The sequence below is a fragment of the Rhodovulum sulfidophilum DSM 1374 genome (assembly GCF_001633165.1).
GTDB lineage: Bacteria > Pseudomonadota > Alphaproteobacteria > Rhodobacterales > Rhodobacteraceae > Rhodovulum > Rhodovulum sulfidophilum.
Genome location: NZ_CP015418.1, coordinates 111,666 through 166,066, shown reverse-complemented (window position 1 = coordinate 166,066; position 54,401 = coordinate 111,666). Strand labels below are relative to the sequence as shown.

Annotated in this window: 57 protein-coding genes and 1 pseudogene (2 of these 58 cut by a window edge); 28 read left to right on the top strand and 30 right to left on the bottom strand. The window is 68.8% G+C overall.

The genetic code is table 11. From position 1 onward, the window contains the following. Positions 1-1,050, top strand: the 3' portion of a protein-coding gene (locus A6W98_RS00745; protein WP_042456595.1) for an Hsp70 family protein. Its footprint begins 204 nt before the window's first position; only the last 1,050 of its 1,254 coding nucleotides appear in the window; its start codon lies beyond the left edge, outside the window; its stop codon occupies positions 1,048-1,050. A 45-nt stretch (positions 1,051-1,095) separates the two neighbouring features. Here the strand turns inward: A6W98_RS00745 and A6W98_RS00740 are convergent, their stop codons facing one another. Together A6W98_RS00740 and A6W98_RS00735 are read right to left on the bottom strand one after the other, a co-directional pair. After that, complete coding sequence (locus A6W98_RS00740; RefSeq protein WP_042456592.1) at positions 1,096-2,460, bottom strand: ATP-binding protein; 1,365 nt, start codon at positions 2,458-2,460, stop codon at positions 1,096-1,098. Continuing rightward, positions 2,457-3,116, bottom strand: coding sequence for a response regulator transcription factor (locus A6W98_RS00735; protein WP_042456589.1), 660 nt, complete (start codon positions 3,114-3,116; stop codon positions 2,457-2,459). Before A6W98_RS00735 ends, A6W98_RS00740 begins: the two co-directional genes overlap by 4 nt. Before the next feature lie 148 nt (positions 3,117-3,264). Here A6W98_RS00735 and A6W98_RS00730 point away from each other — a divergent pair, with 148 nt between their 5' ends. Both A6W98_RS00730 and A6W98_RS00725 read left to right on the top strand, forming a co-directional pair. Then, entirely contained in the window at positions 3,265-3,675 is a 411-nt protein-coding gene (locus A6W98_RS00730; RefSeq protein ID WP_042456586.1) for a hypothetical protein, read from the top strand. A 114-nt stretch (positions 3,676-3,789) separates the two neighbouring features. After that, positions 3,790-4,062 carry a DUF2271 domain-containing protein gene (locus A6W98_RS00725; protein ID WP_052677878.1) on the top strand — a complete coding sequence of 91 codons (273 nt, stop codon included), beginning with the start codon at positions 3,790-3,792 and terminating at the stop codon, positions 4,060-4,062. A 602-nt stretch (positions 4,063-4,664) separates the two neighbouring features. Here the strand turns inward: A6W98_RS00725 and A6W98_RS00715 are convergent. Further along, positions 4,665-5,168: a DUF4405 domain-containing protein gene (locus A6W98_RS00715; protein ID WP_042456581.1), complete on the bottom strand. Its 504-nt coding sequence runs from the start codon at positions 5,166-5,168 to the stop codon at positions 4,665-4,667. Positions 5,169-5,680: 512 nt separating this feature from the next. Between A6W98_RS00715 and A6W98_RS21755 the strand changes: the two genes are divergently transcribed. After that, positions 5,681-7,195, top strand: a complete 1,515-nt coding sequence (locus A6W98_RS21755; protein WP_231098330.1) for a c-type cytochrome — start codon at positions 5,681-5,683, stop codon at positions 7,193-7,195. Between the two features lie 88 nt (positions 7,196-7,283). Here A6W98_RS21755 and A6W98_RS00705 read toward each other — a convergent pair. The 6 genes and pseudogenes from A6W98_RS00705 to A6W98_RS00685 all read right to left on the bottom strand — a co-directional run. After that, a pseudogene (locus tag A6W98_RS00705) lies at positions 7,284-7,898 on the bottom strand (arginase family protein); the annotation flags it as partial. A gap of 39 nt (positions 7,899-7,937) precedes the next feature. Beyond that, positions 7,938-8,099: a hypothetical protein gene (locus A6W98_RS21615; protein ID WP_196760229.1), complete on the bottom strand. Its 162-nt coding sequence runs from the start codon at positions 8,097-8,099 to the stop codon at positions 7,938-7,940. A 316-nt stretch (positions 8,100-8,415) separates the two neighbouring features. Further along, a complete protein-coding gene (locus tag A6W98_RS00700) occupies positions 8,416-10,707 on the bottom strand; it encodes a nitric oxide reductase activation protein NorD (protein WP_042456579.1) in 2,292 nt (763 codons plus the stop codon). 5 nt (positions 10,708-10,712) lie between these two features. Beyond that, positions 10,713-11,516, bottom strand: coding sequence for a CbbQ/NirQ/NorQ/GpvN family protein (locus A6W98_RS00695; protein WP_042456577.1), 804 nt, complete (start codon positions 11,514-11,516; stop codon positions 10,713-10,715). Positions 11,517-11,600: 84 nt separating this feature from the next. Continuing rightward, the gene (locus A6W98_RS00690; protein WP_042456575.1) at positions 11,601-11,957 is read right to left on the bottom strand and encodes a ribulose bisphosphate carboxylase small subunit; all 357 of its coding nucleotides are present in this window, start codon (positions 11,955-11,957) and stop codon (positions 11,601-11,603) included. Positions 11,958-11,978: 21 nt separating this feature from the next. Further along, the gene (locus tag A6W98_RS00685) at positions 11,979-13,397 is read right to left on the bottom strand and encodes a form I ribulose bisphosphate carboxylase large subunit (RefSeq protein WP_042456572.1); all 1,419 of its coding nucleotides are present in this window, start codon (positions 13,395-13,397) and stop codon (positions 11,979-11,981) included. A gap of 104 nt (positions 13,398-13,501) precedes the next feature. Here A6W98_RS00685 and A6W98_RS00680 point away from each other — a divergent pair, with 104 nt between their 5' ends. After that, a complete protein-coding gene (locus tag A6W98_RS00680) occupies positions 13,502-14,473 on the top strand; it encodes a LysR family transcriptional regulator (RefSeq protein ID WP_081251718.1) in 972 nt (323 codons plus the stop codon). A gap of 112 nt (positions 14,474-14,585) precedes the next feature. After that, positions 14,586-14,891: a hypothetical protein gene (locus A6W98_RS00675; RefSeq protein WP_042456569.1), complete on the top strand. Its 306-nt coding sequence runs from the start codon at positions 14,586-14,588 to the stop codon at positions 14,889-14,891. 36 nt (positions 14,892-14,927) lie between these two features. Here the strand turns inward: A6W98_RS00675 and A6W98_RS00670 are convergent, their stop codons facing one another. The 14 genes from A6W98_RS00670 to ffh form a co-directional block, all read right to left on the bottom strand. Then, positions 14,928-15,737, bottom strand: a complete 810-nt coding sequence (locus tag A6W98_RS00670; RefSeq protein WP_042456566.1) for a division plane positioning ATPase MipZ — start codon at positions 15,735-15,737, stop codon at positions 14,928-14,930. A 507-nt stretch (positions 15,738-16,244) separates the two neighbouring features. After that, a complete protein-coding gene (rpmE, locus tag A6W98_RS00665) occupies positions 16,245-16,466 on the bottom strand; it encodes a 50S ribosomal protein L31 (RefSeq protein WP_042456563.1) in 222 nt (73 codons plus the stop codon). An 11-nt stretch (positions 16,467-16,477) separates the two neighbouring features. After that, positions 16,478-16,849 carry a 50S ribosomal protein L19 gene (rplS, locus tag A6W98_RS00660; RefSeq protein WP_042456560.1) on the bottom strand — a complete coding sequence of 124 codons (372 nt, stop codon included), beginning with the start codon at positions 16,847-16,849 and terminating at the stop codon, positions 16,478-16,480. A 305-nt stretch (positions 16,850-17,154) separates the two neighbouring features. Continuing rightward, on the bottom strand, positions 17,155-17,958 hold the full coding sequence (trmD, locus tag A6W98_RS00655; protein ID WP_042456559.1) for a tRNA (guanosine(37)-N1)-methyltransferase TrmD: 804 nt from the start codon (positions 17,956-17,958) through the stop codon (positions 17,155-17,157). 38 nt (positions 17,959-17,996) lie between these two features. Next, positions 17,997-18,356 carry a hypothetical protein gene (locus tag A6W98_RS00650; RefSeq protein WP_042456557.1) on the bottom strand — a complete coding sequence of 120 codons (360 nt, stop codon included), beginning with the start codon at positions 18,354-18,356 and terminating at the stop codon, positions 17,997-17,999. A gap of 37 nt (positions 18,357-18,393) precedes the next feature. After that, on the bottom strand, positions 18,394-18,900 hold the full coding sequence (gene rimM / locus A6W98_RS00645) for a ribosome maturation factor RimM (protein ID WP_042456555.1): 507 nt from the start codon (positions 18,898-18,900) through the stop codon (positions 18,394-18,396). Between the two features lie 3 nt (positions 18,901-18,903). Continuing rightward, positions 18,904-19,554, bottom strand: a complete 651-nt coding sequence (gene bluB / locus A6W98_RS00640; RefSeq protein WP_042456553.1) for a 5,6-dimethylbenzimidazole synthase — start codon at positions 19,552-19,554, stop codon at positions 18,904-18,906. 3 nt (positions 19,555-19,557) lie between these two features. After that, the gene (gene rpsP / locus A6W98_RS00635; RefSeq protein ID WP_042456551.1) at positions 19,558-19,914 is read right to left on the bottom strand and encodes a 30S ribosomal protein S16; all 357 of its coding nucleotides are present in this window, start codon (positions 19,912-19,914) and stop codon (positions 19,558-19,560) included. 42 nt (positions 19,915-19,956) lie between these two features. After that, positions 19,957-20,253 (bottom strand): chorismate mutase, encoded by a 297-nt coding sequence (locus A6W98_RS00630; protein WP_042456547.1) that lies wholly within the window; start codon positions 20,251-20,253, stop codon positions 19,957-19,959. Beyond that, on the bottom strand, positions 20,246-20,851 hold the full coding sequence (locus tag A6W98_RS00625; RefSeq protein WP_042456544.1) for a GNAT family N-acetyltransferase: 606 nt from the start codon (positions 20,849-20,851) through the stop codon (positions 20,246-20,248). Before A6W98_RS00625 ends, A6W98_RS00630 begins: the two co-directional genes overlap by 8 nt. Beyond that, positions 20,851-21,378, bottom strand: a complete 528-nt coding sequence (locus A6W98_RS00620) for a GNAT family N-acetyltransferase (RefSeq protein WP_052677877.1) — start codon at positions 21,376-21,378, stop codon at positions 20,851-20,853. Before A6W98_RS00620 ends, A6W98_RS00625 begins: the two co-directional genes overlap by 1 nt. Then, a complete protein-coding gene (locus A6W98_RS00615) occupies positions 21,375-21,902 on the bottom strand; it encodes a GNAT family N-acetyltransferase (RefSeq protein ID WP_042456542.1) in 528 nt (175 codons plus the stop codon). Before A6W98_RS00615 ends, A6W98_RS00620 begins: the two co-directional genes overlap by 4 nt. Continuing rightward, on the bottom strand, positions 21,899-22,414 hold the full coding sequence (locus A6W98_RS00610) for a GNAT family N-acetyltransferase (RefSeq protein ID WP_042456539.1): 516 nt from the start codon (positions 22,412-22,414) through the stop codon (positions 21,899-21,901). The genes A6W98_RS00615 and A6W98_RS00610 overlap by 4 nt, the downstream gene beginning before the upstream one ends. A gap of 1 nt (position 22,415) precedes the next feature. Next, entirely contained in the window at positions 22,416-23,942 is a 1,527-nt protein-coding gene (ffh, locus tag A6W98_RS00605) for a signal recognition particle protein (protein ID WP_042456535.1), read from the bottom strand. Between the two features lie 330 nt (positions 23,943-24,272). On the opposite strand from ffh, the gene A6W98_RS00600 reads away from it, so the two are divergent. Together A6W98_RS00600 and A6W98_RS00595 are read left to right on the top strand one after the other, a co-directional pair. Continuing rightward, positions 24,273-25,148, top strand: a complete 876-nt coding sequence (locus tag A6W98_RS00600) for a LysR family transcriptional regulator (RefSeq protein WP_042456532.1) — start codon at positions 24,273-24,275, stop codon at positions 25,146-25,148. Beyond that, positions 25,139-26,068 carry a DMT family transporter gene (locus A6W98_RS00595; protein WP_042456529.1) on the top strand — a complete coding sequence of 310 codons (930 nt, stop codon included), beginning with the start codon at positions 25,139-25,141 and terminating at the stop codon, positions 26,066-26,068. Before A6W98_RS00600 ends, A6W98_RS00595 begins: the two co-directional genes overlap by 10 nt. Before the next feature lie 11 nt (positions 26,069-26,079). Here A6W98_RS00595 and A6W98_RS00590 read toward each other — a convergent pair whose 3' ends face one another. Beyond that, positions 26,080-26,403, bottom strand: coding sequence for an ArsR/SmtB family transcription factor (locus A6W98_RS00590; protein WP_042464343.1), 324 nt, complete (start codon positions 26,401-26,403; stop codon positions 26,080-26,082). A gap of 196 nt (positions 26,404-26,599) precedes the next feature. Here A6W98_RS00590 and A6W98_RS00585 point away from each other — a divergent pair, with 196 nt between their 5' ends. From A6W98_RS00585 to A6W98_RS00560, 6 genes are all read left to right on the top strand, one after another. Beyond that, on the top strand, positions 26,600-26,935 hold the full coding sequence (locus tag A6W98_RS00585; RefSeq protein ID WP_042456527.1) for an AtpZ/AtpI family protein: 336 nt from the start codon (positions 26,600-26,602) through the stop codon (positions 26,933-26,935). 2 nt (positions 26,936-26,937) lie between these two features. Next, on the top strand, positions 26,938-27,690 hold the full coding sequence (locus tag A6W98_RS00580; RefSeq protein ID WP_042456524.1) for a F0F1 ATP synthase subunit A: 753 nt from the start codon (positions 26,938-26,940) through the stop codon (positions 27,688-27,690). A 57-nt stretch (positions 27,691-27,747) separates the two neighbouring features. Then, entirely contained in the window at positions 27,748-27,984 is a 237-nt protein-coding gene (locus A6W98_RS00575; protein WP_042456520.1) for a F0F1 ATP synthase subunit C, read from the top strand. 85 nt (positions 27,985-28,069) lie between these two features. Beyond that, a complete protein-coding gene (locus A6W98_RS00570; RefSeq protein ID WP_042456518.1) occupies positions 28,070-28,609 on the top strand; it encodes a F0F1 ATP synthase subunit B' in 540 nt (179 codons plus the stop codon). A gap of 5 nt (positions 28,610-28,614) precedes the next feature. Beyond that, complete coding sequence (locus A6W98_RS00565) at positions 28,615-29,175, top strand: F0F1 ATP synthase subunit B (RefSeq protein ID WP_042456515.1); 561 nt, start codon at positions 28,615-28,617, stop codon at positions 29,173-29,175. 538 nt (positions 29,176-29,713) lie between these two features. Continuing rightward, on the top strand, positions 29,714-30,211 hold the full coding sequence (locus A6W98_RS00560; protein WP_042456511.1) for a hypothetical protein: 498 nt from the start codon (positions 29,714-29,716) through the stop codon (positions 30,209-30,211). 29 nt (positions 30,212-30,240) lie between these two features. Here the strand turns inward: A6W98_RS00560 and A6W98_RS00555 are convergent, their stop codons facing one another. The 3 genes from A6W98_RS00555 to A6W98_RS00545 form a co-directional block, all read right to left on the bottom strand. Beyond that, entirely contained in the window at positions 30,241-31,011 is a 771-nt protein-coding gene (locus tag A6W98_RS00555) for an FCD domain-containing protein (protein WP_042456507.1), read from the bottom strand. A gap of 106 nt (positions 31,012-31,117) precedes the next feature. Next, positions 31,118-31,783: a YiaD family glycine zipper/OmpA-like lipoprotein gene (locus tag A6W98_RS00550; protein WP_042456505.1), complete on the bottom strand. Its 666-nt coding sequence runs from the start codon at positions 31,781-31,783 to the stop codon at positions 31,118-31,120. A gap of 181 nt (positions 31,784-31,964) precedes the next feature. Further along, the gene (locus A6W98_RS00545; RefSeq protein WP_042456502.1) at positions 31,965-32,873 is read right to left on the bottom strand and encodes a methylated-DNA--[protein]-cysteine S-methyltransferase; all 909 of its coding nucleotides are present in this window, start codon (positions 32,871-32,873) and stop codon (positions 31,965-31,967) included. A gap of 130 nt (positions 32,874-33,003) precedes the next feature. Here A6W98_RS00545 and nth point away from each other — a divergent pair, with 130 nt between their 5' ends. From nth to A6W98_RS00525, 4 genes are all read left to right on the top strand, one after another. Continuing rightward, the gene (gene nth / locus A6W98_RS00540) at positions 33,004-33,648 is read left to right on the top strand and encodes an endonuclease III (RefSeq protein ID WP_042456498.1); all 645 of its coding nucleotides are present in this window, start codon (positions 33,004-33,006) and stop codon (positions 33,646-33,648) included. Further along, positions 33,645-34,640 (top strand): adenosine kinase, encoded by a 996-nt coding sequence (locus A6W98_RS00535; RefSeq protein ID WP_042456495.1) that lies wholly within the window; start codon positions 33,645-33,647, stop codon positions 34,638-34,640. Before nth ends, A6W98_RS00535 begins: the two co-directional genes overlap by 4 nt. A 729-nt stretch (positions 34,641-35,369) precedes the next feature. Next, positions 35,370-36,935 carry a DUF5928 domain-containing protein gene (locus A6W98_RS00530; protein ID WP_042456492.1) on the top strand — a complete coding sequence of 522 codons (1,566 nt, stop codon included), beginning with the start codon at positions 35,370-35,372 and terminating at the stop codon, positions 36,933-36,935. A 58-nt stretch (positions 36,936-36,993) separates the two neighbouring features. Further along, a complete protein-coding gene (locus A6W98_RS00525; protein ID WP_042456489.1) occupies positions 36,994-37,362 on the top strand; it encodes a histidine triad nucleotide-binding protein in 369 nt (122 codons plus the stop codon). Between the two features lie 543 nt (positions 37,363-37,905). Here A6W98_RS00525 and A6W98_RS00520 read toward each other — a convergent pair. Together A6W98_RS00520 and A6W98_RS00515 are read right to left on the bottom strand one after the other, a co-directional pair. Then, positions 37,906-38,454, bottom strand: a complete 549-nt coding sequence (locus A6W98_RS00520) for a pseudouridine synthase (RefSeq protein WP_042456486.1) — start codon at positions 38,452-38,454, stop codon at positions 37,906-37,908. After that, positions 38,451-39,395: an ABC transporter ATP-binding protein gene (locus A6W98_RS00515; protein WP_042456483.1), complete on the bottom strand. Its 945-nt coding sequence runs from the start codon at positions 39,393-39,395 to the stop codon at positions 38,451-38,453. The genes A6W98_RS00520 and A6W98_RS00515 overlap by 4 nt, the downstream gene beginning before the upstream one ends. Before the next feature lie 99 nt (positions 39,396-39,494). On the opposite strand from A6W98_RS00515, the gene A6W98_RS00510 reads away from it, so the two are divergent. Both A6W98_RS00510 and polA read left to right on the top strand, forming a co-directional pair. After that, positions 39,495-39,707 carry a zinc-finger domain-containing protein gene (locus A6W98_RS00510; protein ID WP_042456480.1) on the top strand — a complete coding sequence of 71 codons (213 nt, stop codon included), beginning with the start codon at positions 39,495-39,497 and terminating at the stop codon, positions 39,705-39,707. A gap of 168 nt (positions 39,708-39,875) precedes the next feature. After that, complete coding sequence (polA, locus tag A6W98_RS00505; RefSeq protein ID WP_042456475.1) at positions 39,876-42,686, top strand: DNA polymerase I; 2,811 nt, start codon at positions 39,876-39,878, stop codon at positions 42,684-42,686. 151 nt (positions 42,687-42,837) lie between these two features. Here the strand turns inward: polA and A6W98_RS00500 are convergent, their stop codons facing one another. Continuing rightward, on the bottom strand, positions 42,838-43,413 hold the full coding sequence (locus A6W98_RS00500) for a DUF1285 domain-containing protein (RefSeq protein ID WP_231098328.1): 576 nt from the start codon (positions 43,411-43,413) through the stop codon (positions 42,838-42,840). Between the two features lie 82 nt (positions 43,414-43,495). Here A6W98_RS00500 and A6W98_RS00495 point away from each other — a divergent pair, with 82 nt between their 5' ends. The 8 genes from A6W98_RS00495 to A6W98_RS00460 all read left to right on the top strand — a co-directional run. Continuing rightward, a complete protein-coding gene (locus tag A6W98_RS00495; protein WP_042456472.1) occupies positions 43,496-44,503 on the top strand; it encodes an AAA family ATPase in 1,008 nt (335 codons plus the stop codon). Continuing rightward, positions 44,500-45,375 (top strand): DUF58 domain-containing protein, encoded by an 876-nt coding sequence (locus A6W98_RS00490; protein ID WP_042456469.1) that lies wholly within the window; start codon positions 44,500-44,502, stop codon positions 45,373-45,375. The genes A6W98_RS00495 and A6W98_RS00490 overlap by 4 nt, the downstream gene beginning before the upstream one ends. Continuing rightward, positions 45,375-48,155 carry a DUF4159 domain-containing protein gene (locus A6W98_RS00485; protein ID WP_042456466.1) on the top strand — a complete coding sequence of 927 codons (2,781 nt, stop codon included), beginning with the start codon at positions 45,375-45,377 and terminating at the stop codon, positions 48,153-48,155. Before A6W98_RS00490 ends, A6W98_RS00485 begins: the two co-directional genes overlap by 1 nt. Beyond that, positions 48,152-50,203, top strand: coding sequence for a glutamine amidotransferase (locus tag A6W98_RS00480; protein WP_042456463.1), 2,052 nt, complete (start codon positions 48,152-48,154; stop codon positions 50,201-50,203). Before A6W98_RS00485 ends, A6W98_RS00480 begins: the two co-directional genes overlap by 4 nt. Positions 50,204-50,284: 81 nt before the next feature. Then, complete coding sequence (locus A6W98_RS00475) at positions 50,285-51,718, top strand: FAD-linked oxidase C-terminal domain-containing protein (RefSeq protein WP_042456460.1); 1,434 nt, start codon at positions 50,285-50,287, stop codon at positions 51,716-51,718. 72 nt (positions 51,719-51,790) lie between these two features. Continuing rightward, entirely contained in the window at positions 51,791-52,882 is a 1,092-nt protein-coding gene (locus A6W98_RS00470) for an FAD-binding protein (RefSeq protein WP_042456457.1), read from the top strand. Between the two features lie 4 nt (positions 52,883-52,886). Next, positions 52,887-54,173: a glycolate oxidase subunit GlcF gene (gene glcF, locus A6W98_RS00465; protein ID WP_042456454.1), complete on the top strand. Its 1,287-nt coding sequence runs from the start codon at positions 52,887-52,889 to the stop codon at positions 54,171-54,173. A gap of 70 nt (positions 54,174-54,243) precedes the next feature. Then, positions 54,244-54,401, top strand: the 5' end (the start) of a protein-coding gene (locus tag A6W98_RS00460) for a trypsin-like serine peptidase (RefSeq protein WP_155734690.1). 724 nt of this gene lie beyond the right edge of the window; 158 of the gene's 882 nt are visible here — the first part of the coding sequence; its start codon is at positions 54,244-54,246; its stop codon lies off the right edge, out of view.

Here is a 54,401-nt window from a genome sequence, read left to right as displayed (position 1 = left end):
GGGCGCTACATGCGGGCGCTGAAAAGCGTGCTGGGCACCGCGCTCTTTCATGAGGCGCGCCCGATCGGCGGCAGGCGGCGGACGCTGGCCGAGATCGTCACCGGCTTTCTGGCCGAGCTGAAGGCCCGGGCCGAGGCCGATGCGGGCACCCGTTTCGATCGCGTCCTGTCGGGGCGCCCGGTGCATTTCCACAGCGCCGATCCGGCCCGCGATGCCGCCGCCGAGGCCGATCTGCGCGGCTGTTACGAGGCGGCGGGCTTTCGCGAGGTGGGCTTCCGCTTCGAGCCCGAGGCCGCGGCGCTGGCCGCCCGCGCCGATGCCCGGTCGGACGAGCTGGGTCTGATCGTCGATATCGGCGGCGGCACCTCGGATTTCTCGGTCTTCCGCGCGGCGCCCGGCGGCATCGAGATCCTGGCAAGCCATGGTATCCGGCTTGGCGGCACCGATTTCGACCATGCGGTCTCGATGGCCCATGCGATGCCTCTGCTGGGGCTTGGCGGCGAGCTGCGCCGGAGCTTCGGCGAGGGGCTGCTGCCGGTGCCGAAGGCGCTCTATGTCGATCTTTCGACCTGGGCGATGATCCCCTTCCTCTACACCCGCGAGACCGAGCGGGCGGTGGCCGACATGGAACGCCACGCGGTCGACCGGGCGGCGATGGAACGGCTCGGCCATGTGATCGGCGCGCGGCTCGGGCATGAACTGGCCTTCGCGGTCGAGGCGGGCAAGATCGCCGCCAATGGCGGTGGGGCGCGTGCCCGGATCGAGATGGGGCAGATCGGGCCCGGCCTCGGGGCGCCGATCACCGCGGGCTCGCTGAACGCGGCGCTTGCGCCCTATCGCGAGGCGCTGCGGATGGCGATCTACGAGACCTTGATGCTGGCCCAGGCCGGTCCCGACCGGATCGGCGCGGTGGTGCTGGTCGGCGGCTCGAGCCTGATGGGGCTGGTCGAGACCGAGGCCCGTGCGGTCTGTCCTGCCGCCGCGATCCGCCGCTCGGAGGCTTTCACCGCGGTGGTCGACGGGCTGGCCCTCGCCACCGCCGATGCCTGACTGACCCAAAGCCTGACTGACCCGGCCGCCGCTGCGGTCCCGAAGCTAGCGCGACCCGGGCAGGGTAAAGCGTGCCTCGAACCCGTCGCTCCGGCCCGGGCGCGGCGAGACCAGCTCGATCCGGCTGGAACTCCGCTCGGCGATGGTGCGCACGATGGCCAGCCCCAGCCCGGCCCCCTCGGTGCCGCCATTCGACCGGGCAAAGCGCGCCGTCAGCCGGGCGAGGTCCGCGGCCGGGACCGGATCGCCGCCATTGGCGACCGACAGCACGCCCCGGGCGTCCAGCGTGACATCGACGGTGCCCCTGCCATGTTTCAGCGCGTTCTCGATCAGGTTGCGGCAGAGGATGCCGAAGGCATCGGGGTCGAGATCGGACAGGACCGGCCCCTCGGGCAGCGACAGCGCGATGCGTCCGCCCCGGCCCAGCCGTTCGAGATCACCGGCCACGATTTCCAGCACCGGCCGCAGGTCCGAGGGCTCGGTCGCCGTCAGCCGCGCACCCTCGGCCCGGGCCAGCTGCATCAGCTTTTCCGACAGGCTGTTCAGCCGCTTCAGCGTCGCCTCGATCTCGCTTGCGCGGGCGGCGGCGGCGCTGTCGGTGGTTTCGGCGCGCAGGCGCTGGGCCTGGGCGATGGCGCCCGCGACCGGGGTGCGCAGCTCATGCGCGGCATTGGCGGCAAAGCTGCGTTCGGCCTCGAAGGCGGCGCGCAGCCGGGTTAGCAGGTCGTTGATGCTGCCGACAATCGGGCGCAGCTCGGTCGGCAGCGCGCCCTCGCCAAGCGCCGAGAGATTGCGCGCGCCGCGTTCGGCCAGCGACTGGCGCAATGCCCGTACCGGCCGCAGGCTGGTGCCGACCGCGATCACGATGGCCAGCAGGCTGAGCGGGATCACCACCACCAGCGGCAGCGCCAGATTGGCGGCGATCTCGCGCGCGACCTCGGCCCGGTGCGACAGCGGCTCGGCCACGGCGATGGTCACATCCTCGTCGCGCGCCCGGTCGTAATAGAGCCGGTGGGTCGCGGTCCGGCGGAAACCTTTCTTGCGGAAGGCCGGAAAATCCTCCGGATCGGCATCGTCCGAGATCAGCAGAACCGTGCCGTCGCGGTCGCGCACCACATAGCTCAGATCCTCGACCTCGCCGTCGAACTGGCGGATGCGTTCGGACCAGTCGCGCGCATGCCGGATACGGCGGCCGTCATGCCGGTCGTCGTCGCGGTGCCGGCCCTCATGGGCGCGCACCGCCAGCGGCAGCAGCCGGTGGGCGGCGTCGCGGAGCGCGCTGTCGAAGACCTCGTCCATCTCGTGGCGCAGTTCGCGCAGCGTCGCGCCTGCCGCGGCGATCCAGAGCACGGTCACCGCCAGCCCCACGGCCAGCGCCAGCCGCCCCTGCAGCGAGCGCGGCGCCCTCACGGGCTGCCCAGCCGGTAGCCGAGCCCGCGTTCGGTGTCGATCACGCTGCGGCCCAGCTTCTTGCGCAGACGGCTGACATGGACCTCGATGGTGTTGCTCTCGATGCTGTCATCGAAGGAATAGAGCCGTTCCTCGAGCTGCGCCTTGGACAGCAGCCGCCCCGGCGCCTGCACGAAGGCCTCGAACAGCGCCCATTCGCGATGGGTCAGCGTCACAGGCCGCCCGTCGCGCCGCACCGCCTTGGCGGCAAGGTCGATTTCCAGCGGTCCCAGATGGATCAGCGGGTTCGGGTTGCCCGAATAGCGCCGCGCCACCGATCCGATCCGGGCCGACAGCTCGTCGAGATCGAAGGGTTTCACCATATAGTCGTCGGCGCCCGCATTCAGCCCCTCGATCCGGTCCGAGACCTGATCGAGCGCGGTCAGTATGATGACCGGGGTCGCGTCGCCCCGCGCCCGCATCGCCCTCAGGAAGGGAATGCCGCGCCCGTCGGGCAGCATCAGGTCGAGCAGCACCAGATCGAAGGCACCCACCGCCAGCGTGTCGGCAGCCTCGTCGAGCCGCTTCGCCCAGTCGGCGCCATGGCCATCGGCGCGCAGCTGGTCGGCCACCGCCGCCCCCAGCACGCCGTCGTCCTCGATCAGCAGGATGCGCATCGCTTCGTCCTTGTCCTGGCTCGAACTTATAGCGTGCCCCGGCTGACGGGAAGCTGAAGCGGTTTTCGCCGCGCTGTCAGGTGACGATCAGGCGCAAGGCCGAAAACCGGGCCATCGACCGATACCACCCTTCGAAAAGGAGACCGACATGGCCCGCATTTCGCTTCCGCTTCTGGCCGCCTGCCTTGCCCTCGGGCTTTCCAGCGCGGCCGTCGCGCAATCCGCCGGATCCGCCCCGACCGTCTCTGGCCCCACCAGCTCCGGCCCGTCCCGGATCATGGCCCAGCAGGCGGGGTCGGGCGGTTGCCTGCCGCAGAGCGGTCGGCATGACCGCCATCGCGACCTGTCTCGCCGGGGCGGCGACCATCACGGCCGGGGCGGCGGCTACCGGGATGACGGCTGGCGCCAGGATCGGAGCCGGGACCGGAGCGCCGCTTGCAGCCGTGAGTGCGACAGGCGCAGCGGCGGCGGTCAGGCGCTGCGGGCGCCAGCGCCCGGCACGGCGCCCGCCAACGGGTTTTTCGACAATGGCACCGCGCCGCGCGCCCTGACCAATTGAGCGCGACCGGGCAGGAGGGCAAGAGGTGAGGACGCCGCCGACCGTCCTCGCCGTGGCACGGCCCTGACCGCTCCGTGCCCGGTCCTCGGCGACGAGGAGACCTTAAGCACGAAAATGGCCGATTGCGGCGGCGACAGCGCCGAGTTGGAGGGCATCCCCGGCGCCAGCGTCGGTGCGGGCCGGACCCTGACCGTCAGTCTCGATTTGGCCGAGGCGCTGTTCGATGCGGGCTATGAGCTGCATAACGACGCCGCCGTCGAGGATCTGCGCGACAGCCCCTCCGAGATCGTGTTGCCGCTGGGCACTAAGGGCTTGAGCCGTCCGGTCGCGGGGGGGGGGATATATCGCCAGCTTCGCTTGCGAAATGTGAGGATTCCGCTCGCCTGACGATGGTCCTGGCAGTGCCCGTGGCGGGCGTCGAGGCCGAGATGTCGGTGCGCCGGCCCGACAGCGACCTGATGTGGCTGAACCAGGCGCGGGGTGGCATCCGGGGCGATCGTCCCGCGGGGCTGGTCATGGTTCTGAGGACGGGGCTGGCACTCGATCCCGCGAACCGGCGAGCGCGCAAGCATGGGGCGCTTGCGCTCGATCTTTCCGGTATCGCCAAGTGCATGGCGTCGACCGTTTGGCCGAAGTGGCGCACGGCTTCGGGGCCGAAAACGCGCTTCAGGCTCTTGAGGCCTGGCCGGTGGCGCGCTCGGTCGGTTAGCGGCATCGGATCGATCTCGGCGGGCGGCGGCGCATAGCATGGATCAGAGGCGTCGCGCGCCGCTGGCTGACAGCCCGACATCGGTCACGGTGCTGGTGCCGCGCCGCAATCGAGGCCGATGCCAAGGCGTCGGCTGCGGCTTTCTGCGCTCTTTCTCAGGCGTGACGGCGGGGAGATCCGCGAAACTCCGGTCGGGCCGGGCTTCGCCGGGGCCAGAGCCGCCGGGCAGGGGAAAGGCCCGCCCCGGGCCGGGCGGGCCTTTCGCAGATGTTGCGGGCGTTCAGCGCGGCGGGTCGATCAGAATCCGTGCAAGCGCCATCGGAGACTTGCCCGAGGCGCGCGCGATCTCGCTCAGCGGCCGGGCCGGATCTGTCACCGCGAAGCCCGCAGCGGCAAGCCGGGCGGTCAGCTCCTCGGCGGTGGTCCCAAGGGCAGGGGCCACGGTGGCGGGCGGCTGCGCCATCACCTGCATCGCCAGCCCGAAGGCCGGAGGCCGTCCGCCGCCCTTGCCGCCTGCTGGAAGGAAGAAGAAGGCGGCCGAGGCCAGGAGCGTGATCACCAGCGACAGGGCCAGCGGGCGCCCCTTCATGTAGTGCAGCATCGGTCGCCAGTTGCGCCAGAGATGCAGGCCGAAGGCAAGGATCAGAACCATGCTGAGCCATTCGTGGATGCCATGAAAGGCGGAAGGGCCGACATGGAAGAAAAGGGCGACCCCGGTGATCAGCGAGACCAGGAAAAGCCCGATCGTCGACGGGGTGGCATATCGCATGAGAATGCTGCGCATGTTCGTTCGTCCTCTGGAGCGTTGCGCCGGCCGCGGTGTCAGGCCGGTCGGTGCAGAAAACGCCTTCAGCCTGACGCCAGACTGAAGCCCGCAAGAAATATGCATTTAATTAACATGTTTTTGCGGGAACTTCCTGCCGGGGAATCGTGTTGAGGCGACGGGTCGATTCGGGGCGAAATGCCGCCTTCTGCGCGGCCGGGCCGGGCGCGAACCTGCCGAAATCAGGGGGGAACCCTGCCGGTTCGGCGATGTCTGGCTGTCGACATGGCCTGACAAGGGGCAAGCCCCGCGTATCAGAGTCGCAGGCGGCGACAAAAGGCTGCCATCATGCGCTCTGTTGGGTATGGTCCCGAATGGCGGCCAAGGGACGCCGGAATGCCCTTTGGCGCTCTGGCGGTTCGTCTGGCCGATGCGGGAGGCATCAGGGGCCCCCGTCGGAACCCGCAGGATGACGTCCTGCCGCGGACGGGGTGGTCCCGGCCGTCGGCAGCGGAACGAAAAAAGGATGAACCATGTCCAATAATTCGCAGAACCTGATCCGGCTGATCGTCGCCGCGCCGGCGCTTGGCATCGCGATCGCGGCCGTCGGCTTCGGCGGCGGCAAGGAAACCAAGAACGAGCCCGTGATCGAGACGCCGGTCGCCGAGCCTTCCGCTGCCGAAGCCGCCGCGCCGGCCGAAGAGGCCGTTTCGGAAGAGGCCGTTTCGGAAGAGGCTGCGGCCGAGGCGCCTGCCACTGACGCCACCGAAGCTGCCGACGCGCCGGCCGCCGAGGAAGCCGCTGCCGAGGAACCGGCCGCCGAAGCTGCCGACGCGCCCGCTGCCGAAGATGCCGTCGAGGATGCCGCCGCGACCCAGGAAGCTGTCGCCGCCGCGCCCGCTGCCGAGGAAGCTGCCGCCGAGGAACCGGCCGCCGAGGAACCTGCTGCCGAAGCCGCTGAAGCGCCCGCTGCCGAGGCTGCCGCCCCGACCGAGGAGGCTGCTGCCGCCGCCCCCGCCGCCGAAGAGGACACCGCCGAAGAGCCGGCTGCTGCCGAGGAACCGGCCGCCGAAGACGCCGCCGCTGCGGATGACGCCGTCGAGGCGCCTGCGGTCGACACCCCCGAGGCGGTTGCCTCGGCGATGACCCTGGCCGAGCAGGCCTCTGCGCTTGCCGCCGAATATGCCGATCTCGCCGAGCGCGCCGCTGCCCTGGCCGGCAAGTCCTCGGCCCTCACCGCGGCGACCGAAGCGGCCGCCGAAGCGCCGGAAAGCGTCGAGGAGCTGTTCGGCAACATCGCCGCCGCCGCGACCGAGGAAACCACCGAGGAAACCGAGGAACCGGCTGCCGAGGCACCGGCCGCTGAAGAGCCTGCTGCCGAAGAGCCGACTATCGCCGAGAAGGCCGCCGATGCCGCGACCGCTGCCGTCGAGACTGCCGAGGACGCGGCCGACAGCGCGGGCGAGGCCGTGACCGAGGCGGTGCAGGACACCCGCGAGGCGATCACCGGCAGCGAAGAGCCCGTGATCGGTGGCGATGCGCCCGAGAAAGCCGCCGCCGAACCGGCCGCGACCGAGGAAGCTGCCGCCGAACCTGCTGCGGAAGAACCGGCCGCCGAGGAGCCTGCCGCTGAAGAACCGGCTGCTGCCGAGGAACCTGCCGCGGCCCCGGCCGCCGTGGTTACCGGCGATGCCGCCAAGGGCGAAAAGGCCTTCATCCAGTGCGCCACCTGCCACAGCGTCGTCAGCCCTTCGGGCGAGACGCTGGCCGGTCGCGGTCTGAAGGTCGGCCCGAACCTCTATGGCATGCCGGGCCGCACCGCCGGAACGCTGGAAGGCTTCCGCTATTCCAAGTCGATGAAGGCCGCCGGTGAAGCCGGTCTGGTCTGGGACGAGGACAAGGTCTCGATCTATGCCGAAGATCCGACCGCCTACCTGCGTGACTATCTCGACGATCCCCGGGCGCGCGGTCTGATGACCTACAACGCCCGCGACCCGCAAGAGGTCAAGGACGTCTACGCCTATATCTCGAAGCTCTCCGAAGAGTAATCGTCGTCCGGGGGGCTGTCCTCCGCGACACGCGCCAAAGCCCCGTCCCGGCCGCCTGCCGGGGCGGGGTTTCTCTTTCGGGCATGGCTCAGGCCTGAAGCAGGGGCGCGAGCGCCTCCAATAGCGGCCCGGGTGAAACCGGCCTGCCGCCCTCTTCCCAGGCCGCCTGGAATTCGGCGATCTCGAGCCCCGGAAGGCGGTGCTCGGCGATGACCCGGGCGCAGGCGTTCAGCTCGTCCAGCGACAGCCCGCCCTCGACGGCATATCCGGTCGGGAGGATGCCGGGGCGCAGCGCGTCGCAATCGAGATGCACATGGACCGGACGTCCGGCAATGGCGGATCGCAGCGCCGCGGCCATGTCGGCGCCGGGCGGTATGACGGGGATGGCGTGCCGCCGGGTCAGGTCCCGTTCGGCCGGGTCGAGATCGCGGCTGCCCGCAAGGATGATCTGCCCGGGGCAAAGCCCGGCGCCGAGGCCCGTCTTCCAAAGCCCCGCGGGACCGCTCAGCGCCATCCGGCCCAGATCGCCCGAGCCGCTGGTTTCGGGCGTGTTCAGATCGCCATGGGCGTCGAGCCAGAGAATGCAGGCGCCGGGATGATGCCGCGCGACGACGGGCAGGGTGGCAAGCGAGGCGGCACAGCGGCCGGTTGCGGCGACCGAGACGGCGCCGCCCGCCAGAACGGCGTCGATCCGCGCCTGAAGCTGGCCGAGGGCAGGCCGCGCGGCGGCAAGCTCTGTTCTTCAGCCGGCGTTCAGCGCGGGCTGGCTCGTGCCGAACGGGACCGGGACAGTGCCGCTTTGGCGGGCGAGGGCCGCGCCGATGGCCTGCGCCCCGGCCAAGCCGAGCGCATTGCGGTCGCCCAGGCGGCCCTGAAAGACGGTATAGGCCGTGGGACGGGTCAATCTCTCGCTTCGGTTCCGGTCAGTTCCCTCCGGCCTTGTCGCGGCCTGCCGAAGCGTGGGCAAAGTCGGAGCCGAAGGAAGGGCGCGGCAGCCACAACGCGTCCGATTGTCGATGCCACGGCGGTCGGAAAGGCCCTGCCATGCCGGAAGACGCTCCCTGTTCCGCGCCCATTGCGCTTCGTTCGGGGCGCTTGCTCAAGATCGTCTCTGTTTTCGATCTTTAACCAAACCTCAGCCGATATGGGGACCCGCCGACTGCCGACAGGCCCTTGCGGTCTGCCGGGGCGCGACGGCAAGGCGCGGGCAGGCCAGGACGCTACCGCGTCAGGCCCGCGTAAAGCTGGGGCAGGCGTTCGGGCAGGCGCGCGATGTTTTCCAGCACCAGGAAGTTCCGCTGTCCGAAGATCTGCGCGACATAGCGATCTGCGCGCGGATCGAGGGTCAGGCAGAACGGGATGACGCCTGTCTTGGCCACCTCCTGCACCGCCGCGCGGGCGTCCTGGCGCAGATATTGCGGGTCGCGCTCGTCGATGTCGGACGGCGCGCCGTCGGTGATCACCAGCATCAGCTTCTTCGCCGCCGCCACCTTGCCCAGATGCGCGCCCGCATGGCGGATTGCGGCCCCCATGCGGGTCGAGAGATGTCCCTCCATCCCCGCCAGCCGGGCCTTCGGAACCTCGCCCCATGGCTGGTCGAAATCCTTGTAGCGGGCATAGAAGACATTGTGCCGCCCGTCGGAACAGAAACCGTGCAGGGCGAAGGCGTCGCCCACTTTCGCGATGGCCTCGGCCAGCAGGACGGTCGCCGTCCGGGTCAGGTCCAGCACCGTTCGGTCCTGCCCCGCAACCGGGTCATTGGTCGATTCCGACAGGTCCAAGAGCGCCATCACCGCGATGTCGCGGGTCTTGCGGACCGAGCGCATCATCACCCGCGGATCGGGTTGCCGCCCCATGCGGATGTCGATCAGGGCCTGGGTCGCGGCGTTCAGGTCGATCTCGTCGCCGTCCTCGAGCCTGCGGATGCGCTGAACGCCCTGCGGCTGCATCGCGTCCAGCAGATGCCGCATCCGTTGGGTCAGCTTGCGGTTTTCGGTCAGGATGGTCTCGATATCGGCCGGATCGCCGAGGCGCGGGCGCTTTTCCTGCACCGTGGCCCAGGCGGGCCGGTGCATCTGGATCCGGTAGTCGAACTCGTCATAGGGGACGGGCGGCGCGGCGGGCGCCTTGCCCTCCTTCTCGTTGAACGAGACGCCGTCATCGTCGAACAGCTCGGTCTCGGCGACCCAGATCTCCTCGGCGTCGTCACCGGCGGTCTCGACCTCGACCTCGTTCACCATTTCCGAGACCGAGACATGTTTGCGGACCTGCTGTTCGGGCGCGACGCCCTTTTCCCAGTCGACCGTTTCCTCGAATTCCCAGATATAGCGGTTGTCGTCGCGATAGGGCGCAGCCTGCCCGTCGCGCCAGGCGGAATAGGGCTCGTTCCGCAGCCGGTGGGCAAGCTGCAGGCCCAGATCGAAGGAGGTCCGGGCGGTTGCCATATCGGCCCCGGCAAAGGCTGTGCGGGCCCAATCCGCAATCTCGTCGCCAGTCGGGGCGGCGGGGTCCAGCAGCGCCAGTGAGATCCGGCCGAAACGCGCGGTCATCGAGCCGTCCTCGGTGGGGCGGTGGAATTGCCGCCACAGATCGCGCAGGCGCGGGAAGCGGGCGATGGCCAGCGCCTCGATACGGGCATCCTCGATCAGGCCGATGCAGGCGCGTTGCAGCGCGTTCAGCTCGTCGCCCTTGAGCGGTTCGGTCGTGGCCATGACATGGGCGGCGGCATGGGCGGCGGCGGCGCGGTAAAGGTCCAGCCCTGGTACGCCCTCCCAGTCGTCATAGGCATCGGGCAGGTGCAGGAAATACTCGGCGATATGGGGACGCACGCCCTCGCGGGCCTCGAAATCGCCGGCCGTCGGACGCATCAGGAAATCGCGGCCCCAGAGCGCGCGCAGATACATCCCGATCCGGCGGTGGATGTCGACGAACAGCGTGCCCTTGCGTTCGCGCTGCAGGATCGCCTGCGACTCGGCGCTTTCGAGGCCGAAATAGCGGGTCAGCTCCTCGTAATCGGTGCGATGCGCCTCGGCGCCCCAGCTGGCCCAGCGGCGGAGCCCCCCCAGCGTCAGCACCCCCAGAAGCTCTTCAAGATGGTCCAGCATCGGCCGCAGCCCGCGCGGGGCCTGGGCCAGAAGCTGGTTCAGAAGCTGAAGATAGGCGCGGAAAAGATCGGGGTCGGACAGGCGGCGCGAGGCGACGGGGGCGGTTGCCAGAACCCGCTCGATCACCGCGCCCGAGGTGCGCGAGGCAAAGCCCAGACAGGCCTGCGCCAGGTCCGGGATGATATCCTCGCCCAGATCGCGGGCAACGGCGGGCACGGTCTCGATCCAGGTCCGGACGATGTGATCGCCGCGGCCCATATGCGACAGCGCGGCGGTGCCCTTCAGCCAGTTGTCGAGCCCGCGCGGGCTGAGCAGGCGCACCGTCTCGGGCCAGGCCTGCTCCAGTGTCTCGCGCTGCGGGGCGTCGAGATCTTCCAGCAGTTCCGCGTAATCGGCGAGCGTCGCCATGGCGGTCAGAAATAGGTGGCGACGGCGGCGTCGAGCGCGTCGCGCATGTCGGGATCGTCGGTGATCGGGCGCACCAGCGCCATGCGGCAGGCGGCGGGCGCCTCGATCCCGCGCGCCATCAGGCTTCCTGCATGGATCAGCATCCGGGTGGAGATGCCTTCGTCCAGCCCGTGGCCCTTGAGGTTGCGGGCGCGCTCGGCGATCGAGACCAGCTTGTCCGCATCCGTCGCATCGACGCCCGCCTCATGGGTGACGATCTCGACCTCGGTCGCATGGTCGGGATAGCTGAAATCCAACGCGCCGAAGCGCTGCTTGGTGGACTGTTTCAGGTCCTTCATCAGGCTCTGATAGCCGGGGTTGTAGGAGATCACGAGGTTGAAATCCTCATGCGCGCGCAAGAGTTCCCCTTTCTTTTCAAGGGGCAGGACACGGCGGTTGTCGGTCAGCGGGTGGATGACGACGGTGGTGTCCTGACGGGCCTCGACGATCTCGTCGAGATAGCAGATCGCGCCGTGGCGCGCGGCGAAGGCCAGCGGGCCGTCCTGCCAGCGCGTGCCCTCGGCATCCAGCAGGTAGCGCCCCACGATATCCGAGGCGGTCATGTCCTCGTTGCAGGCGACCGTGACCAGCGGCTTGCCCAGCCGCCAGGCCATGTGCTCGACGAAGCGGGTCTTGCCGCAGCCGGTCGGGCCCTTCAACATCACCGGCATCCTGGCGGCATAGGCTGCCTCGTAAAGCGCGACCTCGTCGGCGACGGGCCGGTAATAGGGCTCGTCCGCAACGCGGTACTGGTCGAGCAAGTCCTTCATGGTCCGTCCTCTCCCGGGGATGATGCGGCACTGGTCGGGACCGCGCCCGGTCAGGGCGCGGTGTGCTGTTTCAAGGGCGGCCGGTCAGACCGGCGTGCCGCGATAGACGACCATGTTGGCGCCCTGGCTCTGGCTGTAATTGTTGTAGCCGATCAGGCGGACATGGTTGTCGGGGTTCGCGTCGTGGCAGGCCTTCAGTTCTGCCAGGATCGCGTCGACATCGGTTTCCCCGAACATCGGCAGCTTCCACATGTACCAGTAGTTGGACTTGGCGAATTGCGGCTCGGTATGTTCGATGGCCGGGTTCCAGCCATGTTTCACGATCCATTCCACCTGCTTGCGGATCTGCGCGTCATCCATCTCGGGCAGGTAGGAAAAGGTGCCCATCCGGCGGCTCGCGGGGTCCGACAGCCGCGAGGTGTAGTCCTGAACCTTGCTCATTCTCTCTCTCCCTCCGGGCGCTCAGCGGTGCTGGGTGTCGAGCTTGTCGACGGTGTCGAATTCGAACTTGATCTCTTTCCAGGTCTCCATGGCGACCTTCAGCTCGGGGCTGTGTTTCGCGGCCTCGGTCAGGATCTCCTTGCCCTCCTTTTCCAGCTCGCGGCCCTCGTTGCGGGCCTGCACGCAGGCCTCGAGCGCGACCCGGTTCGCAGCGGCCCCGGCCGCGTTGCCCCAGGGGTGGCCGAGCGTGCCGCCCCCGAATTGCAGGACCGAGTCATTGCCGAAGATCGAGACCAGCGCCGGCATGTGCCAGACATGGATGCCGCCCGAGGCGACCGGGAAGACCCCCGGCATCGCGCCCCAGTCCTGATCGAAGAAGATCCCGCGCGAGCGGTCCTCCTTGATATGGCGGTCGCGCAGAAGGTCGATCCAGCCCAGCGTCGCCGCCCGGTCGCCTTCGAGCTTGCCGACCACGGTGCCCGAATGCAGGTGATCGCCGCCGAGCAACCGCAGCATCTTGGCCAGAACCCGGAAGTTGATGCCGTGATTGGGGTTGCGGTCCAGCACCGCGTGCATGGCGCGGTGGACATGCAGAAGCAGCCCGTTGTCACGGCACCATTTCGACAGCGAGTTATGCGCGGCCCAGCCCAGCGTCAGGTAATCCGACATGATGATCGGCGTGCCCAGCTCCTTGGCGAATTCGGCGCGCTTGTAGACCTCTTCCATGGTGGGCGCGGTCACGTTCATGTAGTGCCCCTTGCGCTCGCCGGTCTCGGCCTCGGCCTTGTCGATGGCCTCCTGGCAGAACAGGAACCGGTCGCGCCAGCGCATGAAGGGCTGGCTGTTGACGTTCTCGTCATCCTTGGTGAAGTCCAGCCCGCCCCGCAGGCATTCATAGACCGCGCGGCCATAGTTCTTGGCCGACAGCCCCAGCTTGGGCTTGATGGTGCAGCCCAGAAGGGGGCGGCCATACTTGTCCATCTTGTCGCGCTCGACCTGGATGCCATGGGGCGGGCCGAAGCAGGTGGCGACGAACCACAGCGGAAAGCGCACGTCCTCGAGGCGCAGCGAGCGCACCGCCTTGAAGCCGAAGACATTGCCCACGATCGAGGTGAAGACGTTGACGACCGAGCCTTCCTCGAACAGGTCCATCGGATAGGCGATGAAGGCATAGAAGGCCTCGTCGCTGCCCGGCACGTCCTCGATGGCGTAGGCGCGGCCCTTGTAATAGTCGAGATCGGTCAGAAGATCGGTCCAGACCGTGGTCCAGGTCCCGGTCGAGCTTTCGGCGGCGACGGCGGCCGCGGCTTCCTCGCGCGAGACGCCGGGCTGCGGGATCACCTTGAAGACAGCGAGGATGTCGCTGTCCTTCAGCGTGTAATCGGGCTCCCAATAGGTCGACCGGTACTCCTTGACACCGGCGTCATAGGTCTTGGCCATCTGTGCTCCTCCGACGGGATGTTGTCGTTGGCCGGAACTATGGGCGCTTGAGTTATATTACAAAACTGAATAGTTTTTAGGTTAAAGATAGGGAATTGCATATTATGCGGATCAGCCTGCGCCAATTATCGGTATTCCTGTCGGTGGCCCGGCATCAAAGCTATACCCGCGCCGCCGAAGAGCTGAACCTGACCCAGCCCGCGGTCTTCACCCAGGTCAAGCAGCTGGAGGAAAGCCTTGGCGTGCCGCTGCTGGACCGGATCGGCAAGCGGATGCAGCCGACCGAGGCGGGGCGCGTGGTGGTCGAGGGCGCGCGCGAGACGCTGGATGCGGTCGGGCGGATGGAGATGCGGCTTGCCGACATGCGGGGCCTGCGCGAGGGGCGGCTGACGCTGGCCATCGTCTCGACCGCGCAATATTTCCTGCCGCGCCTGCTGGGTCAGTTCTGCGACGCCAATCCCGGCATCGAGGTGGCGCTGACGGTCACCAACCGGCAGGCGGTGCTGGCCCGGCTCGCGGCGGGCGAGGACGATCTGTGCATCCTCGGCACGCCGCCCGAGGGGCTGGACGTGGTCGCGGCGGCCATTGCCGACAATCCGCTGGTCATCATCGCCCGGCCCGACCACCCGCTGGCTTCCGAGATAGAGATCCCGCCCGAGCGGGTCGCCGAGGAAGCCTTCATCCTGCGCGAACGCGGCTCGGGTACCCGGCTGGCGGTCGAGCGTTTCTTCCGGGCGCGCGGTCTCACCCTGCCGGTGCGGATGGAGCTGGGCTCGAACGAGGCGATCAAGCAGGCGGTGATCGGCGGGCTGGGGCTGGCGGCGCTGTCGCGGGACACGCTGGCGCTGGAAGGCGCGGTGGGGATCGTGCGGGTGCTGGACGTCGCGGGCTTTCCGCTCTTGCGGCAGTGGCAGGCGGCCTATCCGCGCGGCAAGCACCTGTCGGTGGCGGCCGAGGCGTTCCTCGATCACCTCGCGGCCCATGCCCGGGACGCGGTGCGCGACAGCGGACGGGTGCTGCCCGGCCGGACCGGTGCCGCGATGGCGGGCAGCGAGGGCCCGCTGCGGGAAACGTGATGCAATCTGCGAGTGTGCCGCAAGAACCGGCTGTTGCCGCACGCGGCGCGGGCCTGTATCACGTCCTGAAAGGCCGGGTCCGGTCCCGGCTTCAGGCAGAAGGATGTCAGAGATGCTTCAGGTCTTTGTGCTGTATCTCGTCTTCTCGCTGGGGGTCTTGCTCGGCGCGGCCGAACTGGAGCGGCGTGCCATCGTCGCCCGTCGGCTGGGGCCGAACGGCCGCGCGATGCTGGTGGCGCTGGCGGCGTCGGCGCTGGGCGCGCTGGTCGTCGTGGTGATCTCGACCTTTGCCGAGGGCTGGATCTACATGCTGCACGTTCTGGGCGGCGCGATCCTCTATCACGGCTTCATGGGCGCCTTCCTGGTGCATGGCCTGCAGGAAGTCTCGGCCCGGGCCGCGGGTCACGACATCGGCTGAACCTTCCCCGCAGGGAAGGTGCCAGGCGCCCGGGGCTCAGGCCACCGGTTCGACCTCGGGCAGCTTGAGCGCCGCCATCAGGTCGCGCAGTTCCTGCCGCGCCGCGACGTTCGAGATGTTCAGGCTGGTCACGCCGGTATCCTTCAGATCCAGAAGCGTCAGCCCGTTCGGGAACAGTTCGCGGAAAATCACCCGCTCCGAGAAGCCGGGCGCGACGCGGAACCCGATCCGGCGCGACAGATTCTTCAGCGCCTCGCCCATCTTGCGCTTGTTGTGCATCTGCTGGGCCCCCAGGCGGTTGCGCAGAACCACCCAGTCGATCGGCTTCAGCCCCGCCTGGGCCCGCATCTGCCGCGCATTCCACACCATTTCCGAATAGATCGACGGGCCGAGGATCTTGCCCGTCGCCCCGTCATGGCGGGCCAGCAGGTCGAAGTCGATGAAGCTGTCATTCAGCGGCGTGATCAGCGTGTCGGCCAGCGTGTGGGCGACCTGGCTGAGGCGCGTATGCGAGCCGGGGCAGTCGATCAGGATGAAGTCCTTCTCGCGTTCGAGCTCGGCGATGGCGGTCGACAGGCGCCGGTCATGCAGGTTCTCGCCCTCGTCGAGCGCACCGGGGTCGATCTCGGGCAATTCGCGGAATTCGGGCGAGGCCAGGTTGACGCCGCTCTGGGCGACATAGCCGGCGCGGTTGTCGAAGAAGCGGCCAAGGGACCGCTGCCGCACGTCGAGATCGAGCGCACCGACCCGGAAACCCTGACGGGCCAGGGCCGTCGCCACATGCATGGACACGGTGGATTTTCCCGCGCCGCCCTTTTCGTTGCCGACGACGATGATATGCGCCACTGTCAACCTCGCTTCTTGACCGGTCTTTCCCCGGAAAGACCCGCGCTCACTTTAGGGTGAGGGGGGAGGGATTGGAAGCCGCTGCGGGGCCTTGCCGGGCTGTCTTCAGGCGGCATTGCCGCGAAGCGGCCTCGGTCGGTATCCCGGCGATCTTCCATCTGGAATGCCGCTCGGCTCGGCGCGCGAAGGCCGCCCGGCCGACCCCGATCCGGCGGCGCTTTCCCCATTGCAGGATGCGGGCGGTGCTGAACGCGGAAGGGGTGCCTTATGCCGGGAGCCGTAAGAATGCGAATGAACCGTCGCGGCAACAGCTGGCGCTGCAAGCATGAGGCCAATGCAGCAGTTTTGCGTCAATGGCCGGGTTCTGTTCTCGATGTGGCGCAGAGGGGCCGGTCCGGGCTGATCATAGGCCGGGGAGGGCGCCCGGGCTCGGCTCCGGGGGCGGGCCCAGAAACGAAAACGCCGCCCCCGGGGGACGGCGTTTCGCGATGCGTCTTGCAGGGCGGCTCAGAAGCCGAGGCCCTCGTATTTCTTCTTGAACTTCGACACGCGGCCGCCGGTATCCATCAGGCGCGAGCTGCCGCCGGTCCAGGCCGGGTGCACGCTGGGGTCGATGTCGAGCGACAGCGTGTCGCCTTCCTTGCCGTAGGTCGACTTCATGGTGACCACGGTACCATCGGTCAGCTTGACCTCGATGGCGTGGTAATCGGGGTGGATGTCCTTGCGCATGGGGCCGCTCCTTACGCCTTGGGTTTGTAGTTGCTGTTTTCGGCGATACGGGCCGATTTGCCCCGGCGCGAGCGCAGATAGTAAAGCTTGGCCCGGCGGACGCGACCACGGCGGACGACCTCGATCGAGTCGATATTGGTCGAGAACAGCGGGAACACCCGTTCCACGCCCTCGCCGAAGGAGATCTTGCGCACGGTGAACGAGCCGGCGATGCCATGGCCGTTCTTGCGCGAGATGCACACGCCTTCGTAATTCTGCACACGGGTGCGGGTGCCCTCGGTCACCTTGTAGCCCACCCGGACGGTGTCGCCCGGCTTGAAGTCGGGAATGGTCTTGCCGAGCGCGGCGATCTGCTCGGCTTCCAGTTGCGCGATCAGGTTCATCGCATGGTCTCCGGTTTCTCTCGCGGTTTGGATCCGCGAAGTTCTGATGCCGCCTCAGAGCTCTGTGCCTTCGTCCGGGTCCGCCTTCGTCCCATTCGGGGGCGCCCGCCAGAGATCAGGTTGCGTTTCCTGTATGGTGATCCTTTCCCCGGGCCCGGGCCGCGTCGAAGAAACGCGAGGCCAATAAGGAAAGGGTCCGGCCGACTCGTGAAAGCCCCGGACGGACGGTGTATAGTCAAGGCAGAGCCGCCGATCAAGCCGTTTGAGGCCCCGTGATGCGTGGGGCGTGATGCGTGGGGCGCGCGCTAGTCGGTTCCGCGGCGATAGGCGGCCCAGAGATCGGGGCGGCGGGCCTCGGTCAGGCGCTCGGCCATCTCGCGGCGCCAGCGCTCGACTGCGCCGTGATTGCCCGACAGCAGCACCTCGGGGATGGCCCGGCCGCGCCACTCGGCGGGGCGGGTGTAGTGGGGATGTTCCAGAAGGCCGCCCGAATGGCTTTCCTCCTCGGTCGAGGCGGCATTGCCCAAAACGCCCGGCAAGAGCCGCACGGTGGCGTCGATCATCGCCTCGGCCGCGATCTCGCCGCCGGTCAGGACGAAATCGCCCAGCGACACTTCCTCGACCCCGTATTCCTCGAGCACCCGCTCGTCGACCCCCTCGAACCGGCCGCAAAGCACGGTCAGGCCTTCGGCCGCGGCGAAGCGGCGGGCGGTTGCCTGGGTAAAGGGCGCGCCGCGGGGCGAGACGTAGATCACCGGCCAGCGGCTGCGGTCCCCGGGCGTGCCGAGCGCGGCCTGATCGAGGGCCTTCGCCACCACATCGGCCCGCAGCACCATGCCGGCGCCGCCGCCCGCGGGCGTGTCGTCGACATTGCGATGCTTGCCCTCGCCGAAGGGGCGCAGGTCGATGGGGTCGAGCGCCCAGAGCCCCTGATCGAGCGCCTTGCCGGTCAGGGACAGGCCGAGGATGCCCGGGAAGGCGTCGGGGAAAAGCGTGATGACCCGCGCGGTCCAGGCGCCCTTGAGGCGCGGCCGGTCGGTCATCAGCTCGCCGGGGCGAAGGCTGGCCGAGATCGAAAGCCGCCCATGGGATTTGGGTCTGTCCGTCATGGGCGGTCTCCAGCGGGTTTCGCGAGCCGGCGGAAGGCTCAGGCTTTCGGGCCGGGCTTCATGCCGGCGGCCAGCGCCCCGGCACAGCCGATGGCCGAGACGATCAGCGGCACCAGAACCGGCAGGGCGACGATGCGGCCACCGAAGGGCCAGGCGACGCCCAGACCGATCAGGAAGGCGAGGTTGGTCCAGATCACCTGGTTGACGACGATCATCGGCAGGGCCTTGGTCAGGGTCTTGCCTTCGTCTGCGCGTTTTTGCCTGGCGGTGGGGTCGAAGACATTGGCGACAACCGCCAGGGCGGCGATCACGACGATGACCCAGGCATCGATCCCGGCGGCGCCGGCGAGGAAGGCGCCGAACAGGATCACGGCGTAAAGGATCTGTGGCAGGTTCATGGGCTGGACGCTCCTGGTCAGCGGATTGGGGTCGGGCTCAGGGGAACACCCCTTCGGGCGGATCCGCAATGAGACGCCCCGCCGCAAGATCGACGGTCGGCACGCAGGCATCGGTGAAGGGCAGCAGCACGGTCGAGGTCAGTCCCGGGCCGTGGATCTCCAGGAGATCGCCCGCGCCATGGTCATGGACGGCGCGCACCGTGCCCAGCACCTTGCCGCCCGGATCGACCACGGTCAGCCCGATCAGGTCGGCATGGTAGAATTCGTCATCGGGCAGCGAGGGCAGCCGGTCGCGGTCGGCGTAAAGCCGAACGCCCTTCAGCGCATCCGCCTCTTCCTTGCTGTCGATCCCGGACATCCTTGCGGCAAAGCCCTCCTTCACCGCGCGGGTGATCTGCAGCCCGAAGCTGCGGCTGCCATCCTCGGTGTATAGCGGCGCGTAATCGGCAATGGCCTCGGGATCGGCGCAGAAGCTTTTCAGCCGCACCTCGCCCCGGACCCCGAACGCCCCGGAAATCGCACCGACGCAGACCCTGTCGGTCATGTCCTAGCGCTCCTCGACGATCAGGCCGGCGGCGCGGGATTCCCAGCCGACCTCTTCCAGTTCGGGGCTGTCGCGTTCGACCTCGGGCCAGCCGAGGCAAAGATAGGCGACGAGGCTCCAGCCTTCGGGCGCGCCCAGATCGCGGGCCAGCCGGTCGGGGGCGAGCACCGACACCCAGCCGAGCCCCAGCCCCTCGGCCCGCACGGCAAGCCAGAACATCGAGATCGCGGCGACCACCGAATAGCGCCGCATCTCGGGCATGGTCGCGGCACCGAGGCCCGCGCCCTGCTCCGTGGTCTCGTCGCAGAAGACCGCAAGCTGGACCGGCGCGCGGTCCATGCCGGACAGTTTCAGCCGCGGGTAAAGCGCGGCCTTCTCGCCCTCATAGCCCTTGAGGGCCGCGGCATTCGCATCCTCGAAATTGGCGCGCGCGGCAGCACGCGCGGCCGGGCTTTCGACCCGGATCAGCCGCCAGGGTTCCGACAGGCCCACGGACGGGGCCAGCCGGAACGCCGAAAGGCAGCGGTCGAGCAGCGCGGGCGCGACCGGATCGGTGCGGAAATGGCGCACGTCGCGCCGCCACCGCATCAGCTCGAAGAGCTCGTCGCGGAAGGCGGGCGCGAACCGGTCGGCCCGTGCTGTCCCGGAGGCCATGGCTTATTCGGCCTCGGTGGCTTCAGCGGCCTTGGCGGCCTTCTCTTCGGCGCGTTTCTTGGCCTTGTCGCCGGGCTCGCCCTTCTTGGGGTTGCTGCGCTCGGTCTTGGTCAGGACGCCGGCGGCTTCCAGCATCCGGGCGACGCGGTCGGTCGGCTGGGCGCCCTGGCCGATCCAATACTGGGCGCGCTCGATATCCATCTTCACGCGCTCTTCGCTGTCCTTGGCCAGGAGCGGGTTGTAGAGGCCCAGCTTCTCGATGAAGCGGCCGTCGCGGGGCATGCGGCTGTCGGTGACGACGATCCGGTAGAAGGGACGTTTTTTCGAGCCGCCGCGGGCGAGACGAAGTTTCAGAGCCATGTCAGTTTCTCCTGTTCGTTGGCTTGGTCGGCAGGGGGCTGCCTATTTCTGGTGTTCGATGTGGTGACGGATGACTTCCTGAATGATGAAGTTCAGGAATTTCTTGGCGAATTCCGGATCGAGATCGGCCTGGTGGGCCAGATCCTCGAGCCGCGCGATCTGCTGGTCCTCGCGCGCCGGGTCCGAGGGCGCGAGGCCATGGGCGGCCTTCAGCCGTCCCACCGCCTGGGTGTGCTTGAACCGCTCGCCCAGGGTGTAGACGAGGATGGCGTCGAGCCTGTCGATGCTGGCCCGGTGCTCCTTGAGAAGCTCGGCGGCACGGCTTGCGTCGTCAGTCAAGGGGCGCTCCTTTCGGCTGGCACGAGGGGTCGATATGCCCGGCCAGCTCGGCCTCGATCCGGGCGACGAGCGGCGTGGCCCGAAGCTCGGCAGGCGCGGGATGGCGATAGACGATGTCGTGGCTGTCAATGTTGCGGGCGCTGTCGTCGCGCCGCGCTCCCAGCCGTTCGCAGAGCCGGACCGAGCTGACATTCTTCGGGTCGACATAGGTCACGGCGGTGTCCCAGCCGAGCCGGTCATAGCACCAGCCGCGCGCGGCATGGACGGCCTCGAGCGCGATGCCCCGGCCCTCGACCCGGGGCCAGATCACCCAGGCGATCTCGCGTTCGGGCCAGCCCTTGGGATACCAGCCCCCGGCCATGCCCAGCGTCGCGTCGGTGTCGCGGTCGTGGATCATCCACATGCCGAAGCCGTGGATCTGCCAATGCCCGATCTCGGCGGCGTACAGCATCCAGGATTCGTATTCGCTGAGCGGCCCGCCCATGAAGCGGGCGCGGAAGCTGGTGAAGGTCGCCTCGAAATTCGGATAATCCTCGGGGGCGGGGCCCTTCAGCACCAGCCGCTCGGTTTCCAGGACGGGGATCGCGGAATGGGCCATCAGCGGCAGGCCTCCGGGGCCGGATGGCGGTATATGCCGATGGCGCCATAGGTCTCGTGGCTGACCTCGCCCTCATAGACCGCGCCCAGCCGTTCGGCGACCCGGGCCGAGGCCGCATTGGCGGGATCGACCAGGCTGATCGCCGTGGACCAGCCGAGCGCGCCATAGGCGTGGTCGCGGGCGGCGCGGGCGGCCTCGGTGGCATAGCCCTTGCCCTCGAAGCCCTCGAACAGGTCCCAGGCGACCTCGGGTTCGGGCCAGCCCTCGGGGTTCCAGAGCCCGACCATGCCGACGGTCCGGCCGCTGGCCCTTTCGGTGACGATCCAGCGCCCGTAGCCGCGCAGCGCCCAATGGCCGATCTCGGCGGCAAGCTGGCGCCAGGCGCCTTCGGGGCTTTTCGGCCCGCCGACGAAGCCCGACCGTTCCGAGGCATAGAAGGCCCGCAGCGCCTCGAAATCGCGCAGCTCGGGGCCGCGCAGGGCAAGGCGCTCGGTCATCAGTGCGGGGATGACGGGCATCACGCTCATGCGATGGCCTCCGGTCCCGGATGGCGGTAGACCACGCAGTCTTCCTCGAACGGGTGGGGCACCGAGGGATCGAGGCTGCAGCCAAGCCGTTCGGCCAGCGCCCGCGAGCGGTCGTTCCGGGTGTCGATATAGCTGATCGCGGTGGTCCAGCCGAGCGTGTCATAGGCAAAGCGGCGGCAGGCCAGCGCGGCCTCGCGCGCCACGCCCTGACCCTCGGCGCCGGGATAGAGGATCCAGCCCAGTTCCGGTTCCGCCCAGCCTTCGGGGAAATGCGGCCCGATCACGCCGATGGCCTCGTCCGAGCCCTTCCGGGTGACGGTGAACATGCCATAGCCATGGAGCGCCCAATGGCCCCAGCGCGAGGCGAATTTCGTCCAGGCGTCGCGCCGCGAGAACGGCCCGCCGATATAGCGCGCGCGCTCGGACCCGGCGAAGGCGGCATGGGCCTCCCAGTCGGATGCCTTGGGGCCGCGCAGGATCAGACGCTCGGTCTCGATCTCGGGGCAGTCGATCGTGATCTTCATGCCGCTGCCTCCGGGCGCGGGTGGCGATAGGCCAGATCGCCCTCATCGGGCCGGTCGGCGGTTGCGTCGGGCCTTGCCCCGAGCCGTTCGGCCAGCGCGACCGAGCGGCGGTTTTCGGGCGAGACATAGCTGACCAGCGTGCCGAAGCCGAGCGCGCCGAAAGCGTGGTCGCGGGCAGCCTCTGCGGCCTCGGTGGCATAGCCGCGGCCCTCATGGCCGTCGAAGACCAGCCAGCCCAGTTCGCGCTCGGGGAAATGGTCGGGCTTGTTCAGCGCCAGCTGTCCCACCGCCACGCCATCCTCGCGGCGCTCGACGCCCCAGGCGCCGAAGCCCATCAGCGCCCATTGTCCGCTATCGGCGGCAAAGACCTGCCAGGCCTGGCGGCGCGACAGCGGCCCGCCCATGAAGCGCGCGCGTTCCGAAGCGAACAGCGCCGCATAGGGGCCGAAATCCTCGACCCGGTGCGGGCGCAGGCGAAGCCGCGCGGTGTCTATGATGGGCGCTGCGGTCACGTCACTTCTTCTTGCCGAACCCGCCAAGCCCGCCGAGCCCCGGGGGCAGGCCCATGCCGCCACCCATGCCGCCCATGCCGCCCATGCCGCCCATTCCACCGGGCAGGCCCGCGCCCATCTTGCGCGCGGCTTCTTCCATCTGGGCCTGATCCATATTGGCCATGTCGGGCATGCCGCCCTTGCCGAACATCCCGCCCATGGCCTTTTTCAGCATGGCGCGGCCGCCCTTCTGGCCGAGCTTCTTCATCATGTCCGACATCTGCCGGTGCATCTTGAGAAGCTTGTTCAGTTCCGGCACCTCGAGCCCGGCACCCGCCGCGATCCGCTTCTTGCGGCTGGCCTGCAAAAGCTGCGGATTGGCGCGTTCCCTCTTGGTCATCGAGTTGATCAGCGCGATCTGGCGGCGCAGCACGGAATCGTCGAAGCCGGCCTCGGCGGCCTGCTTCTGCATCTTGCCCATGCCGGGCATCATGCCCATGATGCCTTCCATCCCGCCCATCTTCAGCATCTGTTCAAGCTGCATCTTCAGGTCGTTCATGTTGAACTGACCCTTCTGCATGCGCTTCATCATCCGCTCGGCCTGCTCGGCCTCGATGGTCGCCTGCGCCTTTTCCACCAGCGAAACGATGTCGCCCATGCCGAGGATGCGGCCCGCGATCCGTTCGGGGTGGAATTCCTCGATCGCGTCGAGCTTCTCGCCCAGACCCACATATTTGATCGGCTTGCCGGTAACCGCGCGCATCGACAGCGCCGCGCCGCCGCGGCCGTCGCCATCCATCCGGGTCAGCACGACGCCGGTGATGCCGATCCGCTCGTCGAAATTCTCGGCGGTGTGGACGGCGTCCTGACCGGTGAGGCCATCGACCACCAGCAGCGTCTCGCGCGGCGTCGCGACATCGCGGACGGCCTCGACCTCGGCCATCAGCTCGTCGTCGATGGACAGGCGGCCGGCGGTGTCCAGCATGTAGATGTCATAGCCGCCCATCGCCGCCTGCTGCTTGGCGCGCTTGGCGATGTCGACGGGCTTCTGGCCCTTGACGATGGGCAGGGTGTCGACACCGATCTGGGTGCCGAGAACGGCAAGCTGTTCCATCGCGGCCGGGCGGTTCACGTCGAGCGAGGCCATCAGCACCCGCTTGCCGTTGATCTCTTTCAGACGCTTGGCGAGCTTGGCGGTGGTGGTGGTCTTGCCGCCGCCCTGCAGGCCGACCATCAGGATCGGCGCGGGCGGGTTGTCGATCTTGAGGTAACCCGGTTCGCCCTCGCCGGTCAGCACATCGACCAGCGCGTCATGGACGATCTTGACGACCTGCTGGCCCGGGGTGACCGACTTGGTGACCTCCTGGCCGGTGGCCTTCTCCTGCACCGACTTGACGAAATCGCGCGCCACCGGCAGCGACACGTCGGCTTCCAGAAGCGCGACGCGGACCTCGCGCAGCGCGGTTGCGACATCCTCCTCGCTCAGCGCCCCTTGCCTGGTCAGCCGGTCGAATACGCCGGAAAGGCGGTCGGAAAGACTTTCGAACATGGCCCTGGCCCTCCTTCGACCGTTCTGCCTGTCCCCGCAGTCTGGCCGGGACAGAGCGATTTGTCAGCGCCTCGCGATGCGCCAAACGCGATCTGCCCCCGTGGGCGAAACCTCGCTGACGGGGGGCGATCCCGGCGAAAGGCCGGGACCGGACGGGCTTGCACCGATCCGGAATTACGCCGCTTAAGCCATGAATGGCGCTCCGAGTCAAGACGCGGTCCAGCCGGCAGCAGATGCCGCGGATCTTCGCAAGTTGGGCCTTGCTTCGGCCCGGCCAATTGCCCAGCATCCCGGGGAATTGTGAATTTATGCACAGGTGATGCCTCCGTCATGGATGTCGACAACTGGGATGAGATCCGTACCGCCTTTCACGTGGCGCGACTGGGCACGGTGAGCGGTGCGGCCGAGGCGCTCGGGGTGCATCATGCGACCGTGATCCGCCATGTCGACGCGCTGGAGGACAGGCTGGGGGTCAAGCTGTTCCAGCGCCATGCCCGCGGCTATACCCCGACCGAGGCGGGCGAGGAGCTTTTGCGGGTGGCCCAGGTCACCGCCGATCAGTTCAGCCAGCTCGCCGGGCGGCTGCGCGGCCGCGGCGCGGCGATGACCGGCGAGCTGACAGTGACGACGGTCGACAGCCTGACGCCGCTGCTGGTGCCGGTTCTGTCGGGCTTCCAGGCCGAACATCCCGAGCTGACCCTGCGCCTGATGGCCGATTCCCGGCTCTATCGTCTGGAATATGGCGAGGCCCATGTCGCGGTGCGCGCCGGATCGCAGCCCGACGAGCCCGACAATATCGTGCAAAGGCTCTATACGCTCCGCTACGCGCTTTACGCCAATGCCGGCTATGTCGCCGCGCATGGCCGACTGGGCGAGGACCTCGCCGCGCATTGCTACGTGGGTCCGTCCGACGAGGATCACCGCGCGCCCTTCAACCGCTGGCTCAAGGCCAATGTCCCGGCCGGGCGGGTGGGCTTCCGTGCCTCGGACGCGCGGGCGCAGGTCGAGGCGGTGGCGGCGGGGGCCGGCATCGGTTTCGTGCCGGTCTGGTGGGCCGAGCGGCTGCCCGGGCTCGAACAGATGCACCCGCCGCTGGCCGAATGGGACGTGCCGCTCTGGCTCGTGACCCATGTCGACCTGCACCGCACCGCCAAGGTGCAGTCCCTGACGACCCGGCTGAAGGATGCGGCGAAGGAATGGCCCTGAGCCTGGCTGCGGTCCCGCGCGGCGAGGTGTTGCGGGGCCATCTGGCGATGCTGAGCGTCTCGGCCCTGGTGGCGGGCTCTTTCAGCTTCGGCAGCCTGATTGCCAACGATATCGACCCGGTGGCGCTGACCGCGCTGCGCTTCCTGCTGGCCGGAGTGCTGATCGGGGTGGCGGCGGCGCTGGGCCCGGGGCTGAGGCGGCACCAGTTCCGCGCGCCCTGGCGCTTTGTGCTGCTGGGCGCGATCTTCGCGCTGTATTTCGTTCTGATGTTCGAGGGGCTGAAGACCGCGGCACCGGTGCCGACGGCGGCGGTCTTCACCCTGACGCCCATGCTTTCGGCGCTGTTCGGCTGGCTGTTGCTGCGCCAGCGGGTCACGCCCCGGATCGCCGCGGCGCTGGCGCTTGGCGGGGCAGGGGCGCTTTGGGTGATCTTCCGGGGCGATCCGGGGGCGTTCCTGCGTTTCGAGCCCGGGCGGGGCGAGGCGATCTTCTTCATCGGCTGCGTCGCCCATGCGGCCTATACGCCGCTGGTGCGCAAGCTGAACCGGGGCGAGCCCGCGCTGGTCTTCACCTTCGGCATGATGCTGGCAGCGCTTGCGGTGCTGACGCTTTACGGCGCGCCTGCGCTGGTCGCGACCGACTGGGGTGCGCTGGTCGCGACCGACTGGGGTGCGCTGCCGCCGCTGGTCTGGGCGGTGCTGGCCTATCTGGCACTCTGCGCCAGCGCGATGACCTTCGTGCTGCTGCAATATGCGGCGCTCCGGCTGCCCGCGGCCCGGGTGATGGCCTATACCTACCTGACGCCGTCCTGGGTGATCCTGTGGGAAATCGCGCTTGGGCACGGCGCGCCGCGGGCGCTGGTGCTGGGCGGGGTCGCGCTGAGCGTGCTGGCGCTGGCGATCCTGTTGAAGGACGGGTAGGGCGGCCGGCCTCAGCCGTTCAGCTCGGCGGCGAGGAAGCGTTCGAAGGCGTCGAGATTGACCGCCTCGAACTGGCCGAAGCCCTGCATCCAGATCGAGGCATCCTTCAGCGCGTCGGGTTCGAGCTTGCACCATTTCACCCGGCCGCGCTTTTCCTGGCTGATCAGTCCCGCCCGGGTCAGGATCGCCAGATGCTTCGAGATCGCCGCCAGCGACATCTCGAACGGCTCGGCCACGTCGGTCACCGCCATGTCATCTTCCAGCAGCATCGCGAGGATCGCCCGCCGGGTCGGGTCGGCGAGGGCGGAAAAGACGATGTCGAGCCGGTCTTGCATCGCCGCAGGATGCGCCTGTCCCGGCGCGATCGTCAACCGTCCGGTTGAATATGGCAATGCTGTGCCGGGGCCGGGTTCTGCGCGGTAGTATTCGGCAAAAGCACGGTTTTTCAATGACTTGATCTCGGCGCAATCCGCTTGACTCAGTCCCCCCTGCTGACTAGCTTCGCCGCGACTGTCCGAGGGGGACGTTCGCATGATGGACCCGGCCGAAAAGGAACGGCTCGCCCGGCTGGAAGCCCGGCTTGCCGAACTGAGAAAGGCCGAGGCCGCGCCCGAGCGCTCTCACATGGACTCGCATTACTCCCAGGCACAGCTGGCCTGGCGCATGGTGATCGAACTGGTCTCCGGTTTGGGGATCGGTTTCGGCATCGGGTACGGGCTCGATTCCTGGCTGGGAACCAAGCCGATTTTCCTGGTGCTGTTCATATTGTTGGGCCTCGCGGCGGGCATCCGGGTGATGCTGCGCACCGCGCAGGAGGTCCAGGGCCAACAGGCGGCGGCCGCCGCTGAGGACGAGAAGAGGGATTGAACGTGGCGAGCGAAGACGCGACCGGCGGAGTGAATATCGATACCATGCACCAGTTCATGGTGACGCCTCTCTTCGGCGATGGCGCCGTGCACTGGTACACCCCCACCAATGTGACGCTCTGGATGGGCATCGCGGTGCTCTGCACCGTGCTTCTGCTGGTGATGGGCACCCGGGGCCGCGCCATCGTGCCCTCGCGCATCCAGTCGGTGGCCGAGCTTGCCTATGGCTTCGTCTACAAGATGGTCGAGGACGTGTCGGGCCGCGAGGGGCTGAAATACTTCCCCTACATCATGTCGCTCTTCATCTTCATCGTCTTCGCCAACTTCCTCGGCCTGATCCCGGGCGCCTTCACCACCACCTCGCATCTGGCGGTTACCGCGACCATGGCGCTGGCGGTGTTCTTCGGCGTCACGATCCTCGGCTTCGTCAAGCATGGCGCGAGCTTCCTCAGCCTGTTCTGGATCACCGCCGCGCCGCTGGCGCTGCGCCCGATCCTGGCCATGATCGAGGTCATTTCCTACTTCGTCCGTCCGGTCAGCCACTCGATCCGGCTTATGGGCAACATGATGGCCGGCCACGCCGTGATGAAGGTGTTCGCGGGCTTTGCCGGCGTGCTCGGCGTCGGCGCCGTGTTCCCGGTCGTGGCGATCGGCGCGATCTACGCGCTCGAATTTCTGGTGGCCTTCATCCAGGCCTATGTCTTCGCGATCCTGACCTGCGTCTACCTGCGCGATGCCCTGCATCCGCATCACTGACGCCCGGTCCCGGATCACATCCTGAATCTGCCAATTCCAACGTAAGGAGAAATCGACATGGAAGGCGATATCGTTCAAATGGGTGCCTATATCGGTGCTGGTCTGGCCTGTACCGGCATGGGCGGCGCCTCCGTCGGCATCGGCCACGTCGTCGGCAACTACATCTCCGGCGCCCTGCGCAACCCCTCGGCGGCTGCCTCGCAAACCGCCACCATGTTCATCGGTATCGCGTTCGCCGAAGCGCTGGGGATCTTCTCGTTCCTCGTCGCGCTTCTGCTGATGTTCGCCGTCTGATCTCCGACTGAACCGATCCTTACGGCCGGGTGGGGCCTGACCACAGGCACCCACCCGGTGTGATCCGGGGTTCCAGGGGGACGACATGGCAACAGAACTAGAGGCCGCAGAAGCTGCCGGGCACGCCGCCGACGCCGTCGGCATGCCGCAGCTCGACTTCTCGACCTATCCGAACCAGATCTTCTGGCTCGTCGTCACGCTGTTCGCGATCTATTTCGTGCTGTCGCGCATTGCGCTGCCGCGGATCGGGGCTGTTCTGGCCGAGCGCCAGGGCACGATCTCGAACGACATCGCCGTCGCCGAAGAACTGAAGCTGCAGGCCCAGGAGGCCGAACGCGCCTATGAGAAGGCGCTGGCGGATGCGCGCGCCGAGGCGCAGCGGATCGTCGCCGAGGCCAAGGCCGAGATCAAGGCCGACCTCGACGCAGCCACTGCCAAGGCGGATGCGGAAATCGCGGCACGCTCGGCCGAGGCCGAGGCACAGATCGCCGAGATCCGGGCGGGCGCGCTGGAAAGTGTGACCGAGGTGGCCAGGACGACCGCCGTCGACGTGGTGGCCGCGATGGGCTTCCGGGCCGATGCGGGCACGATCGAAGCCGCCGTCGACAGCAAGCTGAAAGGGTGAGACCGATGAAGAAACTCGCAGTCGCCCTGACCTTCGTGGCGTCTCCGGCGCTGGCGGCGGAAGGCCCGTTCTTCTCGCTGCACAACGCCGAATTCGTCGTCACGATCAGCTTCATCGCCTTCCTCGCGCTGCTCGTCTACCTGCGGGTGCCGGGCAAGCTGATGGCGATGCTCGACAAGCGTGCGGCCGGCATCAAGGCCGATCTCGACGAGGCGCGGGCGCTGCGCGAAGAGGCGCAGACCGTTCTTGCCTCCTACGAGCGCAAGCAGAAGGAAGTCCAGGTTCAGGCAGAGCGGATCGTCGAAACCGCCAAGGCCGAGGCCGAGACGGCCGCTGCCAAGGCCAAGGACGATCTCAAGGTCGCGATTGCGCGCCGTCTGGCCGCCGCCGACGATCAGATCGAATCGGCCAAGGCAGGCGCGGTCAAGGAAGTGCGCGACCGGGCGATTGCCGTTGCTGTCGAGGCCGCGCGCGACGTGATCGTTCGGCAGATGACCGAGCAGACCAGCGACAAGCTCGTCCAGGACGCCATCGGCGAGGTCCGCGGCAAGCTGCACCTGCACTGATCCGGAAGGCTGCCGGCGGCATGCCGGAGCGCCTTTCCGAAGTCAGAACCCCGGCCCCGCGGCCGGGGTTTTGCCGTTTAGGCCACGGGCCGCCGCGCCTCGCCGCCCCCCCCCCGGCAGGATCTGCGCGCGATCCGGTATTTCCGCCCCGTATTTCGCGCGAATTCCGGGTTCCGGGCATCGCCTTGCCACAATTGCGGGCTCTAATGCTGCGGCGTGGGGACGGTCCCTGACGCCGTTTCGAAGGGAGCCCCGTGATGATCGCCGCCCTTGTCCTTGCCCCGATGACCTTCGCGTCGCTGGCCGGAATACTCGTCCTGATCTGCCTCTCCTCTGCTGGAAAACTGGCGCTCCGCTCACGTCCTGTCCCGGTTCGGGTGCCGGTCCGGTCGCCTGTCCGAGGGCGCAGAGAGGGGTAACAAGGCGGCGCCATTTCCGCGCGGTCCCGCCCCGGTTTTCGGAGAGAATGATGCCCGGCCCGTCCCAGAGCTCTTCTGATCGCGGTCCAGCCCGATGGACTGTCTCTGCCCGGCGACCTATGCCCGGGGAGGCCAAGCCCGCGTCTTCGTCTTCGCCCGAGACCCGGGCGCTGTTTCGTCCGCGCACCTTCTCGGCGCTGCTGCTGGGGAGTGGGCTTGTCGCCTTGCTGGCGCTGACCGGTGTCGGCCCGGCCCGTCGTCTTCTGGAAAATCACAGCGAGGGCATCCGCGCCGCGCAGCACGCCGCCGCCATCGAGGCAGTGATGGCCGAGGATCCGCGCAGGCAGCGCCGTCAGGATCTGACCGAGCGGGCGCGCCGCCATGCGGGCGACGCGGTCGAGGCGGGGTTCTTCGTGCGCACGCCGACCGATGAAAAGCTGGCCTGCATCACCTTCCGGGGCGGCGACATGCATGCGCCCGAACCCTATCTGGTGCGGATCGATCTCGACACTTTGGGCCGGATGCTGGCGGTGCGGGACGAGCTCGATTTCACAACCTACTGGGCGCTTTACAAACGCTGCCGGACCCATGCCAACCTGACCAACAGCGTGAATTGAGGGCGCTCAATCCCTGTTCAGCCCCCGGTTCACCCCTTGTTCAGCGCCTGTTCCAGCCGTTGGCGGGCGACCGCCTCGTTGCGCTCGACATTCTGATCGGCCCGGAGCGCCTCGACCACATAATCGAGATGCCGCTCGACCGCGGCACGTGTGGCGGCGCCGTCGCGGGCCTGCAGGGCGGTATTGATGGCGCGGTGCTGGTCCAGCAGCATGCGCCTCGTTGTACGCTGGCGGAACATGATCTGCCGGTTGTAGAACACCCCCTCGCGCAGAAGATCGAACATCGCCCGCATCATGTGGGTCATCACCACATTGTGGCTGGCCTCGATGATCGAGAGATGGAATTCGGCGTCAAGCCGCGCCTCCTCGGCCGGGCTGCGCCTGGCATGGGCGGCCTCCATCCGGGTGAAAAGCGTGTCGACGACGGCAAGGTCGGTATCCGATCCGGTACGGGCGGCGCGGTCTGCGGCCAGCCCCTCGAGGTCGCGGCGGAAGGCGATATAGTCGAACAGCGCCTCGTCATGGGTGGCGAAAAGCCGGACCAGCGCATCCGAGAAGGCCGCGCCCAGCATCTCGGCCACGAAGACACCCGCGCCCGCGCGCCTGACCAGCAGACCGCGCGCCTCAAGCGACTCGATCGCCTCGCGGAGCGATGGCCGCGACACGCCCAGCCTCTCGGAGAGGTCGCGTTCGGCCGGCAGCCGGTCGCCGGGGCGCAGCACGCCGCGCAGGATCAGAAGCTCGATCTGGCGGACGACGGCGGCAGAGAGCTTCTCGGGCTGGACTTTCTGGAAGGGCATGGCGCGGCGGGGGCCTCCGTTGAACCGGTCGCAAGATATGGCCCCGGATGCCGGGCGGCAATGGGCGCGCGCAGGCGGATGCCGCGCGCGCCCGGAAGGTTCCGGGTTAGGACACCGGACGGATGACGATCTCGACCCGGCGGTTCTGCGCCCGGCCCTCGGGCGAGAGGTTCGAGGCGATGGGCTGTTCCTCGCCGCGGCCATAGGCGCGGACGCGGCTCGAATTGACGCCGGCGCCGGTCAGCACCGAGGCCACCGCGCTGGCGCGGCGGGTGGAAAGCTGCTGGTTGTAGCTGGCCGAGCCGGTATTGTCGGTATGGCCGATGACATCGACGGTGGTGTCCGGATAGTCGTTCAGGCTGTAGGCCAGGGTTTGCAGATCGGCCCGAAGCCCGGACTGGATCGCGGCGCTGTCGGTGGCGAACAGGATGTCCTGGGGCATGGTCACGACCAGCGCATTGCCGGTATTGACCACGCCGATCCGGTTGCTGTCGAAATTCTGCCGCAGCTCGGCGGCCTGCTTGTCGAGATTGTTGCCGATGGCGGCCCCTGCGGCGGCGCCGACAGCGGCCCCGATCAGCGCGCTCTTGGCATCGTTGCCGCCCCGGTTCGAGGCGATCAGCCCGGTCACCGCGCCGAGGCCCGCACCGATGGCGGCGCCTTCCTTGGTGCGTTGCCGCGCGTCGCCGGTCTGGACCGACGGATCGGTACAGGCGCCGAGCGCCAGAACGGCCGCGATGGTCAGGAGAAGGGGTTTGCTCGGTCGGATCATGACTGCCTCTTTGCTTGCGCCACGTTCGGGGGCGGTTGCCCGTTCAGCCCCGTTCCGGGGGCTTTGCGACGAATATAGTCGCATGGCGGCCGTCTTCGAGGGGGGATCATCAGGTCGGGGCGGCTTGCTGGCGGTAAAAGGCCGATTGCGCCGCGCCGCAGATGCGCCGCCTGCGGACCGCTCAACCGGCCCGGGTATCTGCCCCGCTAGCGGCATCGGCCCGGGCTGCTTCCCAGCCAAGAAGGGCACGCTTGACCGGCAGGCCCCAGTGATAGCCGCCCAGCGCGCCGGTCTTGCGCAGCGCCCGGTGGCAGGGGATCAGATAGCCGATCGGGTTGCGTCCGACGGCGGTGCCGACCGCGCGCACCGCCCGCGGATGGCCGATGGCGCGGGCGATTTCGGAATAGGTCGTGACCTGGCCCGGCGGCACGCTCAGCAGCGCCTCCCAGACCTTGATCTGGAACGGGGCCCCGATCAGGTGCAGCCGCGCCTCGCCACCTCGCCGCCCGAAGGCGGCTTTACCGTCCTGCCGCCCGAAGGCGGCTTCGGCCCAGGGCGCAAGGGCTGCCGGATCCTCGACGAAGCTGGCATGCGGCCAGCGCGATGTCAGGTCGGCCATGACCGCGTCCGATCCGGTCTCGGCGGCAAATCCGATGCCGCAGATCCCGCGTGCCGTGGCCATCACCAGCGCCGGGCCGAACGGGCTGTCGACCCAGCCCCAGTGGATCTCCAGCCCGGCGCCGCCCTTGGCGTAATCGCCCGGGCTCATCGCCTCCCAGCGCAGGAACATGTCGTGCAGCCGCCCCGCGCCCGACAGCCCCAGCGCACCCGCGGTCTCAAGCGTGGTGAAGCGCTCGCGCATCAAGGTCCGGGCATGGCCCAGCGTCAGGTATTGCTGATAGCGCTTGGGCGAGACCCCGGCCCAGCGCGAGAAGACGCGCTGGAAATGCGCCGGGCTCATGTTCATCTCGGCCGCCAGGGTTTCAAGCGGCAGGCTCTCGCCGCCGGCCGCGTCGATCCTGTCGATGGCGCGCCGGATCACCGCGAAATGATAGGCTTGGTTCTCGTCGCGGTCGGTATCCTTCGGCATGGCGCGTCCCTTTGCTGGCGTCGGAACGAGGATAGGGCAGCGCGCAGGCCCGTGCGACCCGGAACCTGCGCCAAAAGGCGGCCCCGCTGCGGCCTTGCCTCTGCCCCGCCGCGCGGGCATAGGAAGGCCGATGGCCCAGGCATTGCCCTATCATACGATCCACGAGATCTTTTCCCGCTTTCAGGCGACCGAGCCCGAGCCGAAGGGCGAGCTCGAACATGTCAACGCCTATACCCTGCTGGTCGCGGTGGCGCTGTCGGCGCAGGCGACCGATGCCGGGGTGAACCGGGCGACGCGGGCGCTCTTCGCCCGGGTCGACACGCCCGAGAAGATGCTGGCTTTGGGCGAGGAGGGGCTGATCGAGCATATCCGCACGATCGGGCTTTTTCGCAACAAGGCGAAGAATGTGATCAAGCTGAGCCGGATCCTCGTCGAGGAATATGGCGGCGAGGTGCCCTCCTCGCGCGCGGCGCTGCAGGCGCTGCCCGGGGTCGGGCGCAAGACCGCGAATGTGGTTCTGAACATGTGGTGGGGGCTGCCCGCCCAGGCCGTCGACACCCATATCTTCCGGGTCGGCAACCGCACCCTGATCGCGCCCGGCAAGACCGTCGAGGCGGTCGAGCGCGCCATCGAGGACAATGTGCCGGCCGAATTCCAGCGCCATGCGCATCACTGGCTGATCCTGCACGGCCGTTACCTGTGCAAGGCGCGCAAGCCGATCTGCGGGACCTGCCCGATCCGGGATCTCTGCCCATACGAGGACAAGACAGTATGACCAAGACCTATCACGTCGTCGGCATCGGCAATGCGCTGGTCGACGTTCTGGCCCATGCCGGTGAGGATTTCCTGGCCGAGCATGGCGTCGAGAAGGGCATCATGCAGCTGATCGACACCGAGCGCGCCGTCGAGCTTTACGGCCGGATCGGTCCGGCGCAGGAGATCTCGGGCGGCTCGGCCGCGAACACGATCGCGGGCATCGCCCATCTGGGCGGACGCACCGCCTATGTCGGCAAGGTCAAGGACGATCAGCTGGGCACGATCTTCGCCCATGACCTGCGCGCCCAGGGCGCCGATTTCGCCACGCCGATGGCCCCGGGAGCGGATGAGGGCGAGACCGGGCGCTGCATCATTCTGGTCACGCCAGATGGCGAGCGTTCGATGAACACCTATCTGGGGCTGTCCGAGCGGCTTTCCGCGGCCGATATCGACGCGGCGCAGATCGCCGATGCCGAATGGATCTATCTCGAGGGCTACCGCTTCGACGGGGACGAAAGCCATGCCGCCTTCGCCAAGGCCATCGCCGCCGCGAAGGCCGCGGGCGGCAAGGTGGCGCTGACCCTGTCGGATCCGTTCTGCGTGGACCGGCACCGCGATGCCTTCCGCCGGATGATCCGCGAGGATGTGGACCTTCTGTTCGCGAACCGGGCCGAGATGCTGTCGATGTACCAGACCGAGGTCTTCGACGAGGCGCTGGCCCAGGCCGCGGCCGAGATCGAGCTGGTGGCCTGCACCGACAGCGCCGATGGCGCGCATGTCCTTTCGGGCGAGGGCCGCTGGCATGCGCCGGCGGTGGCCACCCGGGTGGTCGATGCGACCGGCGCGGGCGATCTCTTCGCCGGGGCGTTTCTCTGGGGGCTGACCCAGGGCCACGATCTGGAAAGCTGCGGCCGGATGGGCTGCGTGGCGGCAAGCGAGATCATCAGCCATATCGGTGCCCGCGCCGAGGCCGATCTGAGCGCGCTTTTCCGCAGCCACGGGCTGATCTGAGGGGGCCGGGCGGGGGGGGCGCTCCCGCCCCCGGCCCGCACGGGGCTGCGCCCCGCTTGTCCGGCCTTGGGCCGGGCCGCGCGCAGGCGCGCGGTGCCTCCGGCGGGGGTATTTCGGCCAAGAAGAACAGATGTGGAGCTTGCTGCGGGCGGCGTCGGGCAGCAGATCTTGCTGTGGACGTTTCTGTCCGGGTGAGGCCGGTCCGGTATCGTTGCGGAATGAGCGCGGATTGCTTGGCGGAGCGTCGGCGGGGGCATTCGGAGCGATCAAGCCGGGAATTTCCTCTCAACCCATGCCGGAGATGCGGGGATGACGGATCCCTGTCGGGCTGTGACCGCAGGTCCTGTCTTGGGGCGAGGCGCGCGGACCGGGGAAGCAGGCGGTTCGGTGGCTGGGTTGTGTGCTTCTGCCGGGACCGTGGCTACCATGTCGGGCGGTATTGGGGCGCAGCCGGGGGCAAGCCCTGCGGCGTGCAGGGTTCCCGGCGGCGGCCTTGGGGGCGCCGATCTGGTTGCGGCCGAAGAGGTCACGATTCGGGCGCGCGGCCGAGCGTGACAGTGCCGGAGGGCCTCCGCCGATGCCGAAAAACGCCCGCGCGCCTTTGTCGGTGCGCTGTTGCCGGGCAGGGGGCTCTGCCTGCGGTGACTTATCTCTCGCGAGAGAGTAATAATCGAGAAACGTGCAAAAGGCGAAACTGCGGTCGCGCGGCCGTATATTCGGGGGACCGGGATGGCGACCATCGCCTATCTGTTGCTCTGTCGCGAGGGCCCCTCTGCTACCGTGGCCCTGGCCGAGCGGCTGAGCGCGGCGGGCGATCTGGTGGCCCTGCATGTGGACCGGCGGGCGCGGCCCGCCGATATCCGGGCGGCCGTCGCGGGCAATCCGTCTGTCGTCCTTGCGCGGCCGGTCCGCTGCGACCGGGGAGAGTGGTCGCGGGTGCAGGCCGTCCTGAATACCGCGCGCGCGGCCCTGGCCGCCTTTCCGCAGGCCACGCATCTTTACCTGTTGACGGACGAGTGCCTGCCGATCAAGTCCGCCGCGCGGCTGCGCGCCGCGCTCGATGCCGAGGACTGCGATCATATCGAAGGCCTCGATTTCCAAGCCATGGGCGGGGGCGGACAGATGGCGTTGCGGCCGATCCTTCGGCAGGACGTCGCTGCGCCTCGGCGCCGGGCGGGCATCCGGGCCGCGGTGGCGACAGGCAAACCGCCGGGGCGTGCGCCGCCCGGCGATCTGCGGGGGATGACCGGAAGCCGGTGGTGGTGCCTGCGCCGCGGCACTGTCGAGGCGGTTCTGGCCTTCCTTGCCGGGCGGCCGGATGTGCGGCGCTTTTTCCGGGCCGGCGGATGGGCCGAAGCGCCCTTGTCGGCGACCTTGTTTCAGACCCTTGTCCGCCATCTGGTGCCGGGTGACGAGATCCGGTCGCGGGCGCCCACCTTCGAGCTTGTCACCGAGAATGGACGACCGGTGACCTTCTACAACGATCACTTCGACCTGCTGACGGTGCAGGAGGGCTTCTTCGCCCACAGGATCTCGGCCGGGGCGGGACAGCTTCGGGCGCGATTGGAGGCGCTTCATGCGGCGCCCGGCCCGGGGCCCGCGGTCTCGGGTGGCGGTGCCGCGATATACCGCTTCCTGACCGGGCGCGGCCGGGTCGGGCAGCGCTTCGGCGACCGTGCCTGGGAGCGCGGGGCGTCTCTCGGGCCGGATCATGACCTGATGCTGGCCATCTGCAAGAAGCGGGGTGTCGCGCGGCGTCTGGCCGGGCGGGTGCGCCGTACGATCGGCATGCCCGCGGTCGAATTCCCGTTCGATGACGATGCGGCCGACCTGCCAGATCTGGGCGGAATAGAGCGTGGCCTGGCCAAGCGCAGCCGCCATCATGGCGCCTTTCTGCGGCTGGTCTTCGACAGTTACGGCACCGACCGGCTGCTGCTTTGCCTCGACCCCTCCGATCTGGATGTCATGACCGATCTTCATGGCGATGGCGCGCGCGTGAGGATGCTTGAAATCGCCTGTCCCTTCAGCCAGGCAGATCTTCTGGGCCATGCCCGCGGGCTGGGGCTCTTGTCGCAGAGCAGCCCGCCGGGGCTGGCGGCGCTGGTGCTGCCGGTGCTTGGACAGCAGATCAGGGAGGAAAGCGCGCGGCTGCGGGCTGCCGGATTTCCTGCCCTTTACCGGCTGGAACCGGGGCTGGCGCTGAGCGAGGCGGCGCTGGTGCTGGCGAAATTTCTCGAGATCCCCTATGACACGGCCCGCGGGATCGCCGATACGGCGACTCTCTTCGACGATTGAGGCCGGGAACGGCCCCGGGAACCGGGTGCCGGGGCCCGGCTCTTGAGTGAGGACCGACATGACTTACGCCTATGACGACCAGAATGTCTTTGCCCGGATCCTGCGCGGCGAAATTCCCAACGCCACGGTGCTGGAAACCGAGCACAGCCTTGCCTTCAACGACATCGCGCCGCAGGCGCCGGTCCATGTGCTGGTGATCCCGAAGGGGCCCTATGTCTGCTACGACCATTTCGCGGCCGAGGCCTCGGATGCCGAGATCGTCGATTTCACCCGCACCATCGCCAAGGTCTGCGAGATGAAGGAGCTGGCGGCCGACGGCTTCCGGATGATCTCGAATGCCGGAGCGCATGGCGTGCAGGAAGTGCCGCATCTGCATGTGCACATCCTCGGCGGGCGCGTGCTGGGGCGGATGCTGGAGAAGGCCTGAGGCGAAAGCCCGGCCCGGCTCAGACGATCCGCGGCGCCAGCTCCGACGGGGCGTCGAGTTCGACATTCCAGATGGCGCGGGCCTCGGGCGGCAGGCGCAACGCCCGGGCGGTTGCCTCGATGGCGTTGTCGGGGGCCGGTCGTGAAGCGGCCGCAGGGCTCTGGTCTTGGCGGTCAGGTCGGCGAAGGGCAGGGCGGGACGGTGACGTCCCGGCCCGCCACGAAAATCGCGCGCGGGTCCGCTGGCGAAATCGAGCCCTTCCTGCGCCGTCAACCGCCGGAATACCTGGACGGCAGCTGAAAACTCCGGCCTCGCCTTGTTGCGGAAGGGGCCGGCGCTTTTCCGCGGCCTGTCGCCGAGCTGATGACTGATCGCTGCGGATCACTTTTCAGCAGCCTGCCAGAAGACGCCGTCGACAGCCGTGTCGGCCATGATTCCGAAGAACGTGGCATCCGGTCCCGGGCGCGGTCGAAAAAGGCGCGGAACCCGCGCGAGGCATGGCGGCAGGTCCTGGGGCTCTGGCGGCGCGCTTTCGCGGGCGGGTCAGGCCGGGCGCCAGGTTCCCGTTTCGATCCCGTCCAGCGTCCAGTCGCCGACCCGGTAGCGGATCAGCCGCAGGGTGGGGTGGCCCACGGCGGCGGTCATGCGGCGGACCTGGCGGTTGCGGCCTTCGGAAATCGTCAGCTCGATCCAGCAATCGGGCACCGATTTGCGGACCCTGACCGGCGGGTCGCGCGGCCAGAGCCCCGGGGGCTCGTCGATCCGGCGAATGCGCGCGGGCCGGGTCGGGCCGTCCTTCAGGGTGACGCCGCGGGCCAGCGCCTCAAGCGCCGCGTCCGGAGGCAGGCCCTCGACCTGGGCCCAGTAGGTCTTTTCGGTCTTGGCCTTCGGGTTCGCGATGCGGGCCTGCAGGCGGCCGTCATCGGTCAGAACCAGAAGCCCCTCGCTGTCGCGGTCGAGCCGCCCGGTCGGGTAGACGCCGGGCCGGTCGATGAATTCGGCCAGGGTCCGGCGGTCGGGGCGCGGTGCGCCGTCATCGGTGAATTGCGACAGCACCCCCCAGGGCTTGTTGAAGAGAATGACCCGGCTCACGCGGCGGTCTTGCTGGAGGTGAGCGCGACGAAGACATCCTCGAGATTGGGTTCCTCGGTCGCCACGTCGCCGATCGAGATGCCCGCGTTCCGGACCGCCTCGATCACCGCGCCGGTGCCGATCTCGCTGCGGCGATAGGTAAAGCAGAGCGACCCGTCCGGGCGAAGGCAGCTTTCGACCGGGCCGGGCATCTCGGGCAGCGAGGCGACTTCGCCCTCGGGCTGGATCACCAGCGTCTTGGCATCCATCCGCCCGATCAGGGCCGAGGTCGAATCGCGCGCGATCAGCTCGCCATGGTTGATGATGGCGATCTCGCCGCACATTTCCTGCGCCTCTTCCAGGTAATGGGTGGTCAGGATGATGGTGGTGCCCATTTCCTCGTTCAGCCGCCGGATATTGGCCCAGAGCATCTGGCGCAGCTCGATATCGACACCCGCGGTGGGTTCGTCCAGCACCAGCACCTGCGGCCGGTGGACCAGCGCCTTGCCCAGCAGAAGCCGCCGCCGCATGCCGCCCGAAAGGTTCCTGGCATAGGCATCGGCCTTGTCCTCGAGCCCGATGGCCTTCAGCACCCGGTCGGTGATGCGCTGCGATTTCGGCACGCCGTAAAGCCCCGCCTGCACCTCGAGCGCCGCGCGCGGGGTGAAGAACGGGTCGATGTTCAACTCCTGCGGCATCACCCCGATCGAGGCGCGGGACTGGCGCGGGTTCACGTCCTGGTCGAAGCCCCAGATGCTGACCTTGCCGCGGGTCTTCAGCACCAGACCGGCCATGATGTTGATCAGCGTCGACTTGCCCGCGCCGTTCGGCCCCAGCAGCCCGAAGATCGAGCCCGCGGGGATGTCGAGGTCGATGCCCTTCAGCGCCTCCTTGGGCGGCTGGCTGCCGCTGGCGGCATAGGTCTTGGTCAGCCCTTCGATTTCGATCGCGTTCCCTGTCATTTCCTTGCCTCTGCCGCTTGCCCGTGCCGGTTCATTCGCTATCATGCCGCCCGACATAAGGCGACCCGGTCGCCCCGGCAACGAGCGGAGCGCAAACGCATGGCCCCTGACGCCCCCGGACAGGAAAAAGACACGACCCCTCCCGAAACCACCGTCACCGCCGAGTGGCGGGTCTGCTGCGATGGCAGCGGGCCGGGGCTTGGCCATCCGCGGGTCTGGCTCTCGATCCCGCGTGACAAGGGCTTTGTCGAATGCGGCTATTGCGACCGCAAATTCGTGCATGAGAGCTTTGCCGACAAGCTGAAGACCTGATCCTTCGGGGCCGGTCCCCGACCATGCCGTCCGGCCCAGCGGCCGGGCGCGTCTGTTGCCATGCCTGGGCATGAGGCTTTTGCATGCGGCGGGTCGCGCCTCGGCACTGGCAGAGCGCGCCGCTTCGTGGCAAGACCGGGGCGCGCGGGCTCAGGACGGGAGAAAGACATGACCGAAGGCTTCGGCAAGGGCTGCCATCTGCATCTGATCGACGGCTCGGCCTTCATCTTCCGCGCCTTTCACGCGCTGCCGCCCCTGACGCGGAAATCCGACGGGCTGCCGATCGGCGCGGTCGCGGGCTTCTGCAACATGATTCACAAATATGTGCAGGACAATCGCGGCCCCGACGCGCCGACCCATGTCGCGGTGATCTTCGACAAGGGCAGCCATACCTTCCGCAACGATCTCTACGATCTCTACAAGGCCAACCGGGACGAGATGCCCGAGAACCTGCGGCCGCAGATCCCGCTGACCCGCGAGGCCACGCGCGCCTTCAACATCGCCTGCATCGAGAAGGAGAATTACGAGGCCGATGACATCATCGCCACCTATGCGCGGCAGGCGGTCGAGAAGGGCGGGCGCGTCACCATCGTCAGCTCCGACAAGGACCTGATGCAGCTGGTCGGCAATGGCGTCGAGATGCTGGACGCGATGAAGAACAGGCGGATCGGCGTCGAGGAGGTCGAGGCCAAGTTCGGCGTCGGGCCCGGGCGGGTGGTCGACGTGCAGGCGCTGGCGGGCGATTCCGTCGACAACGTTCCCGGCGCGCCCGGGATCGGGATCAAGACCGCGGCCCAGCTCATCCAGGAATTCGGCGATCTGCAAACGCTTCTGGACCGCGCCGAGGAGATCAAGCAGCCCAAGCGCCGCCAGACCCTGATCGAGAACCGCGCCCAGATCGAGCTGTCGATGAAGCTGGTGACGCTCGATGCCGAAACGCCCCTGGACGAGACCATCGACGATCTCGAGGTGAAGGAGCCCGATGCCGAGACCCTGCTGGGGTTTCTTGCAGAGATGGAATTCCGCACCCTGCTGAAGCGGGTCGCCGACGGTCTGGGCGCCGAGCCGCCCGCGATCCCCGAGGCAAGCCCCGCCGCGGCCGATCCGGCCGATGGCACGGCACCGGCGGCGCTGCCCTTCGAGCCCGAGGCCTATGACTGCGTGCGCGACGCCGCCGCCCTCGAGGACTGGATCGGGCGCGCGCGGGCGCGGGGCTGGGTCGCGGTCGATACCGAGACCACCGGGCTCGACGAGATGCGGGTGGATCTGGTGGGTATCTCGCTGGCGGTCGAGCCGGGGCAGGCCTGCTACATCCCGCTTGGCCATCGCGAGGGCGAGGGCGATCTTTTCGGCTCGGCAGCGCTGGCCGAGGGGCAGATGCCGATGGACGAGGCGCTGGCCCTGCTCAAACCGCTCCTGGAAGATCCGGCGGTGATGAAGATCGGGCAGAACATGAAATACGATGCCAAGATCCTTGCCCGTCACGGCATCGCGGTGGCGCCGATCGACGACACGATGCTGATGTCCTACGCGATGCATGCGGGGCTGCATGGCCATTCGATGGATGCGCTGTCCGAACGTTATCTCGGGCACCAGCCGATCCCGATCAAGACGCTGCTGGGCTCGGGCAAGTCGCAGATCACCTTCGACAAGGTGCCGGTCGCCGAGGCGGTGAAATACGCCGCCGAGGATGCCGATGTGACGCTGCGGCTGGCGCAGCTCTTCAAGCCGCAACTGCACCGGGCGAAGGTCGCGACCGTCTACGAGACGCTCGAGCGCCCGCTGGTTCCGGTGCTGGCCGAGATGGAGATGACCGGCATCAAGGTCGACCGCGACACGCTTTCACGGATGTCGAATGCCTTTGCCCAGAAGATGGCCGCGCTCGAGGCCGAGATCCACGAACTGGCGGGCGAGAGCTTCAATGTCGGCAGCCCCAAGCAACTGGGCGAGATCCTGTTCGACAAGATGAGCCTGTCGGGCGGCAAGAAGGGCAAGACCGGCGCCTACGGCACCGGCGCCGACGTGCTGGAGGATCTGGCCGCCGAGGGCCATGACCTGCCCGCGCGGGTGCTGGACTGGCGCCAGCTTTCCAAGCTGAAATCGACCTATACGGATGCGCTGCAGGACCATATCAACCCCGAAACGGGGCGCGTTCACACCTCTTATGTGATCACCGGCGCGGTGACGGGGCGTCTGTCCTCGACCGATCCGAACCTGCAGAACATCCCCGTGCGCAGTGAAGAGGGGCGCCGCATCCGCGAGGCTTTCGTGGCCGAGGAGGGCAAGGTCCTGCTGAGCCTCGACTATTCGCAGATCGAGCTGCGCATCCTTGCCCATGTCGCCGGCATCGATGCGCTCAAGGCGGCGTTCCGCGAGGGTCAGGACATCCATGCCATGACCGCCTCCGAGATGTTCGACGTACCGATGGCGGAGATGACGCCCGAGATCCGCCGCCGCGCCAAGGCGATCAATTTCGGGGTGATCTACGGCATTTCCGGCTTCGGCCTCGCGCGCAACCTGCGAATTCCGCGCAGCGAGGCGCAGGGCTTCATCGACCGCTATTTCGAGCGTTTCCCGGGGATCCGCGACTACATGGAGGCGACCGTGGCTTTTGCCAAGCAGCACGGCCATGTTGAGACCCTGTTCGGGCGGCGCATCCACACCCCCGAGATCGGTGCCAAGGGGCCGCAGGCGGGCTTTGCCAAGCGCGCGGCGATCAACGCGCCGATCCAGGGCACCGCGGCCGACATCATCCGCCGCGCCATGATCCGGATGCCCGCCGCGATTGCGGGGCTTCCCGCCAAGATGTTGCTGCAGGTCCATGACGAACTGATCTTCGAGGTCGAGGCGGGCGCGGCGGAGGACGTCGCCACGCGCGTGCGCGAGGTCATGGAAGGGGCCGCCCTGCCCGTGGTCGCGCTCGATGTGCCGCTGGTCGTCGATGCGGGGCAGGGGCCGAACTGGGCCGCGGCGCATTGAACGCAATTCTTCTGCGAAGAATTGGGGCATGGCCGGACCGAAGCGCGCGCGGGCGGCCATGCCGGGGTCGTCGAGCCGGGAAGACGTGATCGGGTCTTCTTCTTGGCCTAAATACCCATGGCGCGATGGTGGCCAGGGGCGTGCGGCCGGGTCAGCTCAGCTCGGCGGCCGGGATCGCGGGAAAGAAGGCGCCTTGCGAACGGAAGCCGAACCAGTCCTGTCCCTCATGGGGCCGGGTCTCGCCGATTTCGGCCAGGCGGTAGAAGCTTTTCCGGTCGATCAGCGCCTCGAGACCGGCGCGGACATGAAGATAAGGCGTGGGCTCGCCGGTTTCGGGGTCGCGGCTGACCCTGATCTCGTGGTCCGGCCCGGCCGTGACGCGGTCGCCGACATTGGTGGTGAAGGTCAGGACGGGCTCGCCGGCCTCCTCGCCGCGCTCGAAATCCACGGCGACGAAGGGCGCGTCGTCGACGGTGATGCCGACCTTCTCGACCGGGGTCACCAGATAGAACCTTCCGCCTTCGTGCTTGAGGATGGTCGAGAACAGCCGCACCAGCGGCGCCCGGCCGATCGGCGTGCCGAGATAGAACCAGGTGCCGTCGCGGGCGATGCGCATGTCGATATCGCCGCAGAAGGGCGGGTCCCAAAGATGGACCGGCGGCAACCCCTTGCCCGAGGCGGCGCGGGCGGCTTCGGCGAGGCTTTCGGTAACGGGTTTCACGATCATTTGTCCGGACCGGTTTTTTGCCATTTGAGGTGAGGGGGATATCTGCCGATAATGCCCCATATAGGCGAACAGGAGAAAAGTCATGCCCGACGAGACCGAACTGGTGGCCGCGATCGAGGCGCTGGGCGAGAAGCTGGCCGAGGCCAAGGCCTCGATCACCAGGCGGTTCATCGGGCAGGAACGGGTCGTCGACCTGACGCTTTCGGCGCTGCTTTGCGGTGGGCACGGGCTGCTGATCGGCCTGCCGGGGCTTGGCAAGACCCGGCTGGTGAGCACGCTGTCGACGGTGATGGGGCTGAACGGCGCGCGGATCCAGTTCACGCCCGACCTGATGCCGGCCGATATTCTCGGCTCGGAGGTGCTGGAGACCGCGCCCGATGGCAGCCGCGCCTTCCGCTTCATCGAAGGGCCGATCTTCTGCCAGCTGCTGATGGCCGACGAGATCAACCGCGCCAGTCCGCGGACCCAGTCGGCGCTGTTGCAGGCGATGCAGGAGAAATCGGTGACCATCGCCGGCGAGGCGCATCCGCTGTCGCCGCCCTTCCATGTGCTCGCGACCCAGAACCCGATCGAGCAGGAGGGCACCTACCCGCTGCCCGAGGCCCAGCTCGACCGCTTCCTGGTGCGCATCGACGTGCCCTATCCCGACCGCCGGACCGAACATGACATCCTTCTGGCCACCACCGGGGTTGCCGAGGACGAGGCCCATGCAGTCTTCACCGCCGCCGAGCTGATCGCCGCGCAGAAGATCGTGCGTCGGATGCCGGTCGGAGAGGGCGTGGTCGAGATGATCCTCGATCTGGTGCGCGCCTGCCGTCCGGCCGAGTCCGAGGCGCCGCCGATCGTGCGCGAGGCCGTGGCCTGGGGGCCGGGGCCGCGCGCCGCGCAGGCGCTGATGCTGACGGTCCGGGCGCAGGCGCTGCTGGAAGGGCGGCTCGCGCCCTCGGCCGAGGATGTGCTGAAGATGGCCGGGCCGGTCCTGATCCACCGTATGGCGCTGAGCTTTGCGGCCCGTGCCCGGGGCGAGGACCTGCCCCGGATCATCGAGACCGTGGCGCGCGAGACCGTGCGGGTCGAGGCCGCCGCGTGATTTCCGCCGCCGCCCTCCGGGCCCATGCCGAGGGGCTGGCAGAGGCCTTGCCGCCGCTTCTGGCCGAGGCCGAGCATCTGGCCCAGGCCGTCCTGCTGGGAGAGCACGGGCGGCGCCGGGCGGGGCTTGGCGATGAGTTCTGGCAATACCGCCCGACCCATTCCGGCGACGAGGCCCGGATGATCGACTGGCGCCGTTCGGCCCGGTCGGATGCGCATTTCGTGCGCGAGAAGGAATGGCAGGCGGCGCAAAGCGTGCTGCTCTGGGTCGATGATGCAGCCTCGATGGGGTTCTCGGGCGCAAGCGACCATCCGCCCAAGGTGCAGCGCGCCCGGGTGCTGGCGCTGGCGCTGGCGGTGCTTCTGACCCGCGGCGGCGAGCGGGTGGGGCTTCTGGGCTCCGACCTGCCGCCCCGGCGCGGCCAGCACCAGATCCTCAGGCTGACCGAGGCGCTGGGGCGGGAGCTGTCGCCAAGCGATTACGGCGTGCCCGCGACCCGGGGCATGCCGCCCCATTCCCGCGCGGTCTTCCTGTCGGATTTCCTGGGCGATCTCGCCCCGATCGAGACCGCGCTGGCCGAGGCCGCCGATCGCGGTGTGAAGGGCGCCTTGGTGCAGGTGCTTGACCCGGCCGAGGAGGCCTTCCCCTTCGACGGGCGCACCATTTTCGAGAGCATGGGCGGCAGTCTCCGCCATGAAACGCTGAAGGCGGGCGATCTGCGCGGCCGCTATCTGGCGCGGCTGGCCGAGCGCAAGGCGCGGCTGGCCGATCTGGCGCGGGTGACCGGCTGGCATTATTCGGCGCATCACACCGGGGAGGGCGCACAGGGCGCGCTGTTGTGGATCTACCGAGCGCTGGAGCGCGGGCGCTGATGGCGGGTCTCGGAGCCCTTGGCTTTTCCGCGCCGCTGCTGCTCTGGGGGCTGGTCCTGCTGCCGACGCTGTGGTTCCTGCTGCGGGCGGTGCCGCCCGCGCCGATCCGGCGACGCTTTCCGGGGGTGGCTCTGCTTCTGGGGCTGGCCGATGACGAGGCGCAGGCCGACCGCACCCCCTGGTGGCTGTTGCTGTTGCGCATGCTGGCGGTGGCGGCGCTGATTTTGGGCTTTGCCGGGCCGGTCCTGAACCCGCAGGAGCGCACGCCCGGGCAGGGCCCGCTGCTGGTGCTGCTTGACGGAAGCTGGGCCGATGCCCGCGACTGGCCGCGCCGGATCGACCGGCTCGAGGCGGTTCTGGACGAGGCCGGGCGCGACGAGCGTCCGGTGGCGGTGGTTCTGGCGACCGATCTGCCCGGGGACGGGCTGCCGTTTCAGGCCGCCGAGCTTTGGGCCGCGCGGCTTGCCGGGGTGCAACCGGCCGCCTGGCTGCCCGACGCGGAGGCGATTGCGGCCTGGGCAGATGGGCTTGAAGGGCGGTTCGATACGGTCTGGCTGTCGGGCGGGCTCGACTGGCCGGGGCGCACCGCGCTGCTGTCGGCGCTGGAACGCCATGGCCGGGTCGGGGTTCTGGAAAGCCAGCGCCCGCTGATGGCGCTGCGCCCGGCCGCGTTCAGCGACGGGACCATTGCGCTTTCGGTGCTGAGGGCCCGGCCCGGCCCCGAGACCGAGGCGATGCTGGCGGCCGCCGGTCGCGACCCGGCCGGGGTCGAGCGGGTGCTGGCCCGCCTGCCGGTCACCTTCGCGCCGGGCGAGACCCGGGCCGGGGCCGAACTGGTCTTGCCGCCCGAACTGCGCAACCGGATTTCTCGCTTTGCGATCGAGGGGGTGCGTTCGGCCGGGGCGGTCAGCCTGACCGATGACAGCCTGAAGCGCCGCGAGGTGGCGCTGATCGCGGGCAACGAAAACCGCGAGGGCCTGCAACTGCTGTCGCCGCTGCATTACCTGCATCAGGCGCTTGCGCCCACCGCCGATCTGATCGAGGGCACGCTGGGCGATGTGGTGCTGGCGCATCCCGATGTGATCGTGCTGGCGGATGTCGCGACGCTGTCGCCTGCCGAATCCGAGGCCTTGCAGGGCTGGGTCGAGGCCGGCGGCATGTTGCTGCGCTTTGCCGGTCCGCGGCTTGCGGCCTCGGATGTCAGCCGCGCCGAGGAAGACCCCTTGATGCCGGTCCGGCTGCGGGCCGGCGGGCGCACCGTCGGCGGGGCGATGAGCTGGGGCGAGCCGAAGACGCTGCGCCCCTTCGGCGAGGCCTCGCCCTTCTTCGGGCTGCCGGTGCCCGACGATGTGCGGGTCAATGCGCAGGTGATGGCGCAGCCCGACCCCTCGCTGGCCGACCGCTCCATCGCGGCGCTCAGCGACGGCACGCCGCTGGTCACCCGCAAGAAGCTGGGAAAGGGCGAGGTGGTGCTGTTCCATGTCACCGCCAATGCCGAATGGTCGACCCTGCCGCTGTCGGGGCTGTTCGTGCAGATGCTTGAACGGCTTGCGGTGTCGACCCGGCCGGCCCGGCCCGACGCGGTCGAACTGGCGGGCACGACCTGGGTGCCCGAGACCGTGCTCGACGCCTTCGGGGCGCTGGGCGAGGCCGGAACCCTGCCCGGTGTGCCGGGCGAGGCGCTGGCCGGGGCGCGGCCCGGTCCCGGCCTGCCGCCCGGGCTTTACGCGGGCGAGGACCGGCGGCTTGCCGTGAACGTGATCGGCGCCGATACCGTGCTGAGCCCCGCCGCCTGGCCCGCCCGGATCGCCGTCGAAGGCTTTGCTGTGGCGCGCGAGACGGTTCTGAAGGGCTGGGTCCTGGCCCTGGCGCTGGCGCTGCTGGCGGTCGATATCCTGGCCTCGCTCTGGCTGTCGGGGCGGCTGCGCGGCGCGCGTGTGCCGTCCCGGGCGGGCGGGGCGATGGTGCTGGCCCTGGCGCTGCTGCTGCCGGGCGGGCTCCGCGCGGAAGAGGCGATGCCCGATGACGCGCTGGCGCTGAGGGCCACGAGCGAGGTCGTGCTGGCCCATGTCCGGACCGGCGATGCAGAGGTCGACCGGATCGCCGATGCCGGGCTCAGGGGGCTTTCGAGAAAACTCGCCGAGCGGACCTCGATCGAGCCCGCCGCGCCGATCGAGGTCGATCTGGAAACCGATGAGCTTTCGTTCTTTCCCTTCCTCTACTGGCCGGTGACCGCAAACCAGCCGATGCCCTCGCCCGCGGCCTATGCCCGGCTCAACCGGTATCTGAGGACCGGCGGCATGATCCTGTTCGACACCCGCGATGCCGATGTCGCGGGCTATGGCGGCGGCTCCTCCGAGGGGCGGCGGCTGCAGCAACTGGCGCGCCCGCTCGACATTCCGCCGCTGGAACCGATCCCCCCGGACCATGTGCTGACCCGCACCTTCTACCTGTTGCAGGATTTTCCCGGCCGCAATGCGGGCCGCGAGGTCTGGGTCGAGGCCGCCCCCGCCGATGCCGAGCGCGTCGATGGCATGCCGTTCCGCGACCTCAATGACGGGGTGACGCCGGTGGTGATCGGCGGCAATGACTGGGCCTCGGCCTGGGCCGTCGACGGCCAGGGCGTGGCGATGTTTCCGGTCGGGCGCGGCTATGCGGGCGAGCGCCAGCGCGAGATCGCCTTCCGCTTCGGGATCAACCTCATCATGCATGTGCTGACCGGCAACTACAAATCCGACCAGGTCCATGTGCCCGCGCTGCTCGACAGGCTCGGCCAATGACGGGCGAGGTGATCTTCGATCCGCTTTTGCCGCTGTCGCTGATCTGGGCGCTGGCGGTTCTGGCCGCGGGGATCGTAGGCTTTGCGCTTTGGCGCGGGCTGGCGGGCTGGTGGCTGAGGGGGCTTGCCGCGCTGGCGGTCCTGGCGGCGCTGGCCAATCCGTCGCTGCAGACCGAGCTGCGCACGCCCTTGTCCGATATCGTGGTGCTGGTGGTCGATGAAAGCGCCTCGCAGCGGCTGTCGGACCGGCCCGAACAGACCGCCCGCGCGGTCGAGCGGGTCCGGGCCGAGGTCGCGGCGCTCGACGATACCGAACTGCGCATCCTGCGCCTTGGCGATGGCGAGGGCGACGAGGGCACGCTGCTGATGACGGCGCTGTCCGAGGCGCTGGCCGAGGTGCCGCGGGCGCGGCTGGCGGGGGCGATCCTGCTGACCGACGGCCAGCTGCACGATCTCGATCGCGCGCCCGCGCTGCCCGCGCCGCTTCATGCGCTTCTGACCGGGCGAAAGGACGACTGGGACCGGCGGCTTCTGGTTCAGAACGCGCCCGCCTTCGCGATTCTCGGCGAAGAGGTCACCCTGACCCTGAAGATCGAGGATCAGGGCGCGGTGCCGAAGGCGATGGGCGACACGACCTCGGTCACGGTCTCGATCGATGGCGGCACGCCGCAAAGTTACCGGGTGCCGGTGGGGCAGACGCTCGACGTGCCGGTGGTGCTGGATCATGCCGGGCAGAACGTCATCCAGTTCTCGGTCGCGGCCGAGGAGGGCGAGCTGACCGAGCGCAACAATGCCGCTGTGGTCCAGATCAACGGCGTGCGCGACCGGCTGCGGGTGTTGCTGGTCTCGGGCGAGCCGCATCCGGGCGAGCGGACCTGGCGCAACCTGCTGAAATCGGACAGTTCCGTCGATCTGGTGCATTTCACAATCCTGCGCCCGCCGGACAAGCATGACGGCGTGCCGGTCTCGGAACTGTCGCTGATCGCCTTTCCGACCCGCGAGCTGTTTCTCGACAAGATCGACGAGTTCGACCTGATCATCTTCGACCGCTACAAGCGGCGCGGGATCCTGCCCTCGATCTATTTCGACAATGTGCGCAATTACGTCGAGAAGGGCGGCGCGCTTCTGATCGCGGCCGGGCCGGATTTCGCCGGGGCCGAGTCGATCTACCGCTCGCCGCTGGCCGATATCCTGCCCGCCGAACCGAGCGCGCGGGTGATCGAGCAGGGCTACCGGCCCGAGATCACCGATCTTGGCCGACGCCATCCGGTGACCGAGGGGCTGAAGGCCGAGGCGGGCGGCGCCTGGGGCCGCTGGTTCCGGCTGATCGATCTGCTGCCGAAGCAGGGCGAGGTGGTGATGAGCGGGATCGACGACCGCCCGCTGCTGGTGCTCGACCGCGTCGGCGAGGGACGGGTCGCGCTGCTGGCCTCCGACCATGCCTGGCTCTGGAGCCGGGGTTTCGAGGGCGGCGGGCCGCAGCTCGAGCTGCTGCGGCGGCTGGCGCATTGGATGATGAAGGAGCCAGAGCTGGAGGAAGAGGCGCTGAGCGCCACGGCCGAGGGTCAGGTGATGACGATTATCCGCCGCTCGCTTTCGCAAGAGCCGCGCAGCGTCGAGATCGCGCGCCCCGATGGCGGCACCGACCGGCTCGATCTGGTCGAGACCGCGCCGGGCCGGTTCGGCGCGACCTATGAAGGACCCGAGATGGGGCTTTACCGGCTGACGGACGGCACGCTCGAGACGGTGATCGCGCTGGGCCCGGCCGCGCCGCGCGAATTCGAGCAGACCATTGCCGATGGCGCCCGGCTCGAGGGGCCGGTCTCGGCCACGCGCGGCGGGATCGTGTCGCTGTCGGACGGGATGCCGGACCTGCGCCGGGTGCGTGAGGGGCGGACCGCGCATGGGCGCGGCTGGCTCGGGATCACCCCGCGCGCGGCCTATCTGACCAGCGACGTGACGATCAGGCCGCTGGCCCCTGCCTGGGTCTTCCTGCTGCTGGCCGCGTTGCTGAGCCTTGGCGGTTGGCTGCGCGAGGGACGGCGCTGAGCGGCCCATCGGGCAGACACGTCTTGCCAACGCGCCAAACCGGTAATATTTCTTTACCGGTTCAAGGGAGGAGAGCCGGACATGCAGATGCCCGCCCCGGATGCCCGGGTGATGGCGAAGAAGGATCAGGTGCTGCGGCGCCTGCAGGCGGTGCTGCCTGCCGGGGCCGTGATCCATGATCCGACCGAAACCCGCGCCTATGAATGCGATGCGCTGACCGCCTATCGCTGCCCGCCCCTGGCCGCCGTGCTGCCCGCCTCGACCGCCGAGGTCTCGGCCGTGCTGCGGATCTGCCATGAGGAGGGCGTGCCGGTGGTGCCGCGCGGTTCGGGCACGTCGCTGGCAGGGGGCGCGCTGCCCACCGCCGATTGCGTGATCCTCGGCGTGGCAAGGCTTAACGAGGTGCTGGAGGTCGACTACCCGAACCGGTTCATCCGGGTGCAGGCGGGGCGCACGAACCTGTCGGTCACCGCCGCGGTCGAGGGCGATGGCTGGTTCTATGCGCCCGATCCGTCCTCGCAGCTGGCCTGTGCCATCGCGGGCAATATCGCGATGAATTCGGGCGGTGCGCATTGCCTGAAATACGGGGTGACGACCAATAACCTGCTGGGCGTGACCCTGGTCCTGATGGACGGCACCGTGGTCGAGATCGGCGGCGCCCATCTCGATGCGGCGGGCTATGACTGGCTGGGCGTGATCTGCGGGTCCGAAGGCCAGCTTGGGGTGGTGACCGAGGCGACCTTGCGCATCCTGCCCAAGCCCGAGGGCGCGCGGCCGGTGCTGATGGGGTTCGGCTCGTCCGAGGTGGCGGGGGCCTGCGTCGCCGATATCATCCGGGCGGGCGTGCTGCCGGTGGCCATCGAGTTCATGGACCGGCCCTGCATCGAGGCGACCGAGGCCTTCGCGGGCGCGGGCTATCCCGATTGCGAGGCGCTTCTGATCGTCGAGGTCGAGGGCAGCCCGGCCGAGATCGACGAGCAGCTGGCGCTGATCCTGCGCATCGCGCGGGCGCATGACCCGGTCGAGCTACGCGAAAGCGGGTCGGCCGAGGAAAGCGCGCGGATCTGGCTGGGGCGCAAGTCGGCCTTCGGGGCGATGGGGCAGATGGGCGATTACATGTGCCTGGACGGCACCATCCCGGTCTCGGCCCTGCCCGATGTGCTGCGCCGGATCGGCGAGCTGTCGGCCGAGGTCGGGCTGAGGGTTGCGAACGTCTTTCATGCGGGCGACGGCAACATGCATCCGCTGATCCTGTTCGATGCCAATGCGCCGGGCGATCTGGAGCGTTGCGAGGCGCTGGGCGCCGAGATCCTGAAACTGTGTGTCGAGGCGGGCGGCTGTCTGACCGGCGAGCATGGCGTCGGTGTCGAGAAGCGCGACCTGATGGGGGTGCAATATGCGCCCGCCGATCTCGAGGCGCAGATGCGGGTGAAGGACGTGTTCGATCCGGGTTGGCTTCTGAACCCGGCCAAGGTGTTTCCGCTGCAGGCAAGTGCGGCGCGGCGCGCGGGGTGAAGGGGGCTGTCTGCCCCCCTCTTGTCCTGACGGACAATTCACCCCCCGAGGGTATTTGGACCAAGAAGAATGATGAGACCTGAGACAGAGGCCGAGCTGGCAGGGATGGTGGCTGCGGCCGAGGCGCCGCTTCGGATCGAGGGCGGCGGTACGCGCGGGCTTGGCGGCGAGGGGGCGGGGCTGAGCCTTTCGGCGCTGTCGGGCGTCGTGCTCTACGAGCCGGGCGCGCTGACGCTGGTGGTGAAGGCGGGCACGGCCCTGGCCGAGGTCGAGGCGGTGCTTGCGGCCGAGGGGCAGCGGCTGGCCTTCGAGCCGATGGATCACCGCAGGCTTCTGGGCCGCGAGGGCGTGCCGACCATCGGCGGGGTGGTGGCGGCGAATGTCTCTGGGCCGCGCCGGGTTCAGGCCGGGGCCTGCCGGGATGCGATGCTTGGGGTGCGTTTCGTCGACGGGCGCGGCGAGGTGATCCGGAATGGCGGGCGGGTGATGAAGAACGTCACCGGCTATGACCTGGTCAAGCTGATGGCGGGCAGCCGCGGCACGCTGGGGGTGTTGACCGAGATCGCCTTCAAGGTGCTGCCGGTGCCCGAGGCGGCGGCGACGCTGGTGCTGGAGGGGCTTTCCGACGATGCGGCGGTCGCGGCGATGGCGGCCGCGCTGGGGGCGCCTTTCGACGTTTCGGGCGCGGCGCATCTGCCGGAGACGGGCGAGACGCTGATCCGCATCGAGGGCTTTGCGGCCTCGGTGGACTATCGCGCCGGGCGGCTCGCGGAACTGCTGGGCCGGTTCGGCGGGGCGCGGATCGAGAGCGATCCGGTGGCCGGGGCGGCGCTTTGGCGCCGGGTGCGCGATGTCGAGGATTTCGCGGACCGGCCGGGCGATGTCTGGCGGATCTCGGTCCGGCCCTCGGACGGCCCGCGCGCGGCGCAGGCGGCCCGGGCCGAGGCCGCGGTCTATGACTGGGGCGGCGGGCTGGTCTGGGTTCTGGTGGGGGAGGGGCGCGACATCCGCCCCGATCTGGCCGGGATTTCGGGCCATGCGACACGGGTGCGGGGGGCGGGGCCTTTGGCGAGTGCCGAGCCCGCGCCGCTGGCGGCGATGGCGGCGCGGCTGAAGGCGGCCTTCGATCCGAAGGGCATTCTCAATCCGGGGGCGATGGGCTGAACCGATGCAGACGAATTTCACCGAGGCGCAGTTGCAGGACCCGGCGCTTGCCCGCGCCAACGAGATCCTCAGGGCCTGCGTTCATTGCGGCTTTTGCACCGCGACCTGTCCGACCTATCAGGTGCTTGGCGACGAGCTCGACAGTCCGCGCGGGCGGATCTACCTGATCAAGGACATGCTCGAGAGCGGCCGGCCCGCGGATGAGAAGACCGTGCGCCATGTCGATCGCTGCCTGTCCTGCCTTGCCTGCATGACGACCTGCCCCTCCGGCGTGCATTACATGCATCTGGTCGACCAGGCCCGCGCCCATATCGAGGCGACCTATCGGCGGCCCTGGCGCGACCGGGCTCTGCGTTGGCTGGTGGCGAAGACGCTGCCCTTTCCCGGGCGGTTCCGGGCCGCGCTGCGGCTGGCGCGGCTGGGGCGGCCGTTTGCGCGTTTCATGCCTGATCCGCGGCTTCGAGCCATGCTGCAGATGGCGCCGCCCGATCTGCGCCCGCCGGGCGAGAGCGACCGGCCGCAGGTTTTTCCGGCCCGGGGCGCGCGGCGGATGCGGGTCGCGCTTCTGACCGGCTGCGCGCAGAAGGCGCTCGACCCCGATATCAACGACGCCACGATTCGGGTGCTGACCCGGCACGGGGTCGAGGTGGTGGTGGCCCGCGACATGGGCTGCTGCGGGGCGCTGACCCATCATATGGGCCGCGCGGACGAGGCCCATGCCCAGGCGGCGCAAGCGATCCGGGCCTGGTCGGCCGAGATCGCGGGCGAGGGGCTCGATGCCATCGTCGTCAATACCAGCGGCTGCGGCACCACCGTGAAGGATTACGGCCACATGTTCCGCAATGACCCGCTGGCCGAGGAGGCGGCGGCTGTCGCGGCGCGGGCGGTGGACATTTCCGAACTGCTCGAGCGGCTGGAGTTGCCGCCGGGCCGGGGCGGGCTGCGCGTGGCCTATCATGCGGCCTGTTCGCTGCAGCATGGGCAGAAGGTCAAGGACGCGCCGAAGGCGGTGCTGCGCCGGGCCGGCTTCGAGGTGGTCGAGCCGGTCGATGCGCATCTGTGCTGCGGCTCGGCCGGGACCTACAATCTGCTTCAGCCCGAGATCGCCGGGCAGCTGAAGACGCGCAAGGTCCGGACATTGGAGGCCAAGGCCCCGGATGTCATTGCCGCGGGCAATATCGGCTGCATCGCGCAGATCGGCTCGGGCACCGGGGTGCCGGTTCTGCATACGGTCGAGCTGGTCGACTGGGCAACCGGCGGGCCGCGGCCGCGGGCGCTGGCGACAGGCTGAGTTCGGGGCGCGGCGTTTCCGGCCCGGAATGCGCCGCAATCCGGCCGCGAGCGGGTGCTAGCGCGGCAGGATGGGTCCGCGCCGTCCTTTACTGCACCGGTCTGCCGGTTTCCGCCGGGGCCCCGGTCTGCGTCTCCTGCGCCTCGGGGCGGCGGTGCTGGCCGGGCTGATGGTGGCGCTGGCCGCCGCGTCCGGGGGATCGGCCGGGACCGGCGCCGACCGGCCGCT

Excerpts from the sequence above, each read along its gene's own strand:
- A6W98_RS00725 (WP_052677878.1), top strand. The coding sequence starts at position 3,790 with ATGGCCGATTGCGGCGGCGACAGCGCCGAGTTGGAGGGCATCCCCGGC.
- rplS (WP_042456560.1), bottom strand. The coding sequence starts at position 16,849 with ATGAACCTGATCGCGCAACTGGAAGCCGAGCAGATCGCCGCGCTCGGC.
- A6W98_RS00620 (WP_052677877.1), bottom strand. The coding sequence starts at position 21,378 with ATGAGCGTGATGCCCGTCATCCCCGCACTGATGACCGAGCGCCTTGCC.
- A6W98_RS00730 (WP_042456586.1), top strand. The coding sequence starts at position 3,265 with ATGGCCCGCATTTCGCTTCCGCTTCTGGCCGCCTGCCTTGCCCTCGGG.
- A6W98_RS00680 (WP_081251718.1), top strand. The coding sequence starts at position 13,502 with ATGCGGATCAGCCTGCGCCAATTATCGGTATTCCTGTCGGTGGCCCGG.
- A6W98_RS00550 (WP_042456505.1), bottom strand. The coding sequence starts at position 31,783 with ATGATCCGACCGAGCAAACCCCTTCTCCTGACCATCGCGGCCGTTCTG.
- A6W98_RS00735 (WP_042456589.1), bottom strand. The coding sequence starts at position 3,116 with ATGCGCATCCTGCTGATCGAGGACGACGGCGTGCTGGGGGCGGCGGTG.
- A6W98_RS00715 (WP_042456581.1), bottom strand. The coding sequence starts at position 5,168 with ATGCGCAGCATTCTCATGCGATATGCCACCCCGTCGACGATCGGGCTT.
- A6W98_RS00590 (WP_042464343.1), bottom strand. The coding sequence starts at position 26,403 with ATGCAAGACCGGCTCGACATCGTCTTTTCCGCCCTCGCCGACCCGACC.
- A6W98_RS00560 (WP_042456511.1), top strand. The coding sequence starts at position 29,714 with ATGCCCGGGGAGGCCAAGCCCGCGTCTTCGTCTTCGCCCGAGACCCGG.
- A6W98_RS00470 (WP_042456457.1), top strand. The coding sequence starts at position 51,791 with ATGAGACCTGAGACAGAGGCCGAGCTGGCAGGGATGGTGGCTGCGGCC.
- trmD (WP_042456559.1), bottom strand. The coding sequence starts at position 17,958 with ATGACGGACAGACCCAAATCCCATGGGCGGCTTTCGATCTCGGCCAGC.
- A6W98_RS00570 (WP_042456518.1), top strand. The coding sequence starts at position 28,070 with ATGGCAACAGAACTAGAGGCCGCAGAAGCTGCCGGGCACGCCGCCGAC.
- ffh (WP_042456535.1), bottom strand. The coding sequence starts at position 23,942 with ATGTTCGAAAGTCTTTCCGACCGCCTTTCCGGCGTATTCGACCGGCTG.
- A6W98_RS00695 (WP_042456577.1), bottom strand. The coding sequence starts at position 11,516 with ATGAAGGACTTGCTCGACCAGTACCGCGTTGCGGACGAGCCCTATTAC.
- A6W98_RS00515 (WP_042456483.1), bottom strand. The coding sequence starts at position 39,395 with ATGACAGGGAACGCGATCGAAATCGAAGGGCTGACCAAGACCTATGCC.
- A6W98_RS00475 (WP_042456460.1), top strand. The coding sequence starts at position 50,285 with ATGCAGATGCCCGCCCCGGATGCCCGGGTGATGGCGAAGAAGGATCAG.
- A6W98_RS00675 (WP_042456569.1), top strand. The coding sequence starts at position 14,586 with ATGCTTCAGGTCTTTGTGCTGTATCTCGTCTTCTCGCTGGGGGTCTTG.
- A6W98_RS00625 (WP_042456544.1), bottom strand. The coding sequence starts at position 20,851 with ATGGCCCATTCCGCGATCCCCGTCCTGGAAACCGAGCGGCTGGTGCTG.
- A6W98_RS00585 (WP_042456527.1), top strand. The coding sequence starts at position 26,600 with ATGATGGACCCGGCCGAAAAGGAACGGCTCGCCCGGCTGGAAGCCCGG.
- A6W98_RS00615 (WP_042456542.1), bottom strand. The coding sequence starts at position 21,902 with ATGAAGATCACGATCGACTGCCCCGAGATCGAGACCGAGCGTCTGATC.
- A6W98_RS00685 (WP_042456572.1), bottom strand. The coding sequence starts at position 13,397 with ATGGCCAAGACCTATGACGCCGGTGTCAAGGAGTACCGGTCGACCTAT.
- A6W98_RS00595 (WP_042456529.1), top strand. The coding sequence starts at position 25,139 with ATGGCCCTGAGCCTGGCTGCGGTCCCGCGCGGCGAGGTGTTGCGGGGC.
- A6W98_RS00485 (WP_042456466.1), top strand. The coding sequence starts at position 45,375 with ATGGCGGGTCTCGGAGCCCTTGGCTTTTCCGCGCCGCTGCTGCTCTGG.
- A6W98_RS00565 (WP_042456515.1), top strand. The coding sequence starts at position 28,615 with ATGAAGAAACTCGCAGTCGCCCTGACCTTCGTGGCGTCTCCGGCGCTG.
- A6W98_RS00510 (WP_042456480.1), top strand. The coding sequence starts at position 39,495 with ATGGCCCCTGACGCCCCCGGACAGGAAAAAGACACGACCCCTCCCGAA.
- A6W98_RS21755 (WP_231098330.1), top strand. The coding sequence starts at position 5,681 with ATGTCCAATAATTCGCAGAACCTGATCCGGCTGATCGTCGCCGCGCCG.
- A6W98_RS00535 (WP_042456495.1), top strand. The coding sequence starts at position 33,645 with ATGACCAAGACCTATCACGTCGTCGGCATCGGCAATGCGCTGGTCGAC.
- A6W98_RS00530 (WP_042456492.1), top strand. The coding sequence starts at position 35,370 with ATGGCGACCATCGCCTATCTGTTGCTCTGTCGCGAGGGCCCCTCTGCT.
- nth (WP_042456498.1), top strand. The coding sequence starts at position 33,004 with ATGGCCCAGGCATTGCCCTATCATACGATCCACGAGATCTTTTCCCGC.
- A6W98_RS00600 (WP_042456532.1), top strand. The coding sequence starts at position 24,273 with ATGGATGTCGACAACTGGGATGAGATCCGTACCGCCTTTCACGTGGCG.
- A6W98_RS00575 (WP_042456520.1), top strand. The coding sequence starts at position 27,748 with ATGGAAGGCGATATCGTTCAAATGGGTGCCTATATCGGTGCTGGTCTG.
- rpsP (WP_042456551.1), bottom strand. The coding sequence starts at position 19,914 with ATGGCTCTGAAACTTCGTCTCGCCCGCGGCGGCTCGAAAAAACGTCCC.
- A6W98_RS00650 (WP_042456557.1), bottom strand. The coding sequence starts at position 18,356 with ATGAACCTGCCACAGATCCTTTACGCCGTGATCCTGTTCGGCGCCTTC.
- rpmE (WP_042456563.1), bottom strand. The coding sequence starts at position 16,466 with ATGCGCAAGGACATCCACCCCGATTACCACGCCATCGAGGTCAAGCTG.
- A6W98_RS00690 (WP_042456575.1), bottom strand. The coding sequence starts at position 11,957 with ATGAGCAAGGTTCAGGACTACACCTCGCGGCTGTCGGACCCCGCGAGC.
- A6W98_RS00480 (WP_042456463.1), top strand. The coding sequence starts at position 48,152 with ATGACGGGCGAGGTGATCTTCGATCCGCTTTTGCCGCTGTCGCTGATC.
- A6W98_RS00555 (WP_042456507.1), bottom strand. The coding sequence starts at position 31,011 with ATGCCCTTCCAGAAAGTCCAGCCCGAGAAGCTCTCTGCCGCCGTCGTC.
- bluB (WP_042456553.1), bottom strand. The coding sequence starts at position 19,554 with ATGGCCTCCGGGACAGCACGGGCCGACCGGTTCGCGCCCGCCTTCCGC.
- A6W98_RS00545 (WP_042456502.1), bottom strand. The coding sequence starts at position 32,873 with ATGCCGAAGGATACCGACCGCGACGAGAACCAAGCCTATCATTTCGCG.
- A6W98_RS00495 (WP_042456472.1), top strand. The coding sequence starts at position 43,496 with ATGCCCGACGAGACCGAACTGGTGGCCGCGATCGAGGCGCTGGGCGAG.
- glcF (WP_042456454.1), top strand. The coding sequence starts at position 52,887 with ATGCAGACGAATTTCACCGAGGCGCAGTTGCAGGACCCGGCGCTTGCC.
- polA (WP_042456475.1), top strand. The coding sequence starts at position 39,876 with ATGACCGAAGGCTTCGGCAAGGGCTGCCATCTGCATCTGATCGACGGC.
- A6W98_RS00700 (WP_042456579.1), bottom strand. The coding sequence starts at position 10,707 with ATGGCGACGCTCGCCGATTACGCGGAACTGCTGGAAGATCTCGACGCC.
- A6W98_RS00500 (WP_231098328.1), bottom strand. The coding sequence starts at position 43,413 with ATGATCGTGAAACCCGTTACCGAAAGCCTCGCCGAAGCCGCCCGCGCC.
- rimM (WP_042456555.1), bottom strand. The coding sequence starts at position 18,900 with ATGACCGACAGGGTCTGCGTCGGTGCGATTTCCGGGGCGTTCGGGGTC.
- A6W98_RS00525 (WP_042456489.1), top strand. The coding sequence starts at position 36,994 with ATGACTTACGCCTATGACGACCAGAATGTCTTTGCCCGGATCCTGCGC.